Here is a 46,750-nt window from a genome sequence, read left to right as displayed (position 1 = left end):
AATTCGAGTTAGCGCTGTAGGCTGATTGCGGAGATGAGACATGAAAATGTTTAAATCGAGCGAAAAGCAGAATGCGATAACTCTCGTGTGGTGAGGAGACTCACTGCATCAGACAAGTTTTTGTCTGGCGACCATAGCGAGGTGGTCCCACTCCTTCCCATCCCGAACAGGACAGTGAAACACCTCAGCGCCGATGATAGTGCGGATTGCCCGTGTGAAAGTAGGTCATTGCCAGACTCCCCTTTAAGTAAGAAGCCCGATTCGAAAGAGTCGGGCTTTTTGCTGTCCGCGAGAAAGTACGAGTAATGCTGTAGCGCAGCATGGTTGAATATTGCCTAGAATGAAGCGACTCTTTCTTCATCGGTGCCAATATGAATGCCGTTTCCCCATTGATTTCTTCTGATGACACATTGTGCGCAGCTGCAATTGCGCAGGCCTTGCTGGAAGGATTTAATCATCACTATGCATTATTTCGCATTGCTAGCAGCGCCGCGAAGCTCAATTTTGAAGCGGGTGATGTGTTAGCGCAGCGTGATGGTGTGAGAAATCGAATTGCTTTTTATGATGCACGGGTTTTAGAAAGCGTTGAACGACTAAAAAAAGAATTCGCCGCTGAAACCTTATCCGATCAAGCTTGGTTGGCGGTGAAACAGCAATATATTGCTTTGTTATTTAAGCATCAGCAAATTGAATTGGCAGAAACTTTTTTTAATTCGGTTTGTTGCCGAATTTTGCACCGCACTTATTTCCATAACGATTTTATTTTTTATCGCCCTGCGGTTTCTACCGAATATATTGAAGAAACCGAAGCCACTTTCCGTAGTTATTATGTGAATAATTTAGGCTTAGCTGCGACTTTAAAAAAAATCTTACGTGATTTTAATTGGGCTTTGTCTTTTGTGGATTTAGATAGGGATGTCGCACGAATTTTGGCAGTGCTGCGTCGGCATTTAGCTAAGAAATTAGTCCCTGAATTTAATTCGCAAATTCAAATTTTGGCATCGCCATTTTATCGCAATAAAGCGGCTTATATTATTGGTAAGGCAACACACGGCGATATTGAAATCCCGTTTGCGATTCCTTTATATCGCAATGATGCGGCACAGCTCTATGTGGATGCGGCACTGTTTAAAATGGTGCATATTCGGCAATTATTTTCGCTATCGCGCGCCTATTTCCTCGTCGATATGGAAGTGCCTTCGGCTTATGTGCAATTCCTACATGATTTAATTCCAGATAAATCGCGTGCTGAGTTGTATACGATGTTGGGCTTGGGTAAACAAGGTAAAACGATGTTTTACCGCGAGCTATTTCATCATTTGCGCCATTCTTCAGATCCCTTTGTTAGCGCTCCCGGTACGAAAGGGATGGTGATGATTGTTTTCACGCTGCCTTCATTTCCTTTTGTATTTAAAATCATTAAAGATGTTTTTGCGCCGCCGAAAGAAGTGGATCGCGCCACCGTAATGGCGAAATATCTGTTGGTGAAAACCCATGATCGGGTTGGTCGTATGGCCGATTCTTTAGAGTTTTCGGATGTTGCATTGCCATTGGCGCGTTTCGATGCTGAATTACTGGCCGAAATGCAATTATTGGCACCGTCGATTGTTGAAGTTGATGGCGATACAGTGGTGTTTCGGCATATGTATATCGAATGCCGGATGAAACCGCTGAATCTGTTTATTGAGCATCGCCGTGGCGAAGACGTGAATGCGGTGATTCGCGATTATGGTAATGCGCTGCGCGAATTGGCAATTGCCAATATTTTTCCTGGCGATATGCTATTCAAGAATTTTGGCGTGACGCGTGCTGGGCGCGTGGTGTTTTATGATTATGATGAAATTGAATATATGACCGATTGCGATTTCCGCCGAATTCCGCCACCCCCGACACCTGAATTTGAAATGAGCGGTGAGACTTGGTTTAGCGGTAATAAAAACGAAGTTTATCCCGAGGAATTTGGTAGTTTTCTATTGGCGCGAGCTGATGTGAAAGCCGCGTTTCATCAATATCACGCCGATTTACTCACCCCCAAGTTTTGGCAAGACACCAAAATGCGGATAAAAAACGGCATTATTGAAGACTTTTTCCCTTATCCACAGGCTTTGCGTTTTCCACAATGCTAAGCGCATCTGATGTGATCTTAAAAGCCCCTGCGGGGGACTTTTTTATTGTCGAGAGAAATTCACATTTTGTCGCTTCGGCCATGTACAGCACCGTTTAATGAGCTGATAATTCGTCCCACCATTTGAATTTGCTATTGAGGTTTTTTATGTCGAGCGCCGTATTGCCGCACCAACGTTTTCAACTCAAATCGTTTGCTTATTCTGCGCTCGATGCGGGGCCGAGTTTGATCGTACTGGGCGCCGTGCATGGCAATGAAGATTGCGGCACCAAGGCGATTCATCGCGTGATGGCTGAATTGGATTCGGGTGAGTTGCAGCTATTGCGTGGGCGGATTACCTTTGTGCCGATCACCAATCCTTTGGCTTTTGAGAAAGGACAGCGCAATGGTGATCGCAATTTAAACCGCAATTTTCGCGTGACCGATGAACCGCACGATTTTGAAGATCGTATCGCCAATGCGCTTTGTCCTTTGCTGGCCGATCATGATGTGCTACTGGATTTGCATTCAACGAATAATCCGGGCGAGCCGTTTATTATGTTGGGACCTGAGAATAACGAGGGTGATTTACAGCCGTTTGCCTTGGCCAACGAAGAAGAGGCTTTGGCAGTTCGCTTAGGGCCGCATCGGATTGTGGAAGGCTGGCTCTGCACTTATGCCGAAGGCGTTAAGCATCGTATGGCGTATACGCCAGCCTGCGAGCGCTCACACTTGCTTAATACCGATCCAAGCTATGGTGTTGGCACGACCGAATACACGCGCGCGCATGGCGGTTATTCATTGACGCTGGAATGCGGCCAGCACAAAGATGTAACCTCGCCTGAAGTGGCGTATCAAGGGGTACGCAATGCGATTGCCTGCTTGAATCTGGCCGATGTGCCGCCAGCGGTGGTGCAGACGGATTTGGAAGTTTTGAAAATTAGCCGCGTAATTGATCGTCACCATGCGGATGATGTTTTTACTAAAACATGGGCTAGTTTTGATCCGGTCAAAGCTGGCGAAGTGATTGGTACCCGTCATGATGGTAGTTTGGAAACCGCGCCGTGCGATGGTTTTGTACTGTTCCCAAATCCAAGCGCTGTGCCGGGTAATGAATGGTTTTATTTCGCGCAGTTGAGTGAACGTAATGTGGGTGGCATTAGAAAATAACTGATTGGTATTGCTCGCTAGGCCTAATTAATAAAGGCCTAGCGAAATATACCTTAATGATCACCTTTAGTGATGGGCTAATGGGCTAATTTCTTTTGGTCTTGCCTGTAGCAATGCGCTATGCACCGCATCATCTTGTAGACCATGCCAAAATACATGCGCTGCGACAACATGCGTATGGTCATTAATCTGTTGCCAGGCTCGCACTGCGTCACTGGCCAGCTCATACATCAAAATCGATTTGTGCGCTTCAATCGCTTGTGCTTCAGTCGTCATGCCAATTTCACTGAGATAGTGCAGCAGTTTGCCGCGCGAGTTGCTCGTGCGCTCATCAGTCGTATCGTAAGTTAAAAAAATCACCGCCTGCGCCATTTCAGTCGATGCCATTCGAATAAAGTCCACGCGCGACATAATACTCACTGCGCCGTGTAGGGTTTTGCTCAACATGACCTCATCCTCCAATTAAACGTCTGCGCTGCTGCGCAACGCATTCTTTCGTTTTAGCAGATGCTTGTGGATTAGTCTGTGAGTAAGTAAGGGAAAAGGGGTGGATAGGCTGTGGGGCTTTGTTTAAATAGAATAAATTTAAGCGCCGTATTGCTGCCAAATCAATTTACTCAATAAGCAGATCGCGAGTAGCAAAAACAAGCGTCGAATCCATCTATTGCCGCCGCGTATCGCCAAATAACTGCCCAGCTGTGCGCCTGCAATATTGGCAATCGCCATCGGGATGGCATAGCTAAACAGCACGAGTTTGGCGGGAATAAAAAACACCAGCGCGGCGGCGTTGGTGGTGAGGTTGACGACTTTGGCGCAGGCGGTTGCGCGCATAAAATCAAAGTGAAAAAACCGCACAAACAAAAACACCAAAAATGATCCCGTGCCGGGGCCAAACAGACCATCATAAAAGCCAATCACAGCACCAATCGCCATACCGATGTATAGATCGCGGCGTGTTAGCGTACGGCCTGCATCTTCGTCGCCAAAGGCCGGTTTGAACCAGGTATACGCTAGCATCACGGCGAGCAAAATAATGACCAAGGGGCGAATTACATCAGCGGGCAAATAATGCGTAATGCGCGCACCACTCAGCGAGCCAACGAATGCCGTTGCCGCTGCTGGCAGAATAATTTTCCAAGGTATACGAATGCGACGCATGTAATTCAATGCCGCTGCGGCAGTACCCCATACTGCTGTGAATTTATTCGTGCCGAACAATGCGGCAGGGATTTCTTTTGGCAATGCGGTGAGCAGACCGGGCAGCAAAATTAATCCGCCGCCGCCGACTGCGGCATCGATCAAGCCCGCAATAAATGCGGTGGGCAGTAAGAAGAGCAGCGTCGTATCCATATCTCGATTCCAGCAAATAGCCGACTATCATCGCGCATCTATTGCACCTTGCCTATGGCGGTTTTTATTCATCAGTGTGTTAAATAAAAACGCCAGCTTGCATGCTCGTCTCGTTGAAGCCAATGGAGTTCAAGGCTAATACAATGTCATATAGCTTTCATAAATTTTGTTGTTGATGTAAATATTTGCAATGGGTATAAGTACTTCATGCAAAATTTTTATGGAGCAAGATTATGGCGCGAACAGCACTGATTATTAGCGGTGGCGCACCCAATGCCACTTTGGTTGCTGGCGCACTCGAAGCTTTTCACGAGTTGGGGCTGCAATTTGATGTGATTTCCACTGCGGGTGCGGGCGCTTTATTGGGCTTGATGTATTTGGCGCCTAAAAATGGCGATCCGGTCAGCACTTTGCGTAGCTTGCAAGAAATGGGCATTGCCGATTATTTGTATCAGGTATTTCCAGTGAATTTCAAAGTCTTCAATAAGCCCGGTGCAAAGGCGGATATGTATCGCCAAATGACTGCGCCTTTTCAGGCAATGCTGGCGCAATGGCAACCAAAGGATAGTTTTTCGCAGACGTTCAAAGATGTAACTCAGCTTAGCATCGCCACGGCTTGCCCAAGTGACGTAGATAGCGCATCACTGGGTCTGTGCGCTCACGCGCCGTTTGTTGAGCAACTGATTGATTTTGCTGCCTTGCAGCAGCCGGGGACTGATATTTGGGTCAATGCGTACAATCTCAGCCAGCATGAAATGGCGAACTGGCCACGGCAAAAAATTGGCGTGAAGCAATTGCAAGCTGCGCTGTCTTTCCCTTTTCTGTATGCGCCCACCGAGATCGATGGTGATTTTTATATGGAAGGCGCGGCGATTGATTGTTTGAACTTTAAAGACCTGCGCAAAAACTATCCCGATCTCGAAGAAATCGTCATTTTCGATTTGCTTGGTGCGGAGAAACTGCTGCGCAAACCAAAAGATTTATACGATGCGTGGGTGATGTCGATGATTACGCCGCTGGTCGAAATCGCGCGCGATGACGTGAAATTGTTCGAAGCGCTACACAGTGATGGCATCACGCTGCATAAAGTACCGCTGCTCGAATCCATTCCCGATGCGGATTTGCCCGATGTCTTTGACTGGTCGCGCAGTAATTTAACGCGGCTGTATCAAGTGGGTTATGCCACGGCAAAGCGATATGCCGAGGAAAACCTATCGCATTTGCAATAGGCTCTATGGGTATTTGACTGTAGGCAATACATATCATGCCCTATAGTTAAATACCTGCATGCTATCTATTTCAATCGCTAAACTCTGATTGCGGGTGACTTCGCCTGATGGCTACAGCCTGTCGTTGCGCAGTGCTGCTGTATTAAATAAATTTAATACAGCAGCGTCATCGTATGCGCTTAAAATCCACTGGATATTTTTTGCGTGGCAGGTGAAAACCGGCCTGTTTATCGTTTATTACTAGGTTATTTATGTCTTTGTTACTGCGTACTGTGCGTTGTTTTTCATTGGGTATTGCTTTATTCGCGAGTAAAAACGCTGCCGCTGAGTGTGTACCCCCGCTAGCGATGCCCACAGTCGAGCAAATACAGGCTTTGCAAGCCAGCGCGAAAGACCGTGGGTTTTTATGGAAGATCAGCAAGGATGGCAGTCATTCTTGGCTCTATGGCTCGATCCACATTAACCGTCTATCGGCGGCACTGCCAGGGCCGAAAACGCTGCAAGCCTTGCAACAAAGCCAAACCATTGCCTTAGAGTTAGATCTGACCGATCCGGCCACCTTAGCCAAATTGCAGCAATTAGGCAGCCAAGGCGCGGGGCAAGTGCCAGCGGCGCTTAAATCTCGCCTGAAAACGCAGTTGGATAAAGTCTGTCTACCCGAGACCATCGTATCCGGGATTCATCCGGCACTGTTATTTTCGACCTTGGGCGTGCTCGGTTTGCGTGAAGCAGGCTTTGAAACCGCTTACGGCACCGAGTATGTGCTGGCTGGCACCAAAAACGCGGGCAAGAGAATTGTCGCCTTGGAAACCGCCGAAAGCCAAATGCATGCCTTGCTCGGCGATGGCAAAGTCAGCCCCGCTGAATATGCCGAAGCATTGTCCTTGATCGAAAATAATAACGGCCAAGCGATGACGATCAAGCTGCTTGACGCGTGGGCGGCATCGGATTTATTCACCTTGGAAACCTTTGCCGACTGGTGCAACTGTATGAACACGCCCAAACAGCGTGCCGATCTACGGCGTTTGCTCGATGAGCGCAATCCACCGATGGTCGACAGCATTGCCAAACTCCACAGCCAATCCGCACCGATTTTCGTCGCCGTCGGTAGCCTGCACATGATAGGAAAAAACGGCCTGCCAGCGTTATTGGCGAAGCGGGGGTTTAAGGTGGAGCGGGTTAGTTTTGATAATTAATTCGTAGGATGGGTTGAGCCGTATTTTGGCGATGCCCATCGTCTTGCAGTGATGGGTATCGCTTCGCTCCACCCATCCTACGCACCTGAAACTATACCAACTGAGCTTTTAGAAAATTGTAGATTTGCAGTAAGACGGGCATTAGCGCAATTCCCCAAAATAAAACTTTGTCCAACCACATTCCTTGAAAATCTTTCTTAAAGACATCGAATCTATAAGCACAGATTAAGAGCATAAAAGGAATAATGAGCGAGGTCAGAGTATATAAGAAAGGCAATTCAAGATAGCCAAGCCCTAAAGGCCCGAATATCGCTAAGCCAATATGAATGATTGAGCCCACGCATACTACTTTTGCTTCTTGTGAATGCAGCCAAAATGGTAACGCAGAATTTCGTGTTTTTTCTTCTGCTTTGATCTGCGCCAATTTCCCTTGCAGATCAATTTTGGCCATTGGGATTGCGCTTTCCATGACTATCGTTAGCGCCAAGGCGGGATCAATTACATCTTTGCAATATCGCATTCCCTGTTGAATGGCTACGCCCAATAAAATTGGCCACTCTGCTGGTTTCGCACAAAATTGCTTGAGTAACTCCAAGCAACTTGGCCACAAGTGCATAACGTAATTGATAGGAAGATCACCCGGTTGGTGTCCCGCAGGCAGTCGTGGAGTACCAAAATGATCCCATCCTATGCTCCCAGCTACATGCTCGAAGATCGATTTAAAATCTATGAGTTTACCTAGACCTAGTTCAAGAGCTGCTGCAGCACTTAATTTCAGCACCGAATACTCATTTTCTCCTAGCGTTTGATTTGGTAAATCACCAAAAAAGAAGCGCTGTCGGTTCTGTGTCTCAATTATGGAGAACACCTTTTTCTCTGGCTGGCCTTTTTCATCTACCCATTCTGCGCGCACCGCTGCTTGGCATGAGTAACCTGCTAGTGAACCCAGAGCACACAACAAGCTTTCAGCATGCACGCCTTTTTCGGTTTGCATTCCTGCCAATAAGCGTTCAAGCAGTTCTTTGCCACCAATTTTTGCACCGATTAATGGATCCGATTCACGCTGACTTTCTAAGTGCTCCATAAAAATAGCAGCAATTTTTGCTTTATTTTCATTGAGTAGTTCACTTACGTTGGGTGTTGCAAGACTCATCAGGAAGCTCACTAAAGCATAAAGGGTCAGCATATAAACCGACAATGTCTGCGATTATGCCAGCTCATTGTTTTCTCTTGCCGTGATTTGCATTGAATATTGCGAGGATAAGACAGGTCAGCTGACATGAGGTGTATTTTGGTAATACTTACTGTTCGAATAGGTGTGGGTATTGCTATATGGGCTTTATTAATCAATACTTGTATTGAAATACCCATCTAATTGCAATGATGGGTATCGCTCCGCTCCACCCATCCTATGTTTGTTTTCTCTGAAAAACCCAAACCCCCGCCCCCAATTCCGGTGGCAAGACTAAGCGGCTGAGGTCGCGCCTTTCTTGACTATCAAACAAAGTTTGCGCTTCGTAATCGCCCCAATTGCCGGTGATAAAGCGCGAATGACTGCCGATGACGATGTAGGTTTGCACACAGCGTTGGCGGAAGATTTGTTTTTCAAAGTGATTGCCCGCTGGTGGCCAGCAGCAGAGGACGACTTCGGGTTGGTGTTGCGCAATCGCGGTGCTGGCGTCGAGCTTTTGCACGTCGGCGGGGTAGTTGACGACTTTGCCCCAGCTAAAATCATCGCACGCAGTGATGGCTACATTCTGCCCACGTAAAAAGCGGCTGAGCGTGCCGTCGCCAGCGGCGATTTCAAGGCAAGCGCGGTTGCCGATCACTTGGGCTAATCCAGCAATCAATTCCTTGCTGTAGAAGCAGTAAATCCCGCGTTTTTCGACCAAGGGCATTAAGAAATGCTTTTGCGTAATCAGCGGCCAAGTCCATTTAAAGCGCCGTATCGACACCGGTTTGCGCACCAAATCACGCTCAAACAACAAGCGCTGCATGATGAGGCCATTCCACAGATTAAAGCGCACTTTGCCCGCGCCAACCCCCGTCGCGGTCGAGAACGCATATTGGCGTAGTGCCAGTTCGATCAGGCGTTGCCGCTCTTGCTGCGCGACGAACTCAGCGTAAGCGCGACCATCTCTTTCTCCGGATAAAAACCGCGCATCGTGCGGTGCGCGAATGCGGACTTTTTCGACGATGGCTTTGAGTTCCGCTGGATCGCGCCGCGCAAAGATGCCTTCGAGTTCGGTACGCACGCTTTGCCACGCCGCAGGGCAAGCGTTGATGAGTTCGGTGAAGCTGGGATTTTTGCTGAGAAAAACCAGCCGTTCTTCGGGGCTGAGCTGCATATTGAGCCTTTTATCCATTGCGCTGCTCGTTTATAAGCTGCGCGATAGTTCAAGGCAAGTGTCTATGTAGAAATCAGGTGGCTAGCGATTCGGCGAGTTGAATCAGCTTGCTCGCTGTACGACTATTTTCTCCGTTACAGATCACCGCTACTGCGGTGTTGTGGCGTGGCATCATTAAGGCGTAGCTTGAGTAGCCGCCTGCTGCGCTATCGTGCACGCTGATTGGCCCATATTGTGGCGATTGAATGACCGACCAGCCGAGTGCGTAATGATCGTTGGGTGTATGCAGCCGTTTGAAGCAGGCTGCGTTTAGCAATGTGGATTGGCCGCGCAATCCGCGCAAATGTTCACGTAAAAATACGCCATAGTCCGGCAAGGACAGCTTGATTTCGCTGCTGGCATTGAGCCTGCACAGCTGCTGCTGATCGTCTGCATGGTTTTTTGCAATTTGCCATTTTGGCCTTGCCAAGTAGCCGGTCGAAATCCAGCGATGGCCTTGCACTAAAACCGAAGCGCCGAAATGGGCGTTGATATTGAGCGGCTGAAATACATATTGCTCAAGAAGATTTTCATAGGTATCTCCTCCTCTTAGTTCAGCAATAATGCTTGCAATCAAATACCCTAGGTTCGAGTAGCTCCTTTTTTGATTGGCGGTTTGAGTCAAAGGCTGCTGTAGTAACCAGCGCGCTGCGGTGATTCGATCTGCGATGTGATTGCCACCGAGGATGGCTAATAAGCTGGGGTAATTCATATCGCAAAAATCACGGGCGAGGCCTGCACGGTGCTGCAGTAATTGCGTGATGGTCAGCGATTGATATTGAGCGAGCATTTGTTCGCGCCAAGCGGGTAATAACTCGGCCAGCGTGGCATCCCAGCGTATTTTGCCTTGCGCTATCAAGCTGGCGATTAATGTGGCGGTGACGGCTTTGCCCAATGCGCCGAGCGGAAAATGGTCGCTGCTTTGAATTAAATCAGGCGCATCGATCCGCCGTTGGCCACTACAAGCGTGATAAATCGTGTCGTTTTGAACTAGGGCAACGGCGAGGCCGGGTAAATGATGCTCAAGGCGAAAACGCGCCACTTTGGCTTGGAGTTGCGCTTGGTTTTCTATCGTTGCAGCGCTTGATATGGGGCGGGCATCGCTAGGGTTTGCGCCCCCCGAGTTAGCGATAAAGCTAGAGACATTGCGGAGCATTAATTTGAAATGCATCTGGGTTTCCTTATCGGGGGGCTTGTTTGGTGTGTTACCAGGTGTATTGCAGTAGCGCAGAAAATGCGCCGCTGCCTTTTGATGTAACTAAGGGGCTGTCTGCGGCATCGCCCAGTAGCTGGTTGTAGCTCAGATTGCTAATCAGGCGCAGCTGCTTGCTGATTGGCACGATGCCAGTGATTCCGACCGTGCCGAGATTGAGGCCACTGCCTGCGTTGTAGGCTTTGAAACCACTTTGTTTCGCTTGTTGTGCCGTAACGCCGTACCAGCGTTGTTGATAATCTGAATTACTGGCGGTGAGCGCACTGTTTAAGATCAGCGCGAAATGCTCGCTGCCATACACGGTGTAATCGGCACTGAGGGTGAGTTGCTCTCCTCGATTTTTATCACTCAAGCCAGTGAGCATCAGCATGGATAGATTTAAATCAGCCACGGCGTAATTGAGCGCTAAGCCGGCCTGCGCTGCGGATTTAATGTCGCCCATTCCTTTGAATGTTTTTTTATCGGTAAGCTGGTCTTTTTCTTCGCGTGCACCACTTGGCGCTAGAAAAATTGCTGCTTGCCAGTCTGGATTCACTGCATAACTCCAACCTAAGCCTTTGCTGGTGCCAAGAAAGAAACCAGAGCGATGGGCAATATCAAAACTAGGAATCGGCGTGGCTTTATAAACGTCGCCACCCATGACTTCAGGCGAATACGCCACGCCTAGCCCTGCTGCGATTTGCCAATTCTGGCCATCGCTGGCTTCTGCCCACAGGCTTTGTAGGCGCGATAAACCTTGTTCGATGTTCGAGTTCAGAGCGACTTCCTCAGCTTGGCTCATTGGGCTGAGCAGCAGTAAAGATAAAATGAGGGGGTAACGCATAAAAATTTTCCTTGTTTAAAAAGAGCTAAATGGATGTTGGGCTAGGTTTTGTTGATGTTTGATTTACTGTCACGCTGAGCGCGATGTTGAGGATCAAGTGCTTTTGGTTGTGCCGCAGATGGCGGTGTGTGCGCTGCTGGTTTTGCCAAGCGTTGATCGAAATGCCATGGTGTTCGGTACAAACTCCACATTGCGTTCTCCAATCTAAAAAATCAGAATTCCCACATTGGCTTCATAAACTGAGCGACTTAAAGCAGAAGCGTTTTGCGGTTTGAATCGCAAGTAGTATGACAAATGCAAGCTTAAGCCAAGCTTAAGGTTCTTCAGGTAGAGTAGCGGCATGCATATTTTGATTATTGAAGACGACCTCGATCTCGGGTTCGCACTCCAGCAGACGCTTAAGGCCGAAGACATTAGCAGCGAATGGCGGCGCAGCATCGCTGATGCGCCGCGTTCTGCGCAAGACATGGAATTTGACTGTGTACTGCTGGATTTAACTTTGCCCGATGGCATCGGTTTTGATTTGCTCAATCGCTGGCGAAAGGCTGGCATCGCCACGCCGATTATTGTGATTACGGCGCGCTCGGCTTTGGACGATCGATTGGCGGGTTTGGACGGCGGCGCAGACGATTTTATTATCAAGCCCTTTGCGACCGCAGAGTTGATCGCGCGGATGCGGGCGGTGTTGCGACGTTATGCGCAGCAGGCCAGTGATGTCTGGACGATTGGTGATTTGCAAATCGAGCCGCGTCGTTATCACGCTAGCTTAGCGGGGGCAAAATTAGATTTGTCGCCGCGTGAGTTTCATTTGTTGCTGGAGCTAGCCCGAGAGCCCGGCGTTGTGGTGCCTAAAGGCGCATTGGCACAACGCTTAGAGCCGCTGGGCGATGCGATTGATTTTGGCGCGCTTGAAGTTCATCTGTCGAACTTGCGGCGTAAAATTGGCGCGCAGCGGATTCGTACGGTGCGCGGTATTGGCTATATGTTGGTGCTATGAAACGCTATCTAAAATATTTTGGTCCGAGCTTAATTCGGCGGGTGGTGATTGCGGTTTTGATTGCTATGGCTTTGTGCTGGGTGGTTTTGGCTGTTTTTGGCTATTGGCGGGAGACTGACCCAACGGAGCGTGATCGAGTATATCTCGCTCATGGAAGGACTTTAGTATCAGCGCTTGAAAAGGCAACAACGGAGAGCGACGCACTGAAGGTCATCTCAACCTATTCCGATATCTTTAATCAAAGCTATCGTGAGTTTAAAATTCCACGGGTTATGTTGTTGCAACTGAATGATTTGGAGGGGCGAAGAATTTATTTTTCTCCTGAAGGGGGAAATGCTCAATTGCCCGCAGGCCAGTCTCAATTGTTTGATGCCAAAGTGAATGGGGAGTTGTATCGTGTTTTTCACGCACAGACATCACGTTGGGACGTGATGTGGGCGGCTCCAATTTTGAATTCGCCTTGGTTTTTTATGATGGTCATTATGGAAATGAGCGTGCAAATGCTAATTGCTTTACCGATTATGGTATTGACGATTTGGCTGCTGGTTGCGCGTGGTTTAAGGCCATTACGGATTTTATCTAACCTGATTGCAGATAAAAACAAAGATGATCTATCTCCGCTCAATTTTACTAGTGAATACGCCGAGCTAAAGCCGCTCACTGCTGGGCTAGATCGCTTATTACATCAATTGCATAGCAAAATTGAGCGTGAACATGCTTTTGTTCAAGATGCGGCGCATGAGTTACGCACGCCGATGGCGGTGATTTCAGCGCAAGCTCATGTGTTGGCGCTAGCGAGTACGCCAGCAGAGCGCTTGGCGGCGGAGCAAAATCTTGAGTTGGCCATTGGCCGCGCTTCGCACTTAATTGCGCAATTGCTAGAAATGTCGCACATCGACAATGATCGTTTAACGGCAACAGACACGATTGATCTGGTGACCTTGTTACAGCAAGAATTGGCACGCTTGGCGCCCGCTGCTATGGCGCGGCAAATTGAACTGTCGCTTGCTGCGCCTGATACGCTGCTCAGCGTTATCGATGCGAATGTGCTGCAATCGATTGTGCAAAACCTACTTAATAACGCCATTTTATACGTGCATGAAGGCGGGCAGGTTGAGGTCGAGTTGCGTCAAAGCGCTGAGGCCATCATTTTATCCGTTGCTGATAATGGCCCCGGCATTGCCGAGGCGGATCGCGAACGGATTTTCGAGCGTTTTTATCGTGGCGCAGGGCATGATGTGGCGGGGACGGGCTTGGGCTTAGCGATTGTGGCGCAGGCGGTTGCACGCTTGAACGGTCAGATTGAGCTGTCGGCTGGTTTGTCTGGCCAAGGCTGTCGATTTACCGTTGAAATCCCGTGCCGTGCAGCCTCATCCTTTGGCGTTTAAAGTTTAAAGCGATTCACGACCTGTTGCAGCTCTTGCGCCATTTTACTGAGTTCGCGCAGCGTTTGGCTGGTGCGCTCTAGTGCCGAATCAGTTTGCACCACTTGATGATTCATTTTTTCGGCAACTTGCGCGATTTGTTCGGTGGCAATTGATTGCTCACGCGTGGCGTTGGAAATCTCAACAATTTGCGCGACGACGGTTTGCATTTCGCCTTGCACCAAACTCAGTTGATTAAACACCGTTTCGGCTTGCTGTAAATTTTGCCCTGAAACGCCGTGCGCGGATTGAACTTGGCCGACGGCGAGCTGCGTTTCGGCGCTAACCGCAGTCAGCATGGTTTCGATTTCGACAGTAGCGCGGGCGGTGCGTTCGGCCAAGGTACGCACTTCATCGGCGACAACGGCAAAGCCACGGCCTTGCTCGCCTGCGCGCGCGGCTTCAATTGCCGCATTGAGTGCGAGCAGATTGGTTTGGTTGGCGATTTCTTTAATCGTATTGGTGATGTGCGTGATTTTGTGCGATTGCTGATCCAGTTGCTGCATCACGTTGCCCAGTTCATTGAGCTGATGACTGATTTTTTGCGTGTCGTGGCGCATTTTGGACATTGATGAGGCGCTTTTTTCGGCTTCGCGCCCCGCTTGCGTGACGGTGTCTTGCACCACTGCCGAGCTATCGGCAATGTGGGCGATGCTGACGGTGACTTCTTCAATCGTTGCGGCGGATGACGCGGCTAAATCGGCTTGTTGGCGCGAGTCTTTAGAGAGCTGCTGCGCGACTTGTTCAATTTGCTGCACGCCTTGGCTCAGTTGGCTGCTTTCTTGTTTAACAATGCGCATAATGCGCTGAATTTCGGCGATAAACTGGTTAAATGCACCCGCAATCGCACCGGTTTCATCGGCGCGGCTATCATCCAATCTTGCAGTGAGATCCGCTTCGCCGCTGGAAAGGCACTGCATTGTTTTTAGTAATTCGTTTAGTGGTTTCACCACCAGATTGCTCAGCCAGACTGAAATCAAGATTGCAATCAGCATCAGTACCACGCCAATGCCGATGGATTTAAATAGCGCAGCGCGCAGCGTTTCGGTGACATAGCCCAAACCAATATCGGCAACGGCGACGATGGTTTGCCCTGCGTTGTTTTTAAAGGGTAAGTAAATGGAGCGAAATTCGCCATATTGGTCGTTATATTCGGCGAAAGCGATGCTATTGCTCGTGAACGCCTTGAGTAGTCCATCGGTGGCGGTGTCGTAGGGCAGCAGATAATGTTCGATATCGGGTTTAGCGAGTTCTTCTGCGGATAAGGAGCTCACCAAATACACCGGCTTATTGTTTTGCATGACAAAGCTATAGATATACGGCAGCTTGATCGCCTTGCTGTATTCGGTGAGTTTGAGCGCGGCGGCGTGTTTGGCTTTGAGATCGGCTTGCTCGCGTGGCACGATGTTTTCATGGAAATTATCGTCAACGACATAACGATAGCCTTGTGCGGCGGTGAGCAAACGCGCGTCGATGGATTCCAAAATAATCCGCTTGGAGTCGACATAACTGAAAGTGCTAAACACCAAAACCGCCAAACTGGCAGTAAAAATGAGCGCGAGACGAATTTTGGCTTTGAGCGTTTTCATGATCTAAATTCCAATTTTGCAGTGCTATTTATTGGTTTAATTGCAAAAATTAATGGTCTGGATTGAAAAAAGACGATTTATTGTGATTTAGTTTTAGCATAGTCAAATTCGCTGAAAAATCATCGAATTAGCGCTTGACCGTTAATCTGCTACGCCGTCGATTGATTTTAGTTTGCGCTAAAAACGTCGATACAAAAGATAATCCTTATCTTGCCATATCATCTTTGCCGAGGTGTCATCATGAATTCGCTTACTGCTTTTGGAGCTGGTCCGTCGTCTGGCCTGCGCACCAATGATCCGAGCTTGGCGCAGTCGTTGCGCAAAATGAGCGATTTGGCGGCGTCGACGGGTAAGGCCTTAGCCAAAGGCAGTGAGCTGATGCAGCAGCGAGTGGATCATCTGGGTGCGGCTACGACGCAAATGGCCAGTGATTTCATTAATCAATTTGCGCAGCAGTTATTTGGTGATCAGGCCAAAGGCATGACGATTGAATTTGATGAAATGAGTTTGAGTGCCGAATCGAGTTTTACCGCGCTACAGCAAACTAGCCAAAGCGCGCAAGGCAGCAGCCAAGCCAGTGCGTTTCGCCTGAGCGATGCCAGCCACTTTACGGGCAAAGGCACGTTAACGACGGCGGATGGTCAGCGCTTTGATATCGAAATTGAAATTCGTTATGAATCAGTGATTGAAGGTGCTAGTATTGCTCGGCAGAGCAATACTAGCAATACTCCGAAGGCAATACCTAGTGGTGCTGCTAATGTCATTGATGTGGCCGATTTGCTCGCAGCGCCGTCACAGGCTGAAACTACTGCAGCAGCCGAAAAATCTCGTACAGCAGATCGGGCGGAGAAAAATGACCGCAATGCTTTCAAGCAAGATTTTGCTGGCACGGCGATGGATTTGCTGCAACGCTTAACGAGTGAACCTGCCTTTAAGCCATTTTCATTGTTCAGCACCGATAGCGATGGCAAAAACGCGTTGCAACTTTTGGGTGAAATGTCGCTGCAATTGCTCAACCTACCCGGCGGACCACGCCATGTGGATTTAAGCCCTGATTATGATCCGAGTAAAAAAGCACTGGATGAAAAAGCTTAAAGTTTAGGAGCGTTCAATCAATTCGCAGGCGCGGCCAGTGCGCCTGCCATTGTTTACTGTGAATACGCTGCGTTGTGATCTGCTGCGGTAAACCTGAATGAAGGTTGTGTCGCAAGCGCAGCGCCCACGCGTCAAGCAAACCTGTTTCAACTTCCCACACAATTTCACCGCTCTGATTCAAACTCACAGCAAGGCAAGTGGCGGTTTCTGGAAAACGCCGCACTGCGTCAATCGCCGATGTGTATGCCGCAACGTCATTGCGTAAATGCATTCGTGCTTGATTGCGCACTTGCCATTGCACCGTTGGCAGGCGTTTTTGTAGTTCGAATTCTATTTCCAGATCAAATTCTGCCGCCACGTTGCTCGCATCAAACCATGCAATATCCACATCTGCCAAGGGCGTGGCAGAGGTGAATTCATGTGCTGTATCCCAGATTAAATTCCGAACAAATCCCGCACAAATCATGGCTTGCGGCAGCGCAATTTCGCGTAGCGCGTGCAGACATTCGATGCGTAATAGATCAGCACGGATGAGTGCCAAAGTTTGTTTTTGCATGCTTATTTTTTTATGCCTCAAGGATGACTTGTAACTATGTCACTGAAAAGACTAGGGTTTTTATTTATTATCGCGGCCTTAGTTTAAAAAGTTGCAGCAGAGCCGTCAATGATGGCTGTGCATTCCTCGCCTTTTTTGGGGGAATGGTAGCAAAAGGAGGTGGAATGACGCTAGGCGTAAAATGGGGCAGTGTAGTCTTAGTTGGGAGCTTGGTGACAGGCTGTGCGGTGCAGGAGTTTATGCCTGCAGAGGCAGTGAAAGAGGCGTCGGTCGCCAGTGCTGCGAGTGTGGTGGAGGCATCGATTCCGGCCGTTGCATCGGCAACGACGCAGTATCAATTTAGTCAAAAAGATATCGACGCTTTAATTTTGAATGCGTTTAACGAAGCGCGTGGTGAGCCCGCTGCGGGGATTCGCGCCGTGTTGGGTGTGACGATGGCGCGAGTCGGCTCGGCCTGTTATCCCGACACGGTGCATGATGTGGTGTATCAACGGAAGCAATTTTCTTGGACTTGGCAGCATGGCAGCGCGCGCACTTTGTCGGCGGCAAAATCGCGTGAGCCTGCGACGTATGTGCGGGTGAAATCGGTGGTGTACGAGTTCATTGCCGATGGGGCTAAGCCAAGCGATGCGGTGCTCTATCATGCGCGTGGTGTCAGTCCATCTTGGGCGCGCGCGGCGGCAGTTGATCGCGTTAGCGCAATGGGCGGGCATATTTTTTATGAAAATCGGCATTGTTAAGTGATTGAAGTGCCTGTGGACGGGCATTCATACTCAATCTGAAATTAACCAAGGGTATTTAACGCTGGCGCTTGTTAATCATGGTTTGGCGTTAAATACCCTTGTTTAAATACTGCTGACGAATTTTCTCTAGGCAGTTTGGGCAATAGCAATCGCTGTTGCTGTCACTACTGGGCACGGGCAAGCCGATGGGCTGATCCATGCACCAACAGCCGCCGTTTTGGCCACCCTCACCGCAAGTAAATTCAATGCCGCAGCCTTGGCAGTGCTTGATCGTGATTGGTAGTATACCGGGGCTGAGCGCCATTTATTTCTTCCAACGCACATTACGTTCGTCGACAAATTCGTAATAGCGCAGCAGCGTAATTTGGCGGCGGCTATCGAGTAGCTCGACGGGTACAGGGCCAAAGGGCGCGGCGATGCGGATGATTTGCAGTGCGTCTTTATCCAGTTTCTCGTTGCCCGATGAGCGAGTGAGGCTGAGCGCGGCAATGCTGCCGTCGGCATTCAGTACCACGCGAAATTGCATCAGGCCAAATAAAGGCCGGCCATTTTCATCGCGCGGGAAGTTTTGCTGGCCAACACGTTCGACTTTCTGCCGAATTTGCCGTTCCCAAATGCCAAAAATTGCTTTCGTTTTGTCTGAGCCTTCTTGACTGCGAACTGCCGCGTCTTCAGATTGCGGCTCTTCGACCAAATGTTTGACCGAGGCGTAATCCATAATTAATGGCTTGGGTTTGCCTTGTTTGGCGGTGCCGGTGGCGATATCAAGACCAGCGATTTCCACTTCTCGAGTTGCAGACGGTTGCGCAATGACTTTGGGCGCACTGGCGGTGCTGATTTTTTTCGGTACGGGTTTGGCGCGGTACAGCGGTTTTTTTACCGTTGGCGCTTGTGTCATCACTTTGGCTTCGGGTTCAGGCTCGGGTTCTGGCGCTTTGGGCGGCTGTTTTTTTTGCAGCGTCATTTCCAGCGCATTGCTGGCGCTGGTTTTGGGTTTAGTTTTTTCGGGCGCAGGAATCAGCAGGAATAGAATGTGCAATAAAATCGCGAAAATCAAAGCCTGCACGAGCCATTTGTCTTGCGAGCTGGCGATGGTACCGAGATCGTTGTGCGGCATTCAAAAAGTCCGAGTGGCTAAAACATGCAGGGCTGCATTCTACCGTGAAGTGCTCGAATGCGGGGCGTGGAGATGAGTGTAATCAGTTCTAGGTGGCTGATTTGGCGTGGTTTTGTGAAAAAATACAAAAAAATTACCGAAAAAGACTTACGGTTTGAAAAAATATCAGGTATTATCCGCCCCCTAACTTGCTGAATCTAGTTTTCACCGCAGCAAGGCTAGTCGCTAGGGGAGTCGCCAAGTTGGTTAAGGCACTGGATTTTGATTCCAGCATGCGAAGGTTCGAATCCTTCTTCCCCTGCCAGAATAAATATAAAAAAGAGTCGCGCTGCGGCTCTTTTTTATTGCCTAAAATTTAGTCTATCATTGGGTATTTATCGCTAAGCCTTATTTAGTAGAGCTTGGAAAGATATACATCATAGTATTGATTAAATGTCTTACCAGCAATCGCTTGAGTGACAAGAGCGTACCGAGTTGGCATGTTTTATGCGTGAGTGAAACTTCCACCCCTCACGAGGTTGCCATCATGAAAGTTCAGCACACCGATCTGAAGCTCACGAGTGAGCATCAGCTGCAGCAAGAATCCACAATTCAATTTCAACTCTCCGCCGATATGGCTGCGCTATTTTCTAAGCAGCTCAATGAGCAAATTAGCGCGATGTCGCTGCCCACACCATCTGCGCCTCCTCCTAAGGCGGTCGAGATGGAAACGGTGCAACAGGAAAAGGCCAAGCGCTTTCAATCCTTGATGGAGTTGCTGTTTGGTGAGAATAAAACAGGTAGTACGCCGTGTTCACCGCCTCCAGTGATTCAGGATGCCAAACTGACTACAGCGGCGCCGGTGAAAATGACGCAATTGCAGGTTTTTGCCGTCGAACAGCTGCGTGAGAGCGAGCAATGCAGTTTTGCGGCCAACGGCAAAGTTTGCCTTGCGGATGGCAGCACGCGGCAATTTGCGGTGGATTATCAATTGTCGCGACAAACAGAAACTACGCGAGCGCTTGGCGCGCAATGGATGAACTTGCAAGATCCGCTGGTGCTGGATTTTGGCGCGCCAACAGCCCTGTTGAGTGATAAAACGGTCGAGTTTGATTTGGATTGCGATGGTAAAAAAGAGCTAATGACTATGCCCAGTAGCTCGTCGGCATGGCTATTTCTGGATCGTAATCGCAACGGCAGGGCTGATGACGGCAGCGAGCTGTTTGGCCCGAAAACCGGGCAAGGTTTTACTGAGTTGGCGGCACTGGATGAAGATCACAATGGCTGGATTGATGAAGGCGATGCTGCGTTTAAAGATTTACGGCTTTGGCAACAGCTGGATACGGGCGTTGAGGGCGATGGCGTACGGAGTTTGAGTCAGGCCGGCGTGGGCGCTTTGGCAGTGGTGTCGGCAAAAACCGAGTTTAGCATCGTGCAGCAAGGCGATGTGCTGGGGCAAATTCGCGCTAGTAGTGTTTGGCTGGGCGAGCACAGCGGTGCAGGCGTGTTGCGGCAGATCGATGTGGGAACCAAGCCGATTTAGATTTGAAGCGCTCAAAATGAATCGAGCCGCCTAGTGGGGCGGCTCGATAACTTAAATCATTATTTTTTAGCTGGCGAAAACGGCTTTCACTTCACGCTCGCCCAAGTCCGCAGCGCTGCGATAGCCCGAGCGACGCAGCGCAACGCCCCATTGCTCGACAATCGGGGCAAAATCTTCTGGGCGGCGTACGGTGCTGAGCAATTCGCTCAGTCGATCTTCCCAATTTTTCCCGAGGTATTCTTGGGTTACGGCCAAAATAACTTGGCGTGCTGCATCGATTTGGCGTTTTTGTAGTAAGTCTTGCGAGATTTGCGGTGCAACCGTGGTCGGGCCGGAAAATTGAATTTGATCTATGGTTTTGCTTTGCGAAACGGCACTAATAAAACCGAGGCTATACAGTTTGTGCACAATGCCCAGTACATCGATATTGGGTAACATGCCCGCGAGTGCCATGCTGTGGCGAGCGCCATCGATCATAAACAGCACTTGTCGTTCTTTTTGCCCGATCAAACCGCCGCGCTGGGTGAGTTCTTGCTGGCCTAGGGCTGTTTTGTGATAAATCGCGTTTTCCATGATGACACTCTGCTTCGATGGCACAGAGTGTATGTATAAGCCAAAACTTATGTAGTTGCGAATTATTGACTACATTTTGTTGCTAAAAATAAACAGTCTTTATTGAATCAAGGACTTAAGTTCATTTTCTATGGGGCTAACAGCGGTCGGATGAGGGATTTTATCGCGTAAAGCTTCTTCTGCAAGAACCAGTAAAGGCGATGATTGCTTACTGGCTGTTTGCTCGTTCAGGCTCGCAACATTTGGGGTTTCTTCATCAAATTGGATCACGCCAGAGATTTTCCACGACTCGTTAATCCATTTGAGGTGGTAGCTGGTTCGATATTCCCATGGCGTGCCATCGTTGCGAATGACGCGCCAGCAGAGCTGCGCGGTGGCCAGCGTACTGCTGATTTCCATGCAACTTAAAATTTTATACGAGGCACCATGAAAACCTTGCGCAGCGTACCAATTAAAGAGTACTTGGGTGGTTTCGTATAGCGGGGCCATTTCTGGCCAATCCGTGCGTTCGTCATTAATCAAGGTAAAAAACGGCATCGCAAAGAGCTGGCTCACGCCATCCACATCGAGCTGCGAATAAACAATCGCAAAATGCTCAAAAAATTCTTCTAGAGTCATGGCTTACCTTTCTGATTTCTAACTAAAGCAGAGTTGTATATTATCAGACTGTACTTTGAATAATATAAAACCCTAACGATGGTTGTAATTTGATGACGTTTTTATGATGATTCGTGAATGATTGCTTGGCTGGGCAGGCGCAAAATTAGTCTTGAGATGTGCGCTACTGGCTTGAAATTGCCTGCATGAACGCCATCTATTAAAATAAGAATAAATTTCGTATGTTTAACTAAAAGCAAATCGTCTTTGCAGGAGTAAATTATGGTCCAAGCTACCGCCAGCCACTTATTGGTAAAAACTGAAGCGCAATGCGAAGCATTGAAACAAGAAATTTTAGCAGGTGCTGATTTTGCAGAAGTGGCGAAAGCCAATTCAAGTTGCCCATCGTCTGCACAAGGTGGTGCTTTGGGCTCATTTGGCCCAGGTATGATGGTGCCAGAATTTGATAAAGTGGTTTTCAGCGCACCGTTGAATGAAGTTCAAGGTCCTGTGAAGACTCAGTTTGGTTATCACTTGCTGGTGGTTACTAGCCGCGCTTAATTGCGTGCTGTAGTGATAAAAAAAAGCCGCCAAAATCGTTTGGCGGCTTTTTTGCGTCTTGCGAGTGGTGAATTGACGATTATGGCTTCGCTAGCTCTATCCATTTTTGCGCGGTATCAAGGCGGATCGGTGAATAAACGCCAACATAGATTTCGAGCAGATTGCTACTGAGTGGATCAACGCCAGCAGCGGTATAGCCACGGGATTTGAAATAGCGATATTGGCCATTGGCATCAATCCGGTACACCACACTATTTTTTGGGTATGCACCGCTCGTTTGCCATTGTGAATAGCCTGCAATCGGATGGCTGTAGATCGGTGGTGTGACGCGCGTATCGACCAAGCCCAAGGGTGAATCGGCACTCACGATGAAATCGTCAAAATAAGCGTATTGCTCGCTCACAGGTGCCCAATCGCCGCTGCTGCCGCCAAAGAAGGTATCCATCTTGATCGCTGAAACGCTGACACTGGCTGAATTGCGCAGCAGCATGGTTTTGTTTTCGAGTACCAATTCGCCATCAATCCATTGGCGAAATTCGCCATTGCTTTGGCCGATGTCGTTCAGCACCACTTGTTGCGTCAGCGTGTACCAGCGGCCCGCCTCAAAGCGTCGCGCCAACCCCGCATAATCACCGCATTGCTCAACTTTGCCTGGGAAGTAGTAATACTGGAAACCAACGCCATTTTCACGCCACATTAAGCGCGTTGTAAAGCCATCAAAAGTGCCGTTTTGGATGCAGCCCGTTGGTGTATCACCGCCGCCAAGCCCTGGCAGTTTGCCGCCTTTGACCCATGTAAACGCATTATCAAAGCGCAATTTATATTGCAGAAAGAGCGAGCGCGAATTGCCAGCTAGCGGTGCATCAAACGTCATTGCCGAATTGCCACCCACTTGCCCCGGCATATAAGTCACGCGCAGTACTTTATTGCTGGCTTGATCGGGATCGGTAACGATGCTCAAGCGCCCAGCGTTTACACCCGTTGATTCGCCTGGTGACGTATTCCAATCGTTTTGAAATTGCGCGGCTTGATAAAGGCCGTTGGCGTATTGATCGAAACGATTGCGTAGCAAAATTTGAGTCGGCGCGCCGCTAGGTGCGGGCGTGGCGATTGGTGTTGCTGTGGGGGTGGCCGTTGGAACGGGCGTTGGCGCAACTGTAGGTGCGACTGTTGGTGTCGCCGTTGGCACAGCTGTCGGAGTTGGTGAGGCAGTTGGTGCGACAGTCGGGGCCACTGTTGGCGCTATTGTTGGAGTTGGCGAAGCCGTTGGTTTTGGTGTTGCAGTTGGCGTCGTAGTCGGGGTTGCCGTTGGTGTTGGTGAAGCTGTCGGTTTCGGCGTTGTCGTTGGTGCTACTGTTGGTGTTGCGGTCGGAGTCGCTGTCGCGCTGCCACAAACGCCACCCACTTTCCACAGCGTAGGCGCAGCAACTGGGTTCCAGTTAGTGCCAACGTACGCGGTGTGCGTCACTTGCGCGGTGTAAACTTTGCTTTGATATTGCACGGTGTCGCCGACGGTGTAGCTCAAACCCTCAGCCCAATTACCTTTGCAGGCGGCATTGGCATTGCTCATCGCCAAAAGACCCAGCATCAATAGGCTAGGTGAAATCCATTTTTGCATAAACTGCTCCTGTAGCCAGCGCGGCTGGCTGTCTCCTCGTTATTTTGACGCTGCTCTGATGGCAGGCGATCAAAGCCTATGCGTCAAACTGTAAGCTGTCAATCTAAGCTTACAAGCGGGGAGTTCGGCGGATTAATTACAACAGTGGCACTTTGGGGCAGGGTTTATGGAGCGGATCTTGGCTATAAAAAGCAGGCGACTTGTGCCATGCTGAGTGTCTAGCAGATAGGATGATCGTCATGTTGCAGTCACCGATTCTATGGCTTCCGGCGCAGCTTGAGGCCGAGCTGGCCACGCTGAGTTCGCTGTTTAATACCGATAAAATGCAGTTGCGCGAACGAGGTCTGGCATTGCTCAATGCTGCGCGCCAAGCCCGCCACAATAAAGTGTTTATTGCGACAGCTGAGCTGTATTGCCAAGAGATCACTGGCGAAGCCAGCCGCAATTTATTGTTTGAAGCGCTGCAATTGGCGCAACATTTACACGACTTTGTTGCTGAAATGCGCCTCTCTGAACAAATTGCGCGCAATCACTATATGAACGCGCAATATCGGTTGGCTTTGCAATATTGGCAGCGCACTACCGACTTGGCCGAACAATTGGGCGATCAGCCCAGTGGATTGATTTATGGTCGCGTGGGTATGGGGCAGGTGTATGACGCGCTAGGCCAACATCATCAAGCCGTTCATCTGCATACCCAAGCGCTAGCCATTCTGCCACAAGTTATTGATGTGTTTTTAGAGGCCAAAGTTCGAATCAATTTAGGCGTTAATTTAGCGCCCATCGGTGAAACTGAAGCCGCAGCCCATCATTTGCGTTTGGCTTTGGGGCTATGCCTTGAAAATGAAATTTACGATTACGCCGCTGAGGCGCAATTTCGCTTGGGCGAATTGGGCTTAGAAAATAATCTATTCGAGCTGGCGGGTCATGACTTGGCCGCTGCGCGGCAATTGGCGCAAAAGGTCGGCTATCAATGGGCTGAAACCGGCATTATTGCGCGCCAAGCCGAGTTGCTTGCCAAGTTGGGCGCGCCAGCAGAAGCGCTGGTGATTGCACGCGAAGGCTTGAAAATCGCCGAGCGGATTCATTACCGCGATCAAATGATGCGGCTCAATGCTGCCGCTGCGCGCTACTGCGAAATGCAGGGCGACATCGCCCAAGCTTATCCACATCTGAAAGCACAAGTGCAGGCGCTAGAACAAATTCAATCCGAAGCCAGCCAAAGCCGTGAGCAAGAGCATCAACATGCGGTGCTTAGCCCCGATACGGCGAAACGCATCGCCAGCTTGGCGAACCATCCGCTGCTTGAAGCGGGAGAGGCCAGTGCTGCGTTTGCGCTGATTTTGCGCGAGGCTTGCGATATTTTGCAATTGAGCGCGGCGAGTTGGCGGCAATATTTGAGTGGGCAATGGCGCATGATTTGGCAAACGCCACTGCCGATGCGTGCCGAGTGGCCAGCATCGACGGCGGCTGGCTTTTTAAACTGTCATCAGCAAGGTTGGATGGTGATTGCACACGATGCGCGGCATCATCCTTTGACGTGGCCGCTGTGCGAGCCGACGGTGAATCCTGATTTATTTTCACTCTTGGCGGTGCCGGTTCATGTCGCCAGTCGCCCAGCGAGTTTTTTGGTGTTAGAGCATGCGAACGAGCAGCATAATTGGACGCCAGATGAAATTTTATACGCTGGTATGCTCGCCGATATGGCCGCGCGGATTGAAACGCTGCAGCATCGTGTGCAATTGTCCGAGCAAATTCAAACACTTAATGCAGAGTTGATTCAGGCCAATCAAGAGCTAGAAGCCAGAGTTGAACGCCGTACTCTGCAATTGAAAAAAGCCAATCAAGAACTTGAACAAGCAATGGCCAAGTTGGTGCAGATCGAAAAAATGGCAGCGCTGGGTCATTTAGTTGCAGGCATTGCCCATGAATTGAACACTCCTTTGGGCGTTGCAACGACGGCAGTGAGTTTGCTCAATGAGGAAGTGAGCCATCTGCTCGCGCAATTGGGTAGCGGCACAATTGCACGCAATGCAACGATGAAATCATTGCAACACGTACAAGAAGCGGGCGCTTTGCTGGATAAGAACATCGTCCGCGCGAGTCATTTGGTGCAAAGTTTTCAGCAGATTGTCATTGATCCGAATGGTGAAAGTTTGCAAACAATTCGATTGCGCGAGCTGTGTATTGAAGTGCTGGCTTTGTGTCGAAATCAAGGTGAAATCGGCATCGATTTTATTGTTGATATTCCAGCTGAGCTGGTGCTGACGACTCGGCGGGCGGCTTTGCGGCAAATTTTATTGCAACTGATTAATAACGCCATCAAGCATGGTTTTGCGATGCTGCCTACCCATCCAAAAATTACTTTGCAGGCCGTTGCAGAGGGCGGCAAAGTGCAGTTAAGCGTTGCAGATAATGGCTGCGGTATCGCACAGAAACATTTGGCTCAAGTATTTAATCCGTTTTTCACCACGCACTTTGGTCAGGGCAGTGGTGGCTTGGGTTTGTATATGGTGTTTAATTTAGTTACGAGCTTATTGGGTGGGGGTATTCGTTTGGAGAGTAGTTTGAATGAGGGCTCTAAGTTTATACTGGACATTCCTAGTCTCGATCCAGCGGAGTAAACTTCAATGCATCACTGGCCTGTGAGAGTGTGATGGGAATGAATGAACTAAAAAGGCCACATCGTGGCCTTTTTAGTTGAAGCTGCATTTCGTTTAAACGCGGTAGCGCGAAATTGCCGAATCTAGCTCTTGGCTCAGTTGACGTAAGCGTTCGCCCTCGCTGGCGGTATTTTGCGCGACCGAGCTACTTTCTTCCGACATTTGCGCGACTTGTTCGACTTGCTGCGCCATCATTGCACTGGCAGCGCTTTGCTCGCGCATTGAGCCCGTAATTTCGCTAACTTGCTCAACCACTTGATCGGCATTGTGGCGAATTTTTGAAATTGCATCGCTGGCTTCTTGCGCACGTTCGACGCCCAAATCCACTTGGCGCACGGTTTGCTGCATCGTTGTCACGGTGGCATTGGCCTCGCTTTGAATGGCGCTGACGGTAGCAATGATTTCGTGGGTTGAGCTGGCCGTGCGTTCAGCTAATTTACGCACTTCATCGGCGACGACGGCAAAACCTCGGCCTAAATCACCCGCCCGTGCGGCTTCAATCGCCGCATTGAGCGCCAGCAAATTAGTTTGATCGGCGATGTCTTTAATCACATTGACCACCGCATTAATGCTGGCGGTGCGCTCTTTGAGCGATTCGATTTGCTGCGCCGAAACGCGTACATCATCGGCAATTTGGTTGATGCTGGTGATCGTTGTTTCAATCACCGCACCGCCGGTACTGGCCATTTGCCCCGCTTCACGCGCAGTGCGATCGCACTCATCAGCGCGGTCGGCGACATGACTAATACTCACGGTCACTTCCTCAACGCCCGCCGCCATACTCGACGCGGCATTACTAACACTTTGTGACGCATCGGAAAGTTCGTGGCTGGCATTGGATAAGCCCGTTGCAGAGCTGGTTACATCACGGCCAATTCGATTGAGCTGTTGCAAACTGTTTTGCAAAGTCGTGATGAGGCTATTAATCGCATCGAGGGATTCGCCAATTTCATCGCGACTATTCACTGTAATACGGCGCGTAAAATCATAATCACTGCCTAATTGCACAACAAATTGTCGCATCGCATTCAGTGGCGTCACAATACTGCGTGCAATCAATAGGCCGATGATGGCAATCGCAATAATTAAAACCACGCCCATGCCGATTGAAATACTCATTGCCGATGTAATTTCGTTGGCAATTTCTTTTTTGGCTTGATTGGCTGCAGCTTCATTAAACTGGGTTGCCAGTTTTAATTTTTCAACGGCTTTAATCGCTTGTGGTGTTGTTTTTGTGCGTATCAAAGCTTCGGCGCTGCTGCTATCGCTCATATCCGAAGCCGTTATTACCATTTTGCTCAAGGCTTCCCATTGATCAATTTCAGTGCGAATATTGGCGATGTTTTGTTGATCTTCTGGATTGGAGACATAATTGTCACTATAGGTTTTTAATTTTTCATGTATCGATGCTAAATCAGCATTAAGTGCTTTTTGTACCTCTGCTTTTTGGGCTGCATCGGTTTGAATAATATGAAATAGCAATTCACGGCGCGCATTCGAAAAAATTAAATTAATCTCGGCAATTAAAGCCACTGAAGGCATCGCATTGTCGCTAACGATGGCCGAATCGGTTTTTACATTTTGGAATTTGCTGTAATTCACGGCGGTTAACAGCACAATCGCTAATGCAGCCAGCGCGATTAATGCCATTAGTTTGTGAGCGATTTTCATTTAGGTTTCCTAGTTACGGCGAAAAGAGCAGTATCTCAGCATAGACGCTATGCATAAGGAAACAAGGCGGAGATAGGATTGAGGATGTGTTTAGCAGCGCCAGTGAAGGCGGTTCACGACGCTAAATTTAGTATTGCTGCTTATTAGGTAAGTCATCGTGTAAAAGCTTTATGGCAAGGTGTAAAAGCCGCTGGAGCGCGGCTTGGGGAATGACAATTCAGGAATTTGTTGTTTAGCGGCGCGTTGAAAGAAGATTCAACGGCGTGCTGCTAATTATTTTTGCGAATCAATATCGGCCAGAGATTCTTCACCTTTGGTGGTGATGAAATGACCCACTTCGCCTTCGCGTGTTTCCAGATGGCCCTTACGCAGCAAAAACGCCAGCGCTTCGCCATTGATTTTGAGCATTGGATTCACTTTTAATTGGCGCAGGCTGTCGATGCATTGCGCCATAAAAACGGTTTGCTTGCCCAGTTCGGTAATTTGCAAAATGCCGGTTTTACGCTCGTAAGCGGCCAATTTTTGCCCGGTCAGCACTTTGACATTTTTAAAGACCGCGTGGCTTAAGCGCGTGCTTTTCAGACCACGGCTCACTTCGATCAGCGATGCCATTTCATCTTTGCTCAACTGTTTACTCATACTTTTGTTCTCTCAATTCGCGTTATTACCGCACATGGTACGCGCCCACGCTGGGCAATGGGAAATCGCGCTGTATTTTTATGTGTTAAACGGGTGAGGTGGTGGCTGTTTCTGGCTGGATTGATGGTGTGCGATGCATTATTTTCGAGCACAAATCAGATCCACGCCATACCGGCATAGTGCTGGGTGATTTTGTCTACTTCACACGAGGAGTTGAAGCTGGGTTTAAAGAGCGGCAATATACTTATGCTCTTGGCCATTGTCGGCCAAAAAGCGACCATGGAGAATCGGTGTGGATCAAAGAAGCGAAAAAGAAAAAATGCTGGCCGGTGAATTGTATCGCGCGGTGGAAGGCGATGAAATCATCGCCGATAGCATCCGCGCTGACACGCTTACTCGCCAATACAATGCCCTAAGTCGTTCACAAACCAGTCAAGCCGCGCCGATTCTAAATGAATTACTCGGCAGTCTTGGCGAAGGCGGTCTGATTCGTGCGCCGTTTTACTGTGATTTTGGCTACAACATTCATCTAGGCGCTCGGGTATTTATCAATTTTGGCTGTGTCATGCTCGATGTTGCCAAAATTGAAATCGGCGAAGGAACGCTGATTGGGACTTCAGTACAAATCCTGACTGCAGATCATCCGCGCGATCCAGAACTACGCAAACAAGGTTACGAGAGCGGCATTCCAGTCAAAATCGGTAAAAATGTCTGGATAGGCTCGGGCGCGATTATTTTGCCAGGAGTGATCATCGGTGATGACGCCATTATTGGCGCGGGCAGTGTCGTCACGCGTAATGTTGCAGCGGGTGCAACGGTAAAGGGTAATCCGGCTAAATAAGCCAAAAAGCGTTTGTAAATTCGGATTTGCGTACGCATAACAGCGCGTCTTTGTCTTGCTGCGTATTTTAAAAATGCCTGTTTTGGTGCGCAACGCTTCGCGTTTCACACCCTACGATCCCCTATTAAATGATGGCTTTGGTTCGATCTTTGCCGTCCATCCCCCCAATAAATTGTCACACCGCATTCATTGCGCTCTGCTAAGGTGCTGGCATTGCAATGACCAAAGTTTGCCATGTCGATCAAAGCGCTATTTGCTTTTCTTTTACTCTGCGCGGCGTCCGCGCTGTATGCGGCGACTGGTCTCACCGAAATCGCCGCCACGCCGCAGCATGGCTTGGTGACGGTGTTTTATCCGGCCGGCGGTAAAAATGAAATCCTCAATAAAATCGGTTTGCCCGTTTCGGCTTTGCCCAATGCGCCGCCCATCAAAGGTAATGGACGCTTGATTGTGATGTCGCATGGCTCTGCTGGATCGCCGTGGGATTATGCTGATTTGGCGGGCGTGTTGGTCGATGCGGGATTTGTCGTCGCGATGCCCGAACACGCCGGCGACAATCATCAAAACGGTCGCGATGCGGGTCCAGTGAGTTGGCAACTTCGGCCACAGGAAGTCAGCCGCGCGATTGATGCCATCGCGCAAGACGCGCGCTTTGCGCCATCTTTGCAACTGGATCGCGTCGGTATGTATGGTATTTCGGCGGGCGGCCTGACGGCGCTCACCTTGGCGGGTGGTCGTTGGTCATCGGCGCAGATGGTGCAGCATTGCAAGGTACATATTCGCGAAGATTTTAATGCCTGCGCTGGAACGGTGTTTCAGCTCAATGGTGGCATCTGGGATTGGCTTAAAGTCGCCATTGTGCAGCTCACTTTGCGCTGGCGCTTTAACGATGCGCAATCGCACAGCCATACCGATCCACGCATTACGGCGATTGTTGCTGGCGTGCCGTATGGTGTGGTATTTGATTTGAATTCACTCGCTCAGCCCAAAATCCCCGCCGCGCTGATTACGGCGCGCAAAGACGTCTGGCTGCATCCGCAATTTCACAGCGACCCAATTTTGCAAGTGTGCCAAAGCTGCACGCTACTGCATGATTTCAAAACCGGCGGCCACGGCGCACTACTCTCACCCATCCGTTCGCCACTGGAAGGCCTGATCGCCCAACTCATCGGCGACCCAGTTGGATTTGATCGACAAGAAACCGCGCTGGTGAATCAGAAAATTAACACGTATTTTCAGCAACGATTGTTGCCGTGATGCTGGGTTTGTTCAGATTACGTGTTGATGGTGGTTAAAGAATCGAGGCATTCCCTCCCCCTTGACGGGGGAGGGTTAGGGTGGGGGTGATACTACGGAGTGCATTTTATGGCTTAGCACCCCCATCCCAGCCTTCCCCCGTCAAGGGGGAAGGAGCTACGGCAACTCAAACCCAGCGAATGCGATCTACTCGATATTGCCGTCTTATTAACGTATCAACACCAAATCTGAACATCGCCGTGATGCTTGATGTATTGGCTTGAATGCTTTAATTAGTAAGGGCTATAAGCTAATACATCGTAATTAATTTAGATGCAGTAAGTTTGTGGCCTGCTGCTGCGCAGCACGATACGCATCCCACGCTTTTTCGTGGAAGAAATACGCCACGCTGAACGCGACGCTAAAGTGAACGATAGCGAAAGTGATGGTTTTCAACATATTGCCTCCTCGGCTGATTTCAGCGGGAATGGATTCGATAGGCAAATGATAATGGTTCGTATTTGATTGGTGAAGTTGATTGTCATCACCGAACTAATAGTTATTTACTATGATTTGGGTATATTAATCTAGGTCTTGTTAATTAATGTCTAGATTCATATACCCATGCAAGCGCTATTTCCCCAGTACATCCCCCAGCGCTTTCAGCAGCAGTGCAATATTTTCCCTGCGGGCAGCGTAGCCCATTAGGCCGATGCGCCATGCTTTGCCAGCCAGCGCACCAAGGCCGGCGCCGATTTCGAGGTTGTAATCGGCTAGTAGCCGCGCGCGAACTGCTGCGTCGTCGACGCCAGCTGGGATATGCACGGTGTTCAGTTGCGGCAGGCGGTCTGCGGCAGCGACGACGAATTCAATGCCCATGGCTTCCAAGCCATCGCGCAGCTCGGCGTGCATCGCCGCGTGGCGCGCCCATGCGGCTTCTAGGCCTTCTTCGGCCAACAAGCGTAGTGCTTCGTGCAAAGCGTACAGCGCATTAACAGGGGCGGTATGGTGATAGCTGCGTTTTGCACCTTGGCTGCTAGACCAATACCCCATCACCAAGGTTTGGTCGAGAAACCAGCTTTGTACCGGCGTTTTGCGCGCTTTGAGTTTTTCGACGGCGGCGGGTGAAAACGACAACGGCGACAAACCCGGCACGCAGGACAAGCATTTTTGGCTACCTGAATAAATCGCGTCGATGCCCCAAGCGTCAACGCGCAACTCGATGCCGCCCAGTGACGTCACCGCGTCGACAATGCTCAGGCAACCGTATTGCTTGGCCAGCGCACACAAGGCTTGCGCGTCCGAGCGTGCGCCAGTCGACGTTTCGGCGTGTACAAACGCCAGAAATTTCGCGTCGGGATGCGCTTGCAGCGCTGCTTCAACTGCCGCCACATCGACTGCCGTGCCCCATTCATTGTCGACCAGCACCGCCACCGCGCCGACGCGCTCAACGTTTTGCCGCATCCGCTCGCCAAATACGCCGTTGCGGCAAACGATGACTTTTTCACCGGGTTCGACCAAGTTCACAAAACACGCCTCCATCCCCGCCGAGCCGGGCGCAGACACCGCCAGCGTCATCTCGTTTTGCGTCTGGAATGCGTATTGCAGCAGCGTTTTGACTTCATCCATCATGCCCACAAACAGCGGATCCAGATGGCCGAGCGTCGGCTTCGCGCCCGCAGCCAGCACGCTAGGATGCACATCCGACGGCCCCGGCCCCATCAAAGTGCGGCGCGGCGGGAAAAAAGGCGAAATTTTTGGCGCAAGAATCGTGTAGTGCGGCATAACAAGCTCCAGTGGAATCGGTGACGGCTTATTATGGCTGGAAGAAAGCAATTGGTCACTGGTGTGTGCAGTGCAGTAGTTCTTCATTATGCAAATAATGGATGCTTATGATAATTTATCACAGACTTAATTCGGTGATGGCGATGCCAGATACATTTTAGATATTTGGTCTGCTCGAATTAAAAGCCAGTCTTAAATCGTATAGGTTTTAATTATGAAAAATATAATAGACAAAATTTCCGAAGTTCGTAATATGTGTGAAGCACATCTATCGCAAATTCCACCTCTTAAAATTATTGTTGAACAACTTGATGCGGCAATTTCTATACTTATTCCAAAAATGGAAACGCTCCCATTTTTTCTAAAGGCTAATGTTGATTTTAATTTGTATGCATTAGCCGATCTCAACAAATCACTCGTTGAAATGTTAGAGAGCAATCGTTCTTGTACAGTAGAAGCTCTTTCACGCGTCGCCAGCGAGCAAGCAGTAAATTTAATTTATGTCATTGGAGGGAATGCTGATGAACGAGCTAAATCTCTTATTTCAAGCTACGTTACCGAAGCCACAAAAAAAACATTACTTTGGCTAAAATTTTCTGAAGCACATAAAAAAAATAGCTCGGTCCAAAGTGCGAGGCAAAAGCTAGAGCACTTACAGTACTGGCGTGAACAGTTTGATTTGAGTCTACGTTTTAAAGGCGTAAAACCTTGGCTTTCTGCATTTGATCGATTTTCTGCAGTTGGGGCAGAAGAGTTGTATCGCACAGTATTTGCATCTTCTTCTGATGCGATCCATGGTTTCCCCGATGACATATTTAATTCAACCACTCTCAATTACTTGCCCGAAGTAACTCGTGAAGATGCATTTAAGTCATATCTTGCTGAAAAAAAATCTTTTGCTGTATTCCTCACGCTCTGTGCGATTGGTCTGTACGTAAATGCAATACACTCACTTGCTCTAAAGCTTGAAATACCAGATCTTGCAGAAGAACTTATGGGCAAGATTGAAGTGGTAAATTCAATGATTACCACACACGAAAATGATCTTAGTCATGCAATGTCAATGCCATGAAAATATCGTTTCTTACCATTATGAAGTGTCGTCGGGTGCAATCCATCTAGCTTTTGACGCCTTAGTAATCTGATGTGTTGTGGGTATATCTATGCTGACATTATTTAATAGTGCCTACATCGATATACACATTGCATTACTTAGTCCACAACAGCACATACTCCGGCTCCGCCACATCATTCCCCGCCTCAGCAATCGGTGTGACATGCTGCGCCACAATTGGCAATACGCCAGTCCACGCCTGAATGTGCAGATCTTTTTCGTCGTCAATCGGTGGGCCACTGCGCACTTTGGCTGCGGCCTCATTGAGTGGAATCCGCAGCACAATGGTCGCGCCGAGTTCTTGCTGGCTACCACCGCGCGCTTCGTTTTTGCGGCCGATGGCAATTTTGTCCATAAAAGCATCCATCGCCGTACTTTTGTCGGCTTCTGTAGCTATCTTCTGAAATTGCCCGTAAATCACCGCCGAGCGATAGTTCATCGAATGATTAAACGCCGAGCGCGCCAACACCAGCCCGTCCAGATGTGAAATCGCAATCGACACCTCAAGGCCGCCAGCGAGTTGCTTCATTAGGCGACTGCCGTTTGAGCCGTGAATATATAAATACTCGCCCGTGCGCCAGCACGCCATCGGCAAACAGTGCGTGCCATTATCGTCGTGAAATGCGATATGGCAGAGATAGGTGGCATCGATAATCGCGTACAAGGTTTCGCGATCATAAGCGGCATTTTCTGGGATGCGGCGGATTTTGGTGCGGGGGCTGCTGGCGGTCGACATTGAGATTTTCTCCTGTTTTCTTAGATAAATACCGCCCATTTTCGGGCGGAGGCGGTTGTTGGTTTGCATCTGAATCTCACTTTGAATGCCATTAGCTTAATCTCAAGCTGGTTCTGCGATAAGATCCACTAACTGATAAAAAATTAGAACCAATGGATTATTCTCTCTTACTGCAAGGTGAGCCTGAGCAAGGCGCGATGTCGCGGCAACAACGCTTGTATACGGCGCTACGCGCGGCGATTCTGCAAGGCACTTTGGCCGCAGACACCCGTTTGCCTGCGTCGCGCTTATTGGCGCAAGAGCTGGGTATCGCCCGCAATTCGGTAATTTATGCATATGAGCAATTGATTGCCGAAGGGTTTTTACATGCAGACCGGCGCGGTACGCGGGTGGCAACACTCAAAATGGCGAGTGCAATCGGCGCATCTGCGCAGCCGCCGCAAGGTCTGTCGCGGCGTGGGCGCGCGTTTGCGACGCCGTTTGCCGATGTCGATACGGTGCAAGCGTTTACGCCGGGCGTGCCGTCCTTGGCCGATTTTCCGATTGCGCGCTGGCAGCGCTGTGTGGCGCAAAGTTGGCAAAAAGTCACGCCAGAAAAACTCGCTTATGGGCATTCGGCGGGCGAGCCGCAATTACGCGAAGCGATTGCCGCGCATTTACGCGCCGGGCGTGGCGTGGTCTGCGATGCATCGCAAGTGTTTATCACCGATGGCACGCAAAATAGCCTCGATCTTTGCGCCAAATTGTTTGCCGATGTGGGCGATATCGCGTGGATAGAAAACCCCGGTTATGGCGGCGCAGCCAATGCGTTTGCGACGGCGCAATTGCAAATCAAAGGGATTCCGGTTGATTTGGACGGCCTCGCGCCGCAAGAGAGCGATTGGCAACAGCATCCGCCCAAGCTGATTTACACGACGCCGTCGCATCAATATCCGCTGGGCAGTGTGCTGAGTTTAGCGCGGCGTTTGCAGCTGCTTGCGAATGCTAAAGCGGTGGGCGCGCTGATTATTGAAGACGATTACGACAGCGAATTTCGCCGCAGCGGCCCACCGCTGCCAGCAATTCAAGGCTTGGCAGCGGACGCGCCAGTGATTTATTTGGGCACGTTTAGCAAAAGCCTGTTTCCAGCGCTGCGCACCGGATTTATCGTTGTGCCGCGCGCTTTAGCCGATAGCGTTGCGACGATGCTGGCGCAATGCCATCCGCGTGGGCGGCAAGTCGAACAAATCGCACTGGCGCAATTTTTACACAGCGGCGAATTTGCCAGCCATTTGCGTAAAATGCGCCGCCTGTATGCCGCGCGCCGCGATGCGATGCAAGACGCGCTGCATACGCATTTGGGCGATATCGCCACGCTGTACGGCGGCGCATCGGGAATGCATTTATCGATTGGGATTCCGAGCGATTTTTGCGATCAGCGGATTAGCGACACCGCGCTGGCGCAAGGCTTAGTCGCCCGACCATTAAGCGCCTACGTCATCGGCACGCCAACGCCGCACAGCAATGGCTTTATCCTCGGCTACGCGCAAGTGCCGTGTGAGGCGATGGATGCGAAAATTGCGCAATTAGCGCGGCTGATTAGAATGGCTTAAGCTCCGCGAATGAGGCGGGTCAATAATATTATCGGCTTGCAGCAGTTATGCTGACTTCGCCGCTTAAGCGGCAATGAATTTGAACAAGGGAAGGCCAATGAACTGTACTGGATGTGGCGCAGCATTAGCGGTGGATAAGTTGGTCTGCACGTATTGCGGCTTGCATAATGCTGTGGATTTGCTGGCGATTCGTGATTTTAAAGTGCTGGCCGAGCATAGCGAGATGGCTTGCCCCAATGGCTGCGGCGATTTGCAACTCTTGCAACTGGGCGCGGGAATGGGCTCTACAGTAGGGCATTGTACGAGCTGCTTCGGTCTACATTTTGCGCCCGGCGCTTTGCCGATTACGCTCGATCATGTCGCCGCGCAAGTGCGCGAAATTAATCACGGGCGACTTAAACAAATTATTACGCAGCGCGTTAAACCCGATGCGGTGCGCTACAAACCGTGTGCGGTTTGCCAGCGCATGATGAATCGCAATGCGTTTAGTCGGCACATTGCGGTGATCGTCGATGAATGCCGCGAGCACGGTGTGTGGCTGGATAACGGCGAATTTACCGTGCTGGCCGAATGGATGGAAGCGGGCGGGCGGCAACATGTGCAAGCTGAAACCGAGCGACAAGCGCGGGTTGACGCGGCGAATGGCAATGTGGCGCCGATCAAATATTCTGCCGACGCGCCGCCCACCGCGCGCAATAGTTCAGAGTTATCCGACGATCTGGCGCAACTGTTAACGCGGGGCAAAAAATCCAATCCGCTAAGTGAAAACCTACCCGCGTGGTTGGTCGGCGCGGTGCTGACTTTGCTGCTGTTTTTTCTACTCGGCGCAAGCTGGCCGGTATATTTGCTCGCAGCAGGCACAGCGGCGAGCTGGTGGTGGAAAGTTTAAAATGACCGCAATATTTGATTTAGAAAGTGGCTTTGCATGAGTGCAAAAAAATTCTTCTTTGGCCTTGTGGCATTGAGTTTCTTGGGTGTGGCCTTGGCTTTTTTGATTTTTAATGAAAAAGAACGCGATGGGCATTGGCCGTGGCCGCTCAATGGTCGTGTTGTCAATCAAAGCCAACAGGCGGTCAAAGTGTGGGATGACAATCACGGTTTTTACTGGATTGCAGCGGGGCAGGCCAGTGGCAATGAGAAAGATGTCGATCATGCCCAAGAGCCGCTGAGCCAGCGTTGGTGCAAAATCGACGCGCATACACTGGTGGTGAAGCCCGATGGTTCATTTGCCAATTGCCCGTGCTACGCATTGGGTGCGGGGCGGCCATGTATTCGGTTTGAATGAAATGCGGGCTTTGCTTCGCCAGCCGTATGCACTAGCCTAAAGAGTGGCTTAAACGTCTTTATCCCTCTGCATTTTTTCGGTTTTACTGTATCTAAGCAAGGCGTGAATAGTGACGAAGTACTCTTTTTCTCTGCCACTCTGCGATGACTTGCCGTACGCTATTTGATCAATCTTTCAATTTTGATAAGGAATCCAGCATGCTACGACGCGCAATATTGACTTTGGCGCTACTCCCGCTCTTTGCACAAGCCCAATTTACGGGGCCAGGTAGTAATGTCGCCAACACAGTGAATACCGTTGTTGCAGCGCAAAGCGCTGCAGATGACACTCCGGTGCTGCTAGAAGGGCATATTGTTCGCAAAATTAAAAATGAACATTACGAATTCAAAGACGCAACCGGCAGTATCGAAGTTGAAATTGATCAAAAATACCTACCCGCGCAACAATTTGATCACACGAACAAAGTGCGCTTGCGCGGTGAAGTTGATGCCTCATTATTGAGCCGCAATATCGATGTGAAATCGGTCGAAATTCTGCCTTAATTCTGAATTTTACGTCGGCGTTCTAGCCTGTATTTCATGTAAAAATCCGGCCTAAAAATGTAGCCGGATTTTTTATGGGCGCTCTATTTGTATTTGTAGATTTGTTGAGTTTAACGCTGTGGAGTCAAGTTGTTTGTATCGCTGTTATGGTGGGTATGTCTCTATCTGCACTATAAAATAATGGCTATATAGATATACCTATTATTAAATCTGTATCGGTTTATGCTTAATCTGCGCCTGTTTTACGTTTGAATGAACGGCTCTTCTTTATCGCAGTCGGCGCTTACCTTTGGCGTATTTACGGTGGTTTCTATCAATTAGCTACGTAATTTGACTACAGAACTAAATAGGTAACCCTATCATTATTAGGTTTTTATCTTATATATTTTGTAGTAAATTCGATTTTATCCGCAATAAACACGAAATATTCCTACATGCAAATCGATCCAGTGGTGCTGTTTTTCTTGCTAGGTTTGGCTGCTGGCTGGGCCAAATCCGACCTTAAACTGCCGAGTGCGCTGTATGAAACCTTGTCGGTCTTTTTATTGTTGGCGATTGGGATTAAAGGTGGGCTGATTTTAGCGAAACAGCCGCTGCTGACCATCTTGCCGCAAGCGTTATTGGTGCTGCTGATGGGCGCGTTGATTCCCTTGCTGATTTATCCACTATTACGGCTCAAGCTGAGCCAGGTCGATTCGGCCAGTATGGCGGCACATTACGGCTCGGTTTCGGTAGTCACTTATGCGGTGGGCGTGGCTTTTTTGGCACGGCAAAACATCAGTTATGAATCGCAAACAACGCTGTTTTTGGTGCTGCTGGAAATGCCCGCGCTGATGGTCGGCGTCGTATTGGCGCGGTTAGGGCCGAGCGCGGCGAAATCGGGCCATGGTTGGGGCAAATTGCTGCACGAAGTGTTCCTCGGCAAAAGCATGGTGCTGCTGATGGGGGGCTTGCTGATTGGCGCTTTGGCTGGGCCAGAAGGAATCAAACCGCTAGATAAACTGTATATCGATCTATTCAAACCTGTGCTGACGCTGTTTTTGCTGGAAATGGGTTTGGTCGTCGCGGGCAAACTCGGCATTTTGCGTAAACACGGCCTGCTGGTGCTGGCCATCGGCATCGGTTTGCCGCTGGCGCTGAGCTGGGTCGGCATTGCGTTTGGCTTGTTGATGGGCTTGTCTTTGGGCGGCCTCACATTGATGGCGATTTTGGCGGCTTCGGCGTCTTATATTGCCGCACCCGCAGCGATGCGGATGGCGCTGCCTGAGGCGAATCCGGCGCTGTCACTCGGCGCGGCGCTGGGCGTAACTTTCCCATTCAATATCTTATTTGGTATCCCGCTGTATCATCAATTTGCGCATTATGTCAGTGCTTAAGTCGGCGCTGCTTTGCATCGTTATTTCGTCTTGGCATACACCGTGTGTACTAAAATTCTGAAGGAATTGTGATGAATTTCCCAACTAAAACGCTGCTGACGATTGTCACCGAAGCGGTGTTAGAGAATGACTTGATCGAATTGTTTACGGCCAAATCGATACGCGGCTGGACGATTGTTGCGGCGCGCGGCAATGGTGCGCATGGCGAGAAGCACGGTAATTTTGATGCGAACGAGAATATTCAAATTGAGCTAATTACCGATACAGCCAGCGCTGAAAATCTTGCGGCGGCAATTCAGCAGCAATTTGGTGCAAATTACGCCTTGGTGCAATGGCTGAGCGAAGTGCGCGTACTGCGCGGTGAGAAATTTTGATTGAGTTGTACATGTATCTGCTTCTAGCCATTTAAATAATTAGGCTAGAAGCAGATACGTAGATTATTGAGGCAATATTCTGATTTGGTGTTGATTAAAAAATTGTCTCTTTAAATTGAATGCGTCAATTTTCTGCTCACCATGGTCGTGCTAATGCCGCGCGGCACTGACTTTTCTTGAACGGCCAAGAAAAGTAAGCAAAAGAAGGCCGCCCTAGTATCTGCGTCCGGCTACGCCGGATACCCTCGCTGCGGACAATCGGCAAGGCGGCTGGTTTTAACAAAACAGAACCCGCCGAAGGCTCCTTGCCGCTTGTTCCTCGCTCGGCGCGATACAAGGGATTTCGCGCAGCTCAATCATCATGGCACAGCATCAACACCCAATCTGAACATCGCCATTATTTAATTCACGCACGCCGCTTCTTGCTCGACTTTCGCTACCGCAGCTGGAATATGCTTGGCCAAATGCTCGCGATAGCGGGCGATGTCACCTTCAATATCCGGTTGTTTGATCACGTCGTTGCACATAAACGTCGGCAGTGCGCGCATGCCGAGGAATTCGTTGGCTTTGTGAAATGGTAAATACACGCCATCCACGCCAATCCCCGCGAAGAAGTCTGTTGGATCGTCAAAAGCGCTGACTGGCGCATTCCACGTCACCGACAACATATACGTTTTACCCTGAATCAGCCCGCCCGAGCCGTATTTTTTGGCTGGATCATTGCGGCTGCGACCATCGCTGCCGTACAGGCGGCCGTGCCCTGCGGTAAAGACTTCATCGATGTATTTTTTCAAAGTCCACGGCGCGCCCATCCACCAAGCTGGCATTTGATAAATGATGGTATCGGCCCATAAATATTTAGCCACTTCGGCTTCAACGTTATGCCCCTGCTCAAGATGGCTGATTTGTACTTTGTGGCCACTTTCTAGCAAGGTCTTTTGTGCGATTTCACTCAGCGTTTGGTTGAGCTGGCCATTGGAATGACCGAATGCTTTGCCAGCATTAATAATTAAAATATGACGCATATCAACCTCTGAAAAAATGAAATGGTATGCCAAAAGAATACCGATTTTATGATCAGAAAAACAGTAAATAAGCCGCAGAATACATTGTCAATCTGGCACAAGGCTTTTGCTTTTTCTCAGCAATTTTGGCTGGGTTTCTCTGTAAATTAGCAAATGCTTATGTTTGGTAACATCATTGTCATATAATAGCTTTAGTCTTGCTGATTACTTACTTACAAACAATCCACAGTACGGCATTTTTTACTCGTTGAATCGCTATTTCTGAAAAGCCCATCATTGCCGCATGCTTAATTTAATTTGTTTTCTTTGTCTAATTTTACTGACTCATTCCTGCTGGGCTGCGCCGCAGCAAATCGAGCTGGCCAATGGCGAGTGGTCGCCGCTGCTTGGAGAGAATTTACCGAATAATGGTTATGCCAGTCAGATTGTACGGCGTGCGTTTGCACTGGAAAAAATCAAAGTGAACTATAAGTTTTATCCATGGAAGCGGTCCTTGGAAGAGGCGCGCGCGGGCAAAGTGGCGGGCACTTTGCTTTGGACGAGCAATGCGGATCGGCAAAAAGATTTTCTGATTAGCCAGCCGGTATACAGCAGCCGCACGGTGCTTTTTTTTCATCGTGATCGGCCTTTGCTGTGGCAATACCCAGAAGATTTAAAGGGCGGCCGTTTTGGCATTACCAATGGCTATAGCTATGGGAAAATTTGGGAAGCGCTGCTCAATAGCCGCGTACTGATTGGTGATCAAGCGAATACTGACACGCAAAATTTCGCCAAATTACTCGCCAAGCGGATCGACGGATTTCCCTGCGAAGAGGTCGTTGGCATCGATTTACTTCGCCATCAGCTGGGCCCAGCGGCGCTGCAAAAAATCAATATCAGCCCAAAAACGGTCCACGAAGAACCGCTGTATTTATTAATTAGCCGAAAAACACCGGGCGCCGAAGCATTGATGCAGCGCTTTAATCGCGGGCTGACTAAAATGCATGGCAGCGGCGAGCTGGCCGAGATTCTGAAAGTCGCATTGCAACGTTAAAATTATTCCTAATAGGTATCGCCCTCTAGCCAATATCTGTCGATGCTCAGCCAGCAATACCCAATTAGCTAATATTTGATTCGTCATCTTGTTGTCATCCTTGTGGCGCGTTTTCTCAGTAAGATATGGGTTTTCAGTCCGATTTTGCGGAGTCAGAGAATCATGGCGGCAACAAATGGCGTAATGATGCAGTACTTCCATTGGTATAACGCGGCGGATGGCACGCTGTGGGATGAAGTTCACGCTAATGCGGCGGATCTGGCACAAGCAGGCATCACGGCGCTGTGGCTGCCACCCGCTTATAAAGGCATCAATGGCGCGAACGAAGTCGGTTACGCCGTTTACGATATGTATGACTTGGGCGAATTCGCACAACAAGGCAGCACTCGCACTAAATACGGCACGAAAGCGCAATATCTCGCCGCGATCCAAATCGCGCAAGCCGCTGGCCTACAAATTTATGCCGATGCGGTGCTCAATCACCGGATGGGCGGTGATGTTGCTGAAATCTGCCGCGCCACACCCTATGCGCAAAATGACCGCCTCAATCCTGTTGCTGCCACACGCGAAATCAGCGCATATACGCAATTCAATTTCCCTGCACGGGAAGGTCAATATTCGAGCTTTCAGTGGAATCACACGCATTTTGATGCTGTGGATTACGATGCGCTCAATCCGCAGGAACACGATACGATTTACTTGCTGGGAGGCAAAAAATTTGACGATGAAGTGGCGCTGGATCGCGGTAATTACGCGTATTTAATGGGCTGTGATTTGGATTTCCAAAATCCTGAAGTGCAAGCCGAAGTCATCAACTGGGGCAAATGGACGCTAGATACCACAGGCGTCGATGGCTTTCGTTTAGATGCGGTGAAGCACATCGCCGCGTGGTTTTTTCCGACGTGGATTGATGCGATGGAGCAGCACGCGGGCAAAGATTTATTCGTTGTGGGTGAATATTGGACGCCTGATTCGCAAGAGTTGATCCATTATATTGACCGAATTGGCGGGCGCATTGCCGCGTTTGATGTGCCGCTGCATTATCAATTTCACACCGCCAGCCGCGAAGGTGCGGCCTACAACTTATGCCAACTTGGTAGCAATACGGTCGATCAAGCGCGGCCCGAGCATGTGGTGACCTTTGTCGATAATCACGACTCTCAGCCTTTGCAAGCGTTGGAGTCGCCCGTTGAAGCGTGGTTTAAACCGCTGGCGTACGCATTTATTTTGCTGCGCCAACAAGGCTATCCCTGCATTTTTTATCCCGACTATTACGGCGCACGCTACGAAGACATTGGCGCGGACGGCCATACCCACGAAGTGAACTTGGTGAGTCATCGTTTTTTAATTGATCGCTTTTTGCACGCCCGCCAGCAGTTTGCTTACGGTGAACAGGTCGATTATTTTAATTATCCCAATTGCATCGGCTGGACGCGCTTGGGTGATGTTCAGCATCCTAAAGCGATGGCGGTGGTAATGAGTAATGGCTTAGCAGGGCATAAACGGATGTTTGTAGGCCGTGCAAGTTGCCGTTTTAATGACATTACACAGCATTACCCTGAGCCGATTTATACCAATAACGATGGTTGGGCTGATTTTGTGTGCCCAGCCGGATCGGTTTCGGTGTGGGTGCAGGCATAAGGGTGTTTTGAACCTCTTATGATCTGAAATCAAAACAACATTCGCTGGCCTGATCACCTAAACTCAATATTTAGGGCGAAAAAGGAGGCTGCCATGTTGTCATTATTGCGTGTTGCCTTCGTCATCTTGTGTTTAAGCGGCAAGGTATTGGCCGCGCCTGCGCTACGGATTGCGCTGGGCGAAACCAAAATGCCGTATGTTTCAGCTGAAACCCAGAGCGGTATTGAGTATGACATCGTCAGCCAAGCGCTGCTGCGTGCGGGGTATACGGTGCAGTTTGATTATCTGCCCAATAAACGGGCGCAACTGGAGTTGCATGAAGGCCGATTGGATGGCGCAATTAGTAATGCGGGGCGCTATCTGTCTGAGCCATATATTGCCTATCAGAATATGGCGATTACACTGTGTTCACAGCAGATTTCAATCGCTAGTGTGGATGGTTTAGCGCCGTTTCAAGTCATCGCTTTTCACAATGCGAGTCAATATTTGGGGGCTGACTTTGCGCGAATTGCCGCGAATAAACAGCGCTATCGTGAATTAGCGCCTCAGCAATTGATGAACCGAATGCTGCTAGCGCGGCGGATTGATGTTGTGATTAGCGATATTAATATTTTTAAGCATGTGCAGCAGCAAGTCGATCCGCAAGTGAATCAGCCGCTGTGTTCGTACTCGATCTTTGCGCCGACTTTATATCGCTTAGAGTTTATCGATCCAATGGTACGCGATCGTTTTAATCAGGCTTTGCAATTGTTGCGTGAGCAAGGTTTGTACGAGCAATTAGCTAAAAAATACGATTTACCGCTGGATCAACGCCGCCCGTATTTCAAACCCTAAATTATCACAGCACCGCATTTGCTCTCGCTGGATGACGGGACTTGAGCTGCTTTTTTAATGGTCTTGCCGTGCAGAGTGTTAGCATGGCCTATCTTTCAACTCTCGCACCCCTGCCCCGACGTCTACTCCTCGCCTTGCAATGCCGCCCATGCGCCATGTCGGTTCGAATAGCATTCTCCGCCGCATATGCTCAAGGCACTTATGCCATTAGCTCCACCGCTTGGCTATCAAGTCAAATGTCAGTCCGTCGCCGTTGCCGATGGTTTGGCGCTCGAAATTCGCTCTCTGCTCGATAAACAGCAATTTTTTGACCCCCTAGGCGAGGCCGAAGCGGCTGGAATTTCTGAAGCGTGCTGGTCACTCTTTGGTCAAATCTGGCCTTCCGCGCAAAAGCTAGCCGATTTAATGCAGGTGTATGAACTGGGCGGGCGGCGGATTTTAGAAATCGGCTGCGGCCTGGCGCTGGCCAGTATGGTGATTCATCGCCGCTTGGGTGATATCACCGCGAGCGATTGCCATCCGCTGACCGAAACGTTTCTAAATGAAAACTTATTATTGAATACGCTACCCGCACTGAAATATTGCACTGGCAATTGGGGGCGGCTGAATGCGGATTTAGGTGAGTTTGATTTGATTATTGCCAGCGACGTGTTGTACGAGCGGGGTCACCCTGAAGTGTTGGCGGAGTTTATCGATCAACACGCGGCACCTGTGGTTGAAGTGCTGATCGTTGATCCAAACCGTAGCAACCGCAGCGCTTTTCATAAACAAATGGCGATGCGTGGCTTTACGATGCTTGAAACCATGCTGGTCACGCCCTTGCATGATGGCAGCGCTTATCGCGGGCGTTTGTTGCAATATTTGCGTACGGCGCGCGTGAGTTAAAGGGAACAAAAGTGCGCTCGCTAAGGTCTAGTTAACATCCACTTATTGAGAGCACATTATGCAAGCAAGCCAACAACAAGCCATTTTAAGCATTGCGCTATTAGCTGCGTTTGCCGACGGCAATAACGATGAACGTGAGCGCGAACATATTCGTGGTTTGGCGCAATCTTTAGGCCAAGAAAGCGGACTGGATTTAAGCCGACTGTATCAGGATGTTTTATTCAAGCGCGTCGATTTAGCCAGCGTTTGCGCACAACTGACCGATTCGGCAGAACGTCAATTTGCCTACGAAATGGCGGTATGCGTCTGTGACGCCGATGGCAGTACCAGCGCGGCAGAGCGCGCTTTTTTAGCCGACTTGAAAATGCGCCTTGGGCAAGATACGCCGACGTCTTCGCTATTTCAGCGCGAAGCCGATACGCTGGCGCACGCGGGTCAAAGCATCGTGCCGCAGTACGCGCCAGTACCGAGTTCAAGCTCTTCGGTACAAGCCGTTCAGAGTAGCACGGTGGACACTGCCGCGATTGATAGCAGTATTTTAAAATCGTCGATTTTGAATGGCGCGCTAGAGTTGCTGCCGCAAACTTGGGCTTCGGTGGCGATTATTCCTCTGCAAATCAAACTGGTTTATAACATCGGCCAGCGTTATGGCTACGATTTGGATCAGGGCCATATCCGGGAATTTATTTCGACAGTGGGCGTGGGGCTGACTTCGCAATACTTAGAGCAATTTGGCCGCAAACTGATGGGCGGATTGTTTGGCAAAGTCGGCGGAAAATGGGGGAAAACCTTGGGCGGCGCGGCAACCGGAATGGCGTTTTCATTCGCCAGTACGTATGCCTTGGGTCAAGTCGCCAAGCGCTATTACGCCGGCGGTCGCACGATGAGTACGGCGGTGTTGCAGCAGACCTTCCAAGAGACTTTGGGCTCGGCCAAGAATATGCAAACGCAATATCTGCCAGAAATCCAAAAGCGCGCTAGTACATTGAATGCGGGTGAAATTATGGCGTTGGTGAAAGGGAAGTAATAAAGGGTATTGCCATCTAGCTATTGTTAAATATTGGCTAGATGGCAATACCATCAAATATCACTTCACGATTACGCATTGCTGTTTTATGCTGGTACATACGCTGATCGGCTAATTGCAGCAAATCGCTTAAATTATCGGCTTCTGCTGGATAGCTGGCGAGGCCGATACTGGCCGATAGATGGATGGTTTGCAATTGCCAAATAAACGGTGGGACTAGCGCATCGAGTAGGGCTTGGCGCAGTGCCATGCAGCGTTCGTTATCGCCTAAACCCACCACCAAAATCGCAAATTCATCACCGCCCCAACGCGCCACCATGTCCTCGCTGCGTACGGTGTGTCGCAAACGTTGGGCGACCTCAACCAACACGGCATCACCTGCCTGATGGCCGTAATGATCATTAATGGGTTTGAAAAAATCCAGATCCAGATAAATTAAAGTGAATGGCGTGCGATTTTTGCTCACACGTATCATGTGCTGATCAAAACTTTGCCGATTCGCGCAGTGAGTTAAGCGATCTTGCGTGGCCCAGCGGTGCAGTTGATTACGATGGCGCTGTACGGTAATCCGGCGCAAGCGTTCACTG

46 protein-coding genes, 1 tRNA gene and 1 rRNA gene (1 of these 48 running past the window's edge) are annotated in these 46,750 nt (G+C 49.6%); 27 read left to right on the top strand and 21 right to left on the bottom strand.

What is annotated here, in order from left to right:
• Positions 1-123: 123 nt before the first annotated feature.
• The 3 genes from rrf to Q320_RS0107640 all read left to right on the top strand — a co-directional run bounded on the left by rrf (position 124) and on the right by Q320_RS0107640 (position 3,274).
• Positions 124-237, top strand: a 5S ribosomal RNA gene (rrf, locus tag Q320_RS0107650).
• Between the two features lie 134 nt (positions 238-371).
• The gene (aceK, locus tag Q320_RS0107645; RefSeq protein WP_027468507.1) at positions 372-2,126 is read left to right on the top strand and encodes a bifunctional isocitrate dehydrogenase kinase/phosphatase; all 1,755 of its coding nucleotides are present in this window, start codon (positions 372-374) and stop codon (positions 2,124-2,126) included.
• Positions 2,127-2,272: 146 nt separating this feature from the next.
• On the top strand, positions 2,273-3,274 hold the full coding sequence (locus Q320_RS0107640) for a M14 family metallopeptidase (protein WP_027468506.1): 1,002 nt from the start codon (positions 2,273-2,275) through the stop codon (positions 3,272-3,274).
• Between the two features lie 66 nt (positions 3,275-3,340).
• On the opposite strand, the gene Q320_RS0107635 is transcribed toward Q320_RS0107640, so the two are convergent.
• Positions 3,341-3,721, bottom strand: coding sequence for a hypothetical protein (locus Q320_RS0107635; protein WP_027468505.1), 381 nt, complete (start codon positions 3,719-3,721; stop codon positions 3,341-3,343).
• Positions 3,722-3,859: 138 nt separating this feature from the next.
• Positions 3,860-4,624 (bottom strand): sulfite exporter TauE/SafE family protein, encoded by a 765-nt coding sequence (locus Q320_RS0107630; RefSeq protein WP_027468504.1) that lies wholly within the window; start codon positions 4,622-4,624, stop codon positions 3,860-3,862.
• Positions 4,625-4,857: 233 nt separating this feature from the next.
• Here Q320_RS0107630 and Q320_RS19000 point away from each other — a divergent pair, with 233 nt between their 5' ends.
• Together Q320_RS19000 and Q320_RS18995 are read left to right on the top strand one after the other, a co-directional pair.
• Positions 4,858-5,853 carry a patatin-like phospholipase family protein gene (locus Q320_RS19000; protein ID WP_035853018.1) on the top strand — a complete coding sequence of 332 codons (996 nt, stop codon included), beginning with the start codon at positions 4,858-4,860 and terminating at the stop codon, positions 5,851-5,853.
• A gap of 251 nt (positions 5,854-6,104) precedes the next feature.
• The gene (locus Q320_RS18995; RefSeq protein ID WP_051534571.1) at positions 6,105-7,049 is read left to right on the top strand and encodes a TraB/GumN family protein; all 945 of its coding nucleotides are present in this window, start codon (positions 6,105-6,107) and stop codon (positions 7,047-7,049) included.
• A gap of 91 nt (positions 7,050-7,140) precedes the next feature.
• On the opposite strand, the gene Q320_RS20735 is transcribed toward Q320_RS18995, so the two are convergent.
• The 5 genes from Q320_RS20735 to Q320_RS21525 all read right to left on the bottom strand — a co-directional run bounded on the left by Q320_RS20735 (position 7,141) and on the right by Q320_RS21525 (position 11,663).
• Positions 7,141-8,235, bottom strand: coding sequence for a hypothetical protein (locus Q320_RS20735; protein ID WP_051534570.1), 1,095 nt, complete (start codon positions 8,233-8,235; stop codon positions 7,141-7,143).
• Between the two features lie 223 nt (positions 8,236-8,458).
• Positions 8,459-9,415: a hypothetical protein gene (locus Q320_RS18985; RefSeq protein WP_051534569.1), complete on the bottom strand. Its 957-nt coding sequence runs from the start codon at positions 9,413-9,415 to the stop codon at positions 8,459-8,461.
• Positions 9,416-9,470: 55 nt separating this feature from the next.
• Positions 9,471-10,607, bottom strand: coding sequence for a serine hydrolase domain-containing protein (locus Q320_RS0107600; RefSeq protein ID WP_027468503.1), 1,137 nt, complete (start codon positions 10,605-10,607; stop codon positions 9,471-9,473).
• Positions 10,608-10,641: 34 nt separating this feature from the next.
• Positions 10,642-11,472, bottom strand: a complete 831-nt coding sequence (locus Q320_RS0107595) for a MipA/OmpV family protein (protein ID WP_027468502.1) — start codon at positions 11,470-11,472, stop codon at positions 10,642-10,644.
• A gap of 41 nt (positions 11,473-11,513) precedes the next feature.
• Positions 11,514-11,663 (bottom strand): hypothetical protein, encoded by a 150-nt coding sequence (locus Q320_RS21525; protein ID WP_156939020.1) that lies wholly within the window; start codon positions 11,661-11,663, stop codon positions 11,514-11,516.
• 149 nt (positions 11,664-11,812) lie between these two features.
• Here Q320_RS21525 and Q320_RS0107585 point away from each other — a divergent pair, with 149 nt between their 5' ends.
• A complete protein-coding gene (locus tag Q320_RS0107585; protein WP_027468501.1) occupies positions 11,813-12,469 on the top strand; it encodes a response regulator in 657 nt (218 codons plus the stop codon).
• Positions 12,466-13,857 carry an ATP-binding protein gene (locus tag Q320_RS18980; RefSeq protein WP_035853014.1) on the top strand — a complete coding sequence of 464 codons (1,392 nt, stop codon included), beginning with the start codon at positions 12,466-12,468 and terminating at the stop codon, positions 13,855-13,857. Before Q320_RS0107585 ends, Q320_RS18980 begins: the two co-directional genes overlap by 4 nt.
• On the opposite strand, the gene Q320_RS0107575 is transcribed toward Q320_RS18980, so the two are convergent.
• Positions 13,854-15,482 carry a methyl-accepting chemotaxis protein gene (locus Q320_RS0107575; RefSeq protein WP_027468500.1) on the bottom strand — a complete coding sequence of 543 codons (1,629 nt, stop codon included), beginning with the start codon at positions 15,480-15,482 and terminating at the stop codon, positions 13,854-13,856. The genes Q320_RS18980 and Q320_RS0107575 overlap by 4 nt on opposite strands.
• Positions 15,483-15,722: 240 nt before the next feature.
• Between Q320_RS0107575 and Q320_RS20730 the strand changes: the two genes are divergently transcribed.
• Positions 15,723-16,577 carry a hypothetical protein gene (locus Q320_RS20730; protein ID WP_051534568.1) on the top strand — a complete coding sequence of 285 codons (855 nt, stop codon included), beginning with the start codon at positions 15,723-15,725 and terminating at the stop codon, positions 16,575-16,577.
• 13 nt (positions 16,578-16,590) lie between these two features.
• Here Q320_RS20730 and Q320_RS0107565 read toward each other — a convergent pair whose 3' ends face one another.
• On the bottom strand, positions 16,591-17,133 hold the full coding sequence (locus tag Q320_RS0107565; protein WP_035853012.1) for a nucleotidyltransferase family protein: 543 nt from the start codon (positions 17,131-17,133) through the stop codon (positions 16,591-16,593).
• Between the two features lie 164 nt (positions 17,134-17,297).
• On the opposite strand from Q320_RS0107565, the gene Q320_RS18970 reads away from it, so the two are divergent.
• Entirely contained in the window at positions 17,298-17,873 is a 576-nt protein-coding gene (locus Q320_RS18970; protein ID WP_035853009.1) for a cell wall hydrolase, read from the top strand.
• Between the two features lie 91 nt (positions 17,874-17,964).
• On the opposite strand, the gene Q320_RS18965 is transcribed toward Q320_RS18970, so the two are convergent.
• Positions 17,965-18,180, bottom strand: coding sequence for a cysteine-rich CWC family protein (locus tag Q320_RS18965; protein ID WP_051534567.1), 216 nt, complete (start codon positions 18,178-18,180; stop codon positions 17,965-17,967).
• Complete coding sequence (locus Q320_RS0107550; RefSeq protein ID WP_027468498.1) at positions 18,181-18,993, bottom strand: energy transducer TonB family protein; 813 nt, start codon at positions 18,991-18,993, stop codon at positions 18,181-18,183. It abuts the gene before it with no gap.
• 227 nt (positions 18,994-19,220) lie between these two features.
• On the opposite strand from Q320_RS0107550, the gene Q320_RS0107545 reads away from it, so the two are divergent.
• A tRNA-Gln gene (locus Q320_RS0107545) sits at positions 19,221-19,297 on the top strand.
• Positions 19,298-19,519: 222 nt separating this feature from the next.
• Complete coding sequence (locus Q320_RS20725; RefSeq protein ID WP_051534566.1) at positions 19,520-20,515, top strand: SPM autocatalytic domain-containing protein; 996 nt, start codon at positions 19,520-19,522, stop codon at positions 20,513-20,515.
• Positions 20,516-20,581: 66 nt separating this feature from the next.
• On the opposite strand, the gene Q320_RS0107535 is transcribed toward Q320_RS20725, so the two are convergent.
• Positions 20,582-21,088, bottom strand: a complete 507-nt coding sequence (locus Q320_RS0107535; RefSeq protein ID WP_027468497.1) for a hypothetical protein — start codon at positions 21,086-21,088, stop codon at positions 20,582-20,584.
• 99 nt (positions 21,089-21,187) lie between these two features.
• Positions 21,188-21,706 (bottom strand): DUF6841 family protein, encoded by a 519-nt coding sequence (locus Q320_RS0107530; protein WP_027468496.1) that lies wholly within the window; start codon positions 21,704-21,706, stop codon positions 21,188-21,190.
• A 261-nt stretch (positions 21,707-21,967) separates the two neighbouring features.
• Here Q320_RS0107530 and Q320_RS0107525 point away from each other — a divergent pair, with 261 nt between their 5' ends.
• Positions 21,968-22,246: a peptidylprolyl isomerase gene (locus Q320_RS0107525; RefSeq protein ID WP_027468495.1), complete on the top strand. Its 279-nt coding sequence runs from the start codon at positions 21,968-21,970 to the stop codon at positions 22,244-22,246.
• 79 nt (positions 22,247-22,325) lie between these two features.
• Here Q320_RS0107525 and Q320_RS20720 read toward each other — a convergent pair whose 3' ends face one another.
• A complete protein-coding gene (locus Q320_RS20720) occupies positions 22,326-23,864 on the bottom strand; it encodes a polysaccharide lyase (RefSeq protein ID WP_051534565.1) in 1,539 nt (512 codons plus the stop codon).
• 239 nt (positions 23,865-24,103) lie between these two features.
• Between Q320_RS20720 and Q320_RS0107515 the strand changes: the two genes are divergently transcribed.
• Positions 24,104-26,488, top strand: coding sequence for a sensor histidine kinase (locus Q320_RS0107515; protein WP_027468494.1), 2,385 nt, complete (start codon positions 24,104-24,106; stop codon positions 26,486-26,488).
• Between the two features lie 93 nt (positions 26,489-26,581).
• Here Q320_RS0107515 and Q320_RS20715 read toward each other — a convergent pair whose 3' ends face one another.
• Together Q320_RS20715 and Q320_RS0107505 are read right to left on the bottom strand one after the other, a co-directional pair.
• Positions 26,582-28,198 (bottom strand): methyl-accepting chemotaxis protein, encoded by a 1,617-nt coding sequence (locus tag Q320_RS20715; protein ID WP_051534564.1) that lies wholly within the window; start codon positions 28,196-28,198, stop codon positions 26,582-26,584.
• A gap of 273 nt (positions 28,199-28,471) precedes the next feature.
• Positions 28,472-28,837, bottom strand: a complete 366-nt coding sequence (locus Q320_RS0107505; RefSeq protein WP_027468493.1) for a hypothetical protein — start codon at positions 28,835-28,837, stop codon at positions 28,472-28,474.
• Positions 28,838-29,129: 292 nt separating this feature from the next.
• Here Q320_RS0107505 and Q320_RS0107500 point away from each other — a divergent pair, with 292 nt between their 5' ends.
• Together Q320_RS0107500 and Q320_RS0107495 are read left to right on the top strand one after the other, a co-directional pair.
• Positions 29,130-29,678 carry a sugar O-acetyltransferase gene (locus tag Q320_RS0107500; protein ID WP_027468492.1) on the top strand — a complete coding sequence of 183 codons (549 nt, stop codon included), beginning with the start codon at positions 29,130-29,132 and terminating at the stop codon, positions 29,676-29,678.
• Between the two features lie 234 nt (positions 29,679-29,912).
• A complete protein-coding gene (locus Q320_RS0107495; RefSeq protein WP_027468491.1) occupies positions 29,913-30,935 on the top strand; it encodes an alpha/beta hydrolase family protein in 1,023 nt (340 codons plus the stop codon).
• Between the two features lie 303 nt (positions 30,936-31,238).
• On the opposite strand, the gene Q320_RS21520 is transcribed toward Q320_RS0107495, so the two are convergent.
• The gene (locus tag Q320_RS21520; protein ID WP_156939019.1) at positions 31,239-31,373 is read right to left on the bottom strand and encodes a DUF2061 domain-containing protein; all 135 of its coding nucleotides are present in this window, start codon (positions 31,371-31,373) and stop codon (positions 31,239-31,241) included.
• Between the two features lie 174 nt (positions 31,374-31,547).
• Positions 31,548-32,699, bottom strand: a complete 1,152-nt coding sequence (locus Q320_RS0107485; protein WP_027468490.1) for a pyridoxal-phosphate-dependent aminotransferase family protein — start codon at positions 32,697-32,699, stop codon at positions 31,548-31,550.
• Positions 32,700-32,913: 214 nt separating this feature from the next.
• On the opposite strand from Q320_RS0107485, the gene Q320_RS0107480 reads away from it, so the two are divergent.
• Positions 32,914-33,771 (top strand): DUF5677 domain-containing protein, encoded by an 858-nt coding sequence (locus Q320_RS0107480; RefSeq protein WP_027468489.1) that lies wholly within the window; start codon positions 32,914-32,916, stop codon positions 33,769-33,771.
• Between the two features lie 136 nt (positions 33,772-33,907).
• On the opposite strand, the gene Q320_RS0107475 is transcribed toward Q320_RS0107480, so the two are convergent.
• Positions 33,908-34,618, bottom strand: coding sequence for a pyridoxamine 5'-phosphate oxidase family protein (locus Q320_RS0107475; protein WP_245590980.1), 711 nt, complete (start codon positions 34,616-34,618; stop codon positions 33,908-33,910).
• An 83-nt stretch (positions 34,619-34,701) separates the two neighbouring features.
• Between Q320_RS0107475 and pdxR the strand changes: the two genes are divergently transcribed.
• The 6 genes from pdxR (at position 34,702) to Q320_RS0107445 (ending at position 39,718) form a co-directional block, all read left to right on the top strand.
• Positions 34,702-36,141: a MocR-like pyridoxine biosynthesis transcription factor PdxR gene (gene pdxR / locus Q320_RS0107470; protein ID WP_027468487.1), complete on the top strand. Its 1,440-nt coding sequence runs from the start codon at positions 34,702-34,704 to the stop codon at positions 36,139-36,141.
• A 97-nt stretch (positions 36,142-36,238) separates the two neighbouring features.
• On the top strand, positions 36,239-37,030 hold the full coding sequence (locus Q320_RS20710; protein WP_051534563.1) for a TFIIB-type zinc ribbon-containing protein: 792 nt from the start codon (positions 36,239-36,241) through the stop codon (positions 37,028-37,030).
• Between the two features lie 36 nt (positions 37,031-37,066).
• Complete coding sequence (locus tag Q320_RS0107460) at positions 37,067-37,426, top strand: hypothetical protein (protein ID WP_027468486.1); 360 nt, start codon at positions 37,067-37,069, stop codon at positions 37,424-37,426.
• A gap of 197 nt (positions 37,427-37,623) precedes the next feature.
• Positions 37,624-37,968 (top strand): NirD/YgiW/YdeI family stress tolerance protein, encoded by a 345-nt coding sequence (locus Q320_RS0107455; RefSeq protein ID WP_027468485.1) that lies wholly within the window; start codon positions 37,624-37,626, stop codon positions 37,966-37,968.
• A 434-nt stretch (positions 37,969-38,402) separates the two neighbouring features.
• A complete protein-coding gene (locus Q320_RS0107450) occupies positions 38,403-39,344 on the top strand; it encodes a sodium-dependent bicarbonate transport family permease (protein WP_027468484.1) in 942 nt (313 codons plus the stop codon).
• Between the two features lie 71 nt (positions 39,345-39,415).
• Positions 39,416-39,718 carry a P-II family nitrogen regulator gene (locus tag Q320_RS0107445; protein WP_027468483.1) on the top strand — a complete coding sequence of 101 codons (303 nt, stop codon included), beginning with the start codon at positions 39,416-39,418 and terminating at the stop codon, positions 39,716-39,718.
• A 401-nt stretch (positions 39,719-40,119) separates the two neighbouring features.
• On the opposite strand, the gene Q320_RS18935 is transcribed toward Q320_RS0107445, so the two are convergent.
• The gene (locus tag Q320_RS18935; protein ID WP_051534562.1) at positions 40,120-40,743 is read right to left on the bottom strand and encodes an NAD(P)H-dependent oxidoreductase; all 624 of its coding nucleotides are present in this window, start codon (positions 40,741-40,743) and stop codon (positions 40,120-40,122) included.
• 283 nt (positions 40,744-41,026) lie between these two features.
• Between Q320_RS18935 and Q320_RS0107435 the strand changes: the two genes are divergently transcribed.
• From Q320_RS0107435 to Q320_RS0107415, 5 genes are all read left to right on the top strand, one after another.
• Positions 41,027-41,776 (top strand): substrate-binding periplasmic protein, encoded by a 750-nt coding sequence (locus Q320_RS0107435; protein ID WP_027468482.1) that lies wholly within the window; start codon positions 41,027-41,029, stop codon positions 41,774-41,776.
• Positions 41,777-41,938: 162 nt separating this feature from the next.
• Positions 41,939-43,417, top strand: coding sequence for an alpha-amylase (locus tag Q320_RS0107430; protein WP_027468481.1), 1,479 nt, complete (start codon positions 41,939-41,941; stop codon positions 43,415-43,417).
• A gap of 93 nt (positions 43,418-43,510) precedes the next feature.
• Positions 43,511-44,251: a substrate-binding periplasmic protein gene (locus tag Q320_RS0107425; RefSeq protein WP_027468480.1), complete on the top strand. Its 741-nt coding sequence runs from the start codon at positions 43,511-43,513 to the stop codon at positions 44,249-44,251.
• A gap of 201 nt (positions 44,252-44,452) precedes the next feature.
• Complete coding sequence (locus Q320_RS0107420; RefSeq protein WP_027468479.1) at positions 44,453-45,136, top strand: class I SAM-dependent methyltransferase; 684 nt, start codon at positions 44,453-44,455, stop codon at positions 45,134-45,136.
• A gap of 58 nt (positions 45,137-45,194) precedes the next feature.
• Entirely contained in the window at positions 45,195-46,163 is a 969-nt protein-coding gene (locus Q320_RS0107415) for a YcjF family protein (protein WP_027468478.1), read from the top strand.
• A gap of 37 nt (positions 46,164-46,200) precedes the next feature.
• On the opposite strand, the gene Q320_RS0107410 is transcribed toward Q320_RS0107415, so the two are convergent.
• Positions 46,201-46,750 carry the 3' portion of a sensor domain-containing diguanylate cyclase gene (locus Q320_RS0107410; RefSeq protein WP_027468477.1) on the bottom strand. Its footprint extends 977 nt past the window's final position, so 550 of the gene's 1,527 nt are visible here — the last part of the coding sequence; the start codon falls outside the window, past its right edge — the gene reads right to left on this strand; the stop codon is at positions 46,201-46,203.

It is taken from the genome of Deefgea rivuli DSM 18356, from assembly GCF_000620145.1.
GTDB lineage: Bacteria > Pseudomonadota > Gammaproteobacteria > Burkholderiales > Chitinibacteraceae > Deefgea > Deefgea rivuli.
The sequence above is the reverse complement of the archived record's forward strand: the minus strand, read 5'-3'. Positions and strand labels throughout refer to the sequence as shown.

Excerpts from the sequence above, each read along its gene's own strand:
- aceK (WP_027468507.1), top strand. The coding sequence starts at position 372 with ATGAATGCCGTTTCCCCATTGATTTCTTCTGATGACACATTGTGCGCA.
- Q320_RS0107640 (WP_027468506.1), top strand. The coding sequence starts at position 2,273 with ATGTCGAGCGCCGTATTGCCGCACCAACGTTTTCAACTCAAATCGTTT.
- Q320_RS0107635 (WP_027468505.1), bottom strand. The coding sequence starts at position 3,721 with ATGTTGAGCAAAACCCTACACGGCGCAGTGAGTATTATGTCGCGCGTG.
- Q320_RS0107630 (WP_027468504.1), bottom strand. The coding sequence starts at position 4,624 with ATGGATACGACGCTGCTCTTCTTACTGCCCACCGCATTTATTGCGGGC.
- Q320_RS19000 (WP_035853018.1), top strand. The coding sequence starts at position 4,858 with ATGGCGCGAACAGCACTGATTATTAGCGGTGGCGCACCCAATGCCACT.
- Q320_RS18995 (WP_051534571.1), top strand. The coding sequence starts at position 6,105 with ATGTCTTTGTTACTGCGTACTGTGCGTTGTTTTTCATTGGGTATTGCT.
- Q320_RS20735 (WP_051534570.1), bottom strand. The coding sequence starts at position 8,235 with ATGCTGACCCTTTATGCTTTAGTGAGCTTCCTGATGAGTCTTGCAACA.
- Q320_RS18985 (WP_051534569.1), bottom strand. The coding sequence starts at position 9,415 with ATGGATAAAAGGCTCAATATGCAGCTCAGCCCCGAAGAACGGCTGGTT.
- Q320_RS0107600 (WP_027468503.1), bottom strand. The coding sequence starts at position 10,607 with ATGCATTTCAAATTAATGCTCCGCAATGTCTCTAGCTTTATCGCTAAC.
- Q320_RS0107595 (WP_027468502.1), bottom strand. The coding sequence starts at position 11,472 with ATGCGTTACCCCCTCATTTTATCTTTACTGCTGCTCAGCCCAATGAGC.
- Q320_RS21525 (WP_156939020.1), bottom strand. The coding sequence starts at position 11,663 with ATGTGGAGTTTGTACCGAACACCATGGCATTTCGATCAACGCTTGGCA.
- Q320_RS0107585 (WP_027468501.1), top strand. The coding sequence starts at position 11,813 with ATGCATATTTTGATTATTGAAGACGACCTCGATCTCGGGTTCGCACTC.
- Q320_RS18980 (WP_035853014.1), top strand. The coding sequence starts at position 12,466 with ATGAAACGCTATCTAAAATATTTTGGTCCGAGCTTAATTCGGCGGGTG.
- Q320_RS0107575 (WP_027468500.1), bottom strand. The coding sequence starts at position 15,482 with ATGAAAACGCTCAAAGCCAAAATTCGTCTCGCGCTCATTTTTACTGCC.
- Q320_RS20730 (WP_051534568.1), top strand. The coding sequence starts at position 15,723 with ATGAATTCGCTTACTGCTTTTGGAGCTGGTCCGTCGTCTGGCCTGCGC.
- Q320_RS0107565 (WP_035853012.1), bottom strand. The coding sequence starts at position 17,133 with ATGCAAAAACAAACTTTGGCACTCATCCGTGCTGATCTATTACGCATC.
- Q320_RS18970 (WP_035853009.1), top strand. The coding sequence starts at position 17,298 with ATGACGCTAGGCGTAAAATGGGGCAGTGTAGTCTTAGTTGGGAGCTTG.
- Q320_RS18965 (WP_051534567.1), bottom strand. The coding sequence starts at position 18,180 with ATGGCGCTCAGCCCCGGTATACTACCAATCACGATCAAGCACTGCCAA.
- Q320_RS0107550 (WP_027468498.1), bottom strand. The coding sequence starts at position 18,993 with ATGCCGCACAACGATCTCGGTACCATCGCCAGCTCGCAAGACAAATGG.
- Q320_RS20725 (WP_051534566.1), top strand. The coding sequence starts at position 19,520 with ATGAAAGTTCAGCACACCGATCTGAAGCTCACGAGTGAGCATCAGCTG.
- Q320_RS0107535 (WP_027468497.1), bottom strand. The coding sequence starts at position 21,088 with ATGGAAAACGCGATTTATCACAAAACAGCCCTAGGCCAGCAAGAACTC.
- Q320_RS0107530 (WP_027468496.1), bottom strand. The coding sequence starts at position 21,706 with ATGACTCTAGAAGAATTTTTTGAGCATTTTGCGATTGTTTATTCGCAG.
- Q320_RS0107525 (WP_027468495.1), top strand. The coding sequence starts at position 21,968 with ATGGTCCAAGCTACCGCCAGCCACTTATTGGTAAAAACTGAAGCGCAA.
- Q320_RS20720 (WP_051534565.1), bottom strand. The coding sequence starts at position 23,864 with ATGCAAAAATGGATTTCACCTAGCCTATTGATGCTGGGTCTTTTGGCG.
- Q320_RS0107515 (WP_027468494.1), top strand. The coding sequence starts at position 24,104 with ATGTTGCAGTCACCGATTCTATGGCTTCCGGCGCAGCTTGAGGCCGAG.
- Q320_RS20715 (WP_051534564.1), bottom strand. The coding sequence starts at position 28,198 with ATGAAAATCGCTCACAAACTAATGGCATTAATCGCGCTGGCTGCATTA.
- Q320_RS0107505 (WP_027468493.1), bottom strand. The coding sequence starts at position 28,837 with ATGAGTAAACAGTTGAGCAAAGATGAAATGGCATCGCTGATCGAAGTG.
- Q320_RS0107495 (WP_027468491.1), top strand. The coding sequence starts at position 29,913 with ATGTCGATCAAAGCGCTATTTGCTTTTCTTTTACTCTGCGCGGCGTCC.
- Q320_RS21520 (WP_156939019.1), bottom strand. The coding sequence starts at position 31,373 with ATGTTGAAAACCATCACTTTCGCTATCGTTCACTTTAGCGTCGCGTTC.
- Q320_RS0107485 (WP_027468490.1), bottom strand. The coding sequence starts at position 32,699 with ATGCCGCACTACACGATTCTTGCGCCAAAAATTTCGCCTTTTTTCCCG.
- Q320_RS0107480 (WP_027468489.1), top strand. The coding sequence starts at position 32,914 with ATGAAAAATATAATAGACAAAATTTCCGAAGTTCGTAATATGTGTGAA.
- Q320_RS0107475 (WP_245590980.1), bottom strand. The coding sequence starts at position 34,618 with ATGCAAACCAACAACCGCCTCCGCCCGAAAATGGGCGGTATTTATCTA.
- pdxR (WP_027468487.1), top strand. The coding sequence starts at position 34,702 with ATGGATTATTCTCTCTTACTGCAAGGTGAGCCTGAGCAAGGCGCGATG.
- Q320_RS20710 (WP_051534563.1), top strand. The coding sequence starts at position 36,239 with ATGAACTGTACTGGATGTGGCGCAGCATTAGCGGTGGATAAGTTGGTC.
- Q320_RS0107460 (WP_027468486.1), top strand. The coding sequence starts at position 37,067 with ATGAGTGCAAAAAAATTCTTCTTTGGCCTTGTGGCATTGAGTTTCTTG.
- Q320_RS0107455 (WP_027468485.1), top strand. The coding sequence starts at position 37,624 with ATGCTACGACGCGCAATATTGACTTTGGCGCTACTCCCGCTCTTTGCA.
- Q320_RS0107450 (WP_027468484.1), top strand. The coding sequence starts at position 38,403 with ATGCAAATCGATCCAGTGGTGCTGTTTTTCTTGCTAGGTTTGGCTGCT.
- Q320_RS0107445 (WP_027468483.1), top strand. The coding sequence starts at position 39,416 with ATGAATTTCCCAACTAAAACGCTGCTGACGATTGTCACCGAAGCGGTG.
- Q320_RS18935 (WP_051534562.1), bottom strand. The coding sequence starts at position 40,743 with ATGCGTCATATTTTAATTATTAATGCTGGCAAAGCATTCGGTCATTCC.
- Q320_RS0107435 (WP_027468482.1), top strand. The coding sequence starts at position 41,027 with ATGCTTAATTTAATTTGTTTTCTTTGTCTAATTTTACTGACTCATTCC.
- Q320_RS0107430 (WP_027468481.1), top strand. The coding sequence starts at position 41,939 with ATGGCGGCAACAAATGGCGTAATGATGCAGTACTTCCATTGGTATAAC.
- Q320_RS0107425 (WP_027468480.1), top strand. The coding sequence starts at position 43,511 with ATGTTGTCATTATTGCGTGTTGCCTTCGTCATCTTGTGTTTAAGCGGC.
- Q320_RS0107420 (WP_027468479.1), top strand. The coding sequence starts at position 44,453 with ATGCCATTAGCTCCACCGCTTGGCTATCAAGTCAAATGTCAGTCCGTC.
- Q320_RS0107415 (WP_027468478.1), top strand. The coding sequence starts at position 45,195 with ATGCAAGCAAGCCAACAACAAGCCATTTTAAGCATTGCGCTATTAGCT.